At 46.1% G+C, this 57,671-nt stretch carries 56 protein-coding genes and 1 pseudogene (2 of these 57 cut by a window edge); 34 read left to right on the top strand and 23 right to left on the bottom strand.

Translation table 11 applies throughout. The features are described from left to right. Both M1D71_RS28310 and M1D71_RS28305 read left to right on the top strand, forming a co-directional pair. Positions 1-238, top strand: the 3' end of a protein-coding gene (locus M1D71_RS28310; RefSeq protein WP_145324818.1) for an FHA domain-containing protein. 434 nt of this gene lie to the left of the window's left edge; the window shows 238 of its 672 coding nt (coding positions 435-672); the start codon falls outside the window, past its left edge; it ends in the stop codon at positions 236-238. Between the two features lie 25 nt (positions 239-263). Beyond that, positions 264-842, top strand: a complete 579-nt coding sequence (locus M1D71_RS28305; RefSeq protein ID WP_458124579.1) for a class I SAM-dependent methyltransferase — start codon at positions 264-266, stop codon at positions 840-842. A 158-nt stretch (positions 843-1,000) separates the two neighbouring features. Here M1D71_RS28305 and M1D71_RS28300 read toward each other — a convergent pair whose 3' ends face one another. The 4 genes from M1D71_RS28300 to M1D71_RS28285 are packed head-to-tail and all read right to left on the bottom strand — an operon-like array spanning position 1,001 to position 4,829. Continuing rightward, the gene (locus tag M1D71_RS28300) at positions 1,001-2,950 is read right to left on the bottom strand and encodes a carbohydrate-binding domain-containing protein (protein WP_458124578.1); all 1,950 of its coding nucleotides are present in this window, start codon (positions 2,948-2,950) and stop codon (positions 1,001-1,003) included. Next, positions 2,931-3,311: a hypothetical protein gene (locus M1D71_RS28295; protein WP_458124577.1), complete on the bottom strand. Its 381-nt coding sequence runs from the start codon at positions 3,309-3,311 to the stop codon at positions 2,931-2,933. Before M1D71_RS28295 ends, M1D71_RS28300 begins: the two co-directional genes overlap by 20 nt. Before the next feature lie 26 nt (positions 3,312-3,337). After that, positions 3,338-4,018 (bottom strand): DUF4956 domain-containing protein, encoded by a 681-nt coding sequence (locus M1D71_RS28290; RefSeq protein WP_458124576.1) that lies wholly within the window; start codon positions 4,016-4,018, stop codon positions 3,338-3,340. Then, on the bottom strand, positions 4,011-4,829 hold the full coding sequence (locus M1D71_RS28285) for a VTC domain-containing protein (RefSeq protein ID WP_458127373.1): 819 nt from the start codon (positions 4,827-4,829) through the stop codon (positions 4,011-4,013). The genes M1D71_RS28290 and M1D71_RS28285 overlap by 8 nt, the downstream gene beginning before the upstream one ends. A gap of 253 nt (positions 4,830-5,082) precedes the next feature. On the opposite strand from M1D71_RS28285, the gene M1D71_RS28280 reads away from it, so the two are divergent. From M1D71_RS28280 to M1D71_RS28255, 6 genes are all read left to right on the top strand, one after another. After that, a complete protein-coding gene (locus M1D71_RS28280) occupies positions 5,083-5,760 on the top strand; it encodes a response regulator transcription factor (protein WP_036612327.1) in 678 nt (225 codons plus the stop codon). After that, positions 5,760-7,052, top strand: a complete 1,293-nt coding sequence (locus M1D71_RS28275; protein ID WP_458124575.1) for a sensor histidine kinase — start codon at positions 5,760-5,762, stop codon at positions 7,050-7,052. The genes M1D71_RS28280 and M1D71_RS28275 overlap by 1 nt, the downstream gene beginning before the upstream one ends. A 169-nt stretch (positions 7,053-7,221) precedes the next feature. After that, positions 7,222-7,476 carry a hypothetical protein gene (locus tag M1D71_RS28270; protein WP_124116914.1) on the top strand — a complete coding sequence of 85 codons (255 nt, stop codon included), beginning with the start codon at positions 7,222-7,224 and terminating at the stop codon, positions 7,474-7,476. A gap of 233 nt (positions 7,477-7,709) precedes the next feature. Beyond that, positions 7,710-7,811, top strand: coding sequence for a class III lanthipeptide (locus tag M1D71_RS28265; protein ID WP_458124574.1), 102 nt, complete (start codon positions 7,710-7,712; stop codon positions 7,809-7,811). Between the two features lie 102 nt (positions 7,812-7,913). Further along, a complete protein-coding gene (locus M1D71_RS28260; RefSeq protein ID WP_458124573.1) occupies positions 7,914-10,484 on the top strand; it encodes a class III lanthionine synthetase LanKC N-terminal domain-containing protein in 2,571 nt (856 codons plus the stop codon). A gap of 2 nt (positions 10,485-10,486) precedes the next feature. Continuing rightward, a complete protein-coding gene (locus M1D71_RS28255; protein ID WP_458124572.1) occupies positions 10,487-11,731 on the top strand; it encodes an MFS transporter in 1,245 nt (414 codons plus the stop codon). A 296-nt stretch (positions 11,732-12,027) separates the two neighbouring features. Here the strand turns inward: M1D71_RS28255 and M1D71_RS28250 are convergent, their stop codons facing one another. Beyond that, complete coding sequence (locus tag M1D71_RS28250; RefSeq protein ID WP_458124571.1) at positions 12,028-12,909, bottom strand: Rgg family transcriptional regulator; 882 nt, start codon at positions 12,907-12,909, stop codon at positions 12,028-12,030. A gap of 203 nt (positions 12,910-13,112) precedes the next feature. Between M1D71_RS28250 and M1D71_RS28245 the strand changes: the two genes are divergently transcribed. Next, a complete protein-coding gene (locus M1D71_RS28245; protein ID WP_458124570.1) occupies positions 13,113-13,583 on the top strand; it encodes a GNAT family N-acetyltransferase in 471 nt (156 codons plus the stop codon). Between the two features lie 157 nt (positions 13,584-13,740). On the opposite strand, the gene M1D71_RS28240 is transcribed toward M1D71_RS28245, so the two are convergent. Further along, entirely contained in the window at positions 13,741-14,508 is a 768-nt protein-coding gene (locus M1D71_RS28240; RefSeq protein ID WP_458124569.1) for an SDR family NAD(P)-dependent oxidoreductase, read from the bottom strand. A gap of 196 nt (positions 14,509-14,704) precedes the next feature. On the opposite strand from M1D71_RS28240, the gene M1D71_RS28235 reads away from it, so the two are divergent. Further along, positions 14,705-15,343 carry a TetR/AcrR family transcriptional regulator gene (locus tag M1D71_RS28235; RefSeq protein WP_336763007.1) on the top strand — a complete coding sequence of 213 codons (639 nt, stop codon included), beginning with the start codon at positions 14,705-14,707 and terminating at the stop codon, positions 15,341-15,343. 233 nt (positions 15,344-15,576) lie between these two features. On the opposite strand, the gene cobA is transcribed toward M1D71_RS28235, so the two are convergent. Genes cobA through nirB form a run of 4 tightly spaced genes read right to left on the bottom strand, consistent with a single transcriptional unit; the run spans position 15,577 to position 20,038 of the window. Next, positions 15,577-16,347, bottom strand: coding sequence for a uroporphyrinogen-III C-methyltransferase (gene cobA / locus M1D71_RS28230; RefSeq protein ID WP_458124568.1), 771 nt, complete (start codon positions 16,345-16,347; stop codon positions 15,577-15,579). Positions 16,348-16,349: 2 nt separating this feature from the next. Beyond that, positions 16,350-17,225: a formate/nitrite transporter family protein gene (locus tag M1D71_RS28225; RefSeq protein WP_458124567.1), complete on the bottom strand. Its 876-nt coding sequence runs from the start codon at positions 17,223-17,225 to the stop codon at positions 16,350-16,352. A gap of 37 nt (positions 17,226-17,262) precedes the next feature. Further along, entirely contained in the window at positions 17,263-17,580 is a 318-nt protein-coding gene (gene nirD, locus M1D71_RS28220; protein ID WP_076213936.1) for a nitrite reductase small subunit NirD, read from the bottom strand. Between the two features lie 16 nt (positions 17,581-17,596). Further along, positions 17,597-20,038 carry a nitrite reductase large subunit NirB gene (gene nirB / locus M1D71_RS28215; protein WP_458124566.1) on the bottom strand — a complete coding sequence of 814 codons (2,442 nt, stop codon included), beginning with the start codon at positions 20,036-20,038 and terminating at the stop codon, positions 17,597-17,599. Between the two features lie 591 nt (positions 20,039-20,629). Here nirB and M1D71_RS28210 point away from each other — a divergent pair. Together M1D71_RS28210 and M1D71_RS28205 are read left to right on the top strand one after the other, a co-directional pair. After that, positions 20,630-21,223, top strand: a complete 594-nt coding sequence (locus tag M1D71_RS28210; RefSeq protein ID WP_458124565.1) for an ANTAR domain-containing response regulator — start codon at positions 20,630-20,632, stop codon at positions 21,221-21,223. Between the two features lie 18 nt (positions 21,224-21,241). Then, the gene (locus M1D71_RS28205; RefSeq protein ID WP_458124564.1) at positions 21,242-22,318 is read left to right on the top strand and encodes an anthranilate phosphoribosyltransferase; all 1,077 of its coding nucleotides are present in this window, start codon (positions 21,242-21,244) and stop codon (positions 22,316-22,318) included. A gap of 26 nt (positions 22,319-22,344) precedes the next feature. Here M1D71_RS28205 and M1D71_RS28200 read toward each other — a convergent pair whose 3' ends face one another. Next, on the bottom strand, positions 22,345-22,857 hold the full coding sequence (locus M1D71_RS28200; protein ID WP_026081401.1) for an acyl-CoA thioesterase: 513 nt from the start codon (positions 22,855-22,857) through the stop codon (positions 22,345-22,347). 369 nt (positions 22,858-23,226) lie between these two features. Next, the gene (locus M1D71_RS28195; protein ID WP_458124563.1) at positions 23,227-23,850 is read right to left on the bottom strand and encodes an acetate uptake transporter; all 624 of its coding nucleotides are present in this window, start codon (positions 23,848-23,850) and stop codon (positions 23,227-23,229) included. Positions 23,851-24,318: 468 nt separating this feature from the next. On the opposite strand from M1D71_RS28195, the gene M1D71_RS28190 reads away from it, so the two are divergent. Then, positions 24,319-24,495: an aspartyl-phosphate phosphatase Spo0E family protein gene (locus M1D71_RS28190; protein ID WP_458124562.1), complete on the top strand. Its 177-nt coding sequence runs from the start codon at positions 24,319-24,321 to the stop codon at positions 24,493-24,495. Between the two features lie 173 nt (positions 24,496-24,668). On the opposite strand, the gene M1D71_RS28185 is transcribed toward M1D71_RS28190, so the two are convergent. Then, on the bottom strand, positions 24,669-25,598 hold the full coding sequence (locus M1D71_RS28185) for a response regulator (protein WP_458124561.1): 930 nt from the start codon (positions 25,596-25,598) through the stop codon (positions 24,669-24,671). 329 nt (positions 25,599-25,927) lie between these two features. Here M1D71_RS28185 and M1D71_RS28180 point away from each other — a divergent pair, with 329 nt between their 5' ends. After that, entirely contained in the window at positions 25,928-27,364 is a 1,437-nt protein-coding gene (locus tag M1D71_RS28180; protein ID WP_458124560.1) for an alanine/glycine:cation symporter family protein, read from the top strand. 143 nt (positions 27,365-27,507) lie between these two features. On the opposite strand, the gene M1D71_RS28175 is transcribed toward M1D71_RS28180, so the two are convergent. Further along, complete coding sequence (locus M1D71_RS28175; RefSeq protein ID WP_458127372.1) at positions 27,508-27,972, bottom strand: methyl-accepting chemotaxis protein; 465 nt, start codon at positions 27,970-27,972, stop codon at positions 27,508-27,510. Between the two features lie 663 nt (positions 27,973-28,635). Here M1D71_RS28175 and M1D71_RS28170 point away from each other — a divergent pair. Then, entirely contained in the window at positions 28,636-29,328 is a 693-nt protein-coding gene (locus M1D71_RS28170; RefSeq protein ID WP_458124559.1) for a Crp/Fnr family transcriptional regulator, read from the top strand. A 130-nt stretch (positions 29,329-29,458) separates the two neighbouring features. Here the strand turns inward: M1D71_RS28170 and pepT are convergent, their stop codons facing one another. Further along, a complete protein-coding gene (pepT, locus tag M1D71_RS28165; protein ID WP_458124558.1) occupies positions 29,459-30,697 on the bottom strand; it encodes a peptidase T in 1,239 nt (412 codons plus the stop codon). Positions 30,698-31,104: 407 nt separating this feature from the next. On the opposite strand from pepT, the gene M1D71_RS28160 reads away from it, so the two are divergent. Together M1D71_RS28160 and M1D71_RS28155 are read left to right on the top strand one after the other, a co-directional pair. Beyond that, positions 31,105-31,296 (top strand): tautomerase family protein, encoded by a 192-nt coding sequence (locus M1D71_RS28160; RefSeq protein WP_458124557.1) that lies wholly within the window; start codon positions 31,105-31,107, stop codon positions 31,294-31,296. A gap of 48 nt (positions 31,297-31,344) precedes the next feature. Next, on the top strand, positions 31,345-32,379 hold the full coding sequence (locus M1D71_RS28155; RefSeq protein WP_458124556.1) for an NADH:flavin oxidoreductase/NADH oxidase: 1,035 nt from the start codon (positions 31,345-31,347) through the stop codon (positions 32,377-32,379). A 245-nt stretch (positions 32,380-32,624) separates the two neighbouring features. Here the strand turns inward: M1D71_RS28155 and M1D71_RS28150 are convergent, their stop codons facing one another. Further along, positions 32,625-33,392, bottom strand: coding sequence for a class I SAM-dependent methyltransferase (locus M1D71_RS28150; RefSeq protein WP_458124555.1), 768 nt, complete (start codon positions 33,390-33,392; stop codon positions 32,625-32,627). Positions 33,393-33,620: 228 nt separating this feature from the next. Between M1D71_RS28150 and M1D71_RS28145 the strand changes: the two genes are divergently transcribed. The 8 genes and pseudogenes from M1D71_RS28145 to M1D71_RS28110 all read left to right on the top strand — a co-directional run bounded on the left by M1D71_RS28145 (position 33,621) and on the right by M1D71_RS28110 (position 41,453). After that, on the top strand, positions 33,621-34,040 hold the full coding sequence (locus M1D71_RS28145) for an SRPBCC family protein (RefSeq protein WP_458124554.1): 420 nt from the start codon (positions 33,621-33,623) through the stop codon (positions 34,038-34,040). Between the two features lie 168 nt (positions 34,041-34,208). Continuing rightward, positions 34,209-34,415: a hypothetical protein gene (locus tag M1D71_RS28140; protein WP_458124553.1), complete on the top strand. Its 207-nt coding sequence runs from the start codon at positions 34,209-34,211 to the stop codon at positions 34,413-34,415. Between the two features lie 57 nt (positions 34,416-34,472). Next, positions 34,473-35,375, top strand: coding sequence for a deoxyribodipyrimidine photo-lyase (locus M1D71_RS28135; RefSeq protein ID WP_458124552.1), 903 nt, complete (start codon positions 34,473-34,475; stop codon positions 35,373-35,375). Positions 35,376-35,485: 110 nt separating this feature from the next. Next, the gene (locus M1D71_RS28130; RefSeq protein ID WP_458124551.1) at positions 35,486-35,971 is read left to right on the top strand and encodes a GyrI-like domain-containing protein; all 486 of its coding nucleotides are present in this window, start codon (positions 35,486-35,488) and stop codon (positions 35,969-35,971) included. Between the two features lie 213 nt (positions 35,972-36,184). Further along, on the top strand, positions 36,185-37,360 hold the full coding sequence (locus M1D71_RS28125; protein ID WP_458124550.1) for an acyltransferase: 1,176 nt from the start codon (positions 36,185-36,187) through the stop codon (positions 37,358-37,360). Between the two features lie 1,578 nt (positions 37,361-38,938). Continuing rightward, a pseudogene (locus tag M1D71_RS28120) lies at positions 38,939-39,376 on the top strand (HNH endonuclease); the annotation flags it as partial. Positions 39,377-39,647: 271 nt separating this feature from the next. Beyond that, positions 39,648-40,307 (top strand): TVP38/TMEM64 family protein, encoded by a 660-nt coding sequence (locus M1D71_RS28115; RefSeq protein ID WP_458124549.1) that lies wholly within the window; start codon positions 39,648-39,650, stop codon positions 40,305-40,307. 66 nt (positions 40,308-40,373) lie between these two features. Further along, complete coding sequence (locus tag M1D71_RS28110; protein ID WP_458124548.1) at positions 40,374-41,453, top strand: DUF1835 domain-containing protein; 1,080 nt, start codon at positions 40,374-40,376, stop codon at positions 41,451-41,453. 282 nt (positions 41,454-41,735) lie between these two features. Here M1D71_RS28110 and M1D71_RS28105 read toward each other — a convergent pair whose 3' ends face one another. Continuing rightward, positions 41,736-42,254 (bottom strand): cupin domain-containing protein, encoded by a 519-nt coding sequence (locus M1D71_RS28105; RefSeq protein WP_458124547.1) that lies wholly within the window; start codon positions 42,252-42,254, stop codon positions 41,736-41,738. A gap of 152 nt (positions 42,255-42,406) precedes the next feature. Here M1D71_RS28105 and M1D71_RS28100 point away from each other — a divergent pair, with 152 nt between their 5' ends. Further along, positions 42,407-43,408: an NAD-dependent epimerase/dehydratase family protein gene (locus tag M1D71_RS28100; RefSeq protein WP_458124546.1), complete on the top strand. Its 1,002-nt coding sequence runs from the start codon at positions 42,407-42,409 to the stop codon at positions 43,406-43,408. 162 nt (positions 43,409-43,570) lie between these two features. On the opposite strand, the gene M1D71_RS28095 is transcribed toward M1D71_RS28100, so the two are convergent. Continuing rightward, positions 43,571-43,744, bottom strand: coding sequence for a CsbD family protein (locus M1D71_RS28095; RefSeq protein ID WP_076332039.1), 174 nt, complete (start codon positions 43,742-43,744; stop codon positions 43,571-43,573). A gap of 687 nt (positions 43,745-44,431) precedes the next feature. Here M1D71_RS28095 and M1D71_RS28090 point away from each other — a divergent pair. From M1D71_RS28090 to M1D71_RS28055, 8 genes are all read left to right on the top strand, one after another. Then, positions 44,432-44,878 carry a DUF1641 domain-containing protein gene (locus M1D71_RS28090; protein WP_124116740.1) on the top strand — a complete coding sequence of 149 codons (447 nt, stop codon included), beginning with the start codon at positions 44,432-44,434 and terminating at the stop codon, positions 44,876-44,878. Between the two features lie 24 nt (positions 44,879-44,902). Further along, the gene (locus tag M1D71_RS28085; protein WP_036606574.1) at positions 44,903-46,084 is read left to right on the top strand and encodes an NAD(P)/FAD-dependent oxidoreductase; all 1,182 of its coding nucleotides are present in this window, start codon (positions 44,903-44,905) and stop codon (positions 46,082-46,084) included. 309 nt (positions 46,085-46,393) lie between these two features. Next, the gene (locus tag M1D71_RS28080) at positions 46,394-47,038 is read left to right on the top strand and encodes an SDR family oxidoreductase (protein ID WP_458124545.1); all 645 of its coding nucleotides are present in this window, start codon (positions 46,394-46,396) and stop codon (positions 47,036-47,038) included. Positions 47,039-47,092: 54 nt separating this feature from the next. Beyond that, positions 47,093-47,842: a response regulator transcription factor gene (locus M1D71_RS28075; RefSeq protein WP_458124544.1), complete on the top strand. Its 750-nt coding sequence runs from the start codon at positions 47,093-47,095 to the stop codon at positions 47,840-47,842. Next, positions 47,839-49,215 carry an ATP-binding protein gene (locus M1D71_RS28070; protein WP_458124543.1) on the top strand — a complete coding sequence of 459 codons (1,377 nt, stop codon included), beginning with the start codon at positions 47,839-47,841 and terminating at the stop codon, positions 49,213-49,215. Before M1D71_RS28075 ends, M1D71_RS28070 begins: the two co-directional genes overlap by 4 nt. 335 nt (positions 49,216-49,550) lie before the next feature. Continuing rightward, positions 49,551-50,351 carry a PepSY domain-containing protein gene (locus M1D71_RS28065; protein ID WP_458124542.1) on the top strand — a complete coding sequence of 267 codons (801 nt, stop codon included), beginning with the start codon at positions 49,551-49,553 and terminating at the stop codon, positions 50,349-50,351. A 237-nt stretch (positions 50,352-50,588) separates the two neighbouring features. Continuing rightward, on the top strand, positions 50,589-51,218 hold the full coding sequence (locus tag M1D71_RS28060) for a PepSY domain-containing protein (RefSeq protein WP_458124541.1): 630 nt from the start codon (positions 50,589-50,591) through the stop codon (positions 51,216-51,218). 360 nt (positions 51,219-51,578) lie between these two features. Next, positions 51,579-53,087, top strand: a complete 1,509-nt coding sequence (locus M1D71_RS28055; RefSeq protein WP_458124540.1) for an RICIN domain-containing protein — start codon at positions 51,579-51,581, stop codon at positions 53,085-53,087. A gap of 83 nt (positions 53,088-53,170) precedes the next feature. Here M1D71_RS28055 and M1D71_RS28050 read toward each other — a convergent pair whose 3' ends face one another. The 5 genes from M1D71_RS28050 to M1D71_RS28030 all read right to left on the bottom strand — a co-directional run. Then, positions 53,171-53,851: a GntR family transcriptional regulator gene (locus tag M1D71_RS28050; RefSeq protein WP_458124539.1), complete on the bottom strand. Its 681-nt coding sequence runs from the start codon at positions 53,849-53,851 to the stop codon at positions 53,171-53,173. Positions 53,852-53,932: 81 nt separating this feature from the next. After that, on the bottom strand, positions 53,933-54,850 hold the full coding sequence (locus M1D71_RS28045) for a ComEC/Rec2 family competence protein (protein WP_458124538.1): 918 nt from the start codon (positions 54,848-54,850) through the stop codon (positions 53,933-53,935). Next, positions 54,847-55,713: a carbohydrate ABC transporter permease gene (locus tag M1D71_RS28040; protein WP_458124537.1), complete on the bottom strand. Its 867-nt coding sequence runs from the start codon at positions 55,711-55,713 to the stop codon at positions 54,847-54,849. The genes M1D71_RS28045 and M1D71_RS28040 overlap by 4 nt, the downstream gene beginning before the upstream one ends. Before the next feature lie 33 nt (positions 55,714-55,746). Next, complete coding sequence (locus M1D71_RS28035; RefSeq protein WP_458124536.1) at positions 55,747-56,994, bottom strand: extracellular solute-binding protein; 1,248 nt, start codon at positions 56,992-56,994, stop codon at positions 55,747-55,749. 17 nt (positions 56,995-57,011) lie between these two features. Then, positions 57,012-57,671: the 3' portion of a carbohydrate ABC transporter permease gene (locus tag M1D71_RS28030; protein WP_458124535.1), read on the bottom strand. 180 nt of this gene lie beyond the right edge of the window; only the last 660 of its 840 coding nucleotides appear in the window; the start codon falls outside the window, past its right edge; it ends in the stop codon at positions 57,012-57,014.

Below are 57,671 nucleotides of genomic sequence, written 5' to 3'. Positions count from 1 at the left end.
ATCCAAGAAGGAATATCAGCTGTTCAAGTTGCTGTACAGTGAGCTGGACCATTTTGTGACAAGGGAACAGATTGTGGCTCAGGTCTGGCCGGAGCGGAGCATGCTGGAGAGTGAAGCGGTAGGAATCGACGAGATTAACTCGCTGATCTATCGGACGAATCGCAAGCTGGGTGTGCATTTTACCATTAAGTCCGTATACAAAAAAGGTGTATATATGAAGTCTCATGTACCGGAATGAAGAGTGATAGCAAAGGGATGAGTTCATGTTCATCATTTACTTGATTCCATGGCTGATTGCCGTGGTGACATTGATAGGTGTCGTATCCATCGTGCTCGTCAGTTGGAAGAATGGAATTTCACCGATGCCCACATCCAGCCGTGTCAGGCAGGTGGTCATTCAAGAGGTGAACCGGATTCCCGGGTACGGGGATGTGCTTGAAGCGGGCTCCGGATGGGGCACACTGGGACTGGATGTTGTAAGGAATTGTCCTGGCAAAAGGCTGACTGGAATTGAGAATTCTATCATTCCCTTGTTGTCTTCTCAATTGATCGCCTATCTTAATGTTCGCTTAAGGCGAGCGAAGGGAAAAGGGTATTCTCTTCAGGGCAGGCTGCGCTTCATGCGCGGGGATATTTACACCAGTTCCTATGAACATGCAGACTGTGTCATCTGTTATCTGTTCCCGGGAGCCATGAACCGGCTTCTGGACAAGTTCAGTCGGGAGCTTCCGCCCGGGGCCAAGGTCATTAGCGTCTGTTTTGCCTTGCCGGGAAAAGAACCGCTACGCACCATTACATGCCATGATGCCTTGCGCACCAAGGTGTATGTGTATGCATTTTGAGGAGAAGGAGTGCATCGACTTCACCTTGGCAGAGCGCTCTAATCCTGTTTCCAAAAGAATAACGAAAGAAGGCTCCGAACTCACTGTGAAAGTGAATTCGGAGCCTTTTCTGTTTTAGTCTGAATAGGCCAGTTAACCTTTACCGCTCAGCATCTGTCTTATTTTGCAGAATCCGTAGTAGTGCCTGTGCTCTCAGAGGTTGTACCGGATTGCGTCCGATTTCTACCGCCTCCGAAGCCGCCTTGGCCACGGCTTCCTCCTGGACCACCCATACCTGAATTGGCTGTAGTTACACCAGATTCATTGACCCAAGTTACATTGCTTGTAGATTGGAAGGCAACCACTTGAGTTCCACCACTATACGTACCGTCTGTGTAGAGTCCATCTACCGCTTTACCTGTGGACGTACCACCGGAGTAGATCACGTAGGAACCATCTTTCGCAAGATCCGGAGAGCTGACTACCACCGTTTGATAATCTTTTGCCGGAGCGAACGTCAGAATGTTGTTGCCTTCGCTATCTTGTACATGTACAAGTGTTCCAGCTTTTTGGGTTGCAGGGAATGTCATCACAATGGTATTTTGCGTAGACGCATCAGATGTTCCTTGTACCATGCCAGAGCTTCCGGCAGCCACGAGATATCCACCACTAATTTCAAATGTGCCGTCATAATCCAATGCTCCGTTGCCGCTATCCGTCGGTCCGTTCACAATAACCGTTCCGCCAGTCATGTTAATGGAACCATTGGAATCCAGTCCGTCACCACCTGCGTTCACCGTGAGGGAACCGCCATTAATGTGGAACTCGTTAGTGCTCGCTGCTGCACCGCCCATACCGCCTGGTCCACGTCCTTGCTGATTAGCAGCTGTACCGTGGGATGCCTGATCGGTAGTTGATGTTGTGCCCGTCGTTTCGGTCACAGAGATGTTGGATGTCGTTGCGGCATCAGTTGCTGTAGTCGTGCTATCTGTACTTGCCGCTGTATTCGCAGTTGTTTCCGTTTCGCCACCTGCAGCATTTACGCCATCATCGGATGCCGTTACATCCACATCCCCATCGTTCAGGGTGATGATTGCCCCCTCGAGTCCTTCGTAGCTCTTCGCAATGGTGATGGTTCCACCGTTAATCGTTAGCTCCTGATCTGCATGAATGCCATCATCACCAGATTCAATGCTGAATGTTCCATCGTTGACGGTTACGTTATTGTTGCTGTGCAGGGAATCATCCATGGAATCAATGGTATACGTACCGCCATTAACCGTAAGGTCTGTACCTGCTTTGAGCGCTTTGGCACTTGTGGACTCGGTTGCTGTTGTTGCTGTATCCGCATCGGCATTGGAATCCGTCGCTGGTGCTGCACTAGCAGAGCTGGATGCTGCTGCGCCGTTTGTATTAGCACCTGCATTCGTACTGCTGCTACTTGGAATCTCCGGCATATCCGCAGGAGGCTCGCCATCCGGTGGTGTACCCCTATCGGTTGGTGGTGTGCCGCCACCCCATCCACCGCCACCGCCGCCAAATGGACCTTCTTCTACTTTGGCTGGTGCGTTGGCGCTGCCGCCAGCAGTCACAATATTGTATGTGCCGCCATCCGCAACGAGTGCGGTTTCGGCTTGAATACCGTCGTTGCCACTCTGAATATCGAAGGTACCTCCTGCGATAGCAACGTAGCCTTTGGTGGTATCCGTGTCATTGGTCGATTTAATGCCGTCACCTTCGGCTTGAATGGTAATGGTACCTGCCTGAATGGCAACCATATCTTTACCTTTGATGCCGTCATCGGCTGCTTTGACACTGATGGTACCGCTAATGATTTTCAGGTCATCCTTGCTTGTAATACCTTCGTTATAGTTACCTGTGACGGTTAATTGACCTGCACCGTTGAACGTAAGATCCGCTTTGCTGAAGATCGCAGCATCCGGCTCGTCTGTCGTAGCGTCGGCGTATACATACGTTTTACCATCGGAAACGGTATTCTTGGTTCCTTTTTCGAGTGTAATCACCGCTTTACCGGCTTTCTGAATGTAGATCGCTGCACTGTCGTTATCATGAATGGTTGCTCCGTTTAATACGAGATGTACGGTGCCCTTATCGGCAACGTTGACCACGATTCTGGCCGTCAGTTAGCTCACCGCTAAGTACATAAGTGCCTGCTTCGGAGATGGTTACTGATCCATTCGCTGCTTTGGCACCCGAACCGGTTACCGTTGCCGTTGTTCCGTTCAGCTTAATCGCTGTGGAATCCGCCTCACTCCAGCTAATATGGGTATCGTCCGCATCCAGAGAGACCAGATCTGCATATTTTACAGAAGTTTGCTCGCTGACGGATACCGTTTTGGTTGTTCCTGTCGTTGATGTTGCGGCATTGGCGGTTGTGCTTGTAGTTGCTGGTGCACTGCATGCTGCGAGTAGGCTGGTAATCATGGCGATGGACCATAGTTTGCTGCCTGTTATCATGTTCTTCTTCATATTGGATCGATCCCTTCGAATTAAAATTAATATTCCGTTGTTGGACTCATGGTTAAGGAGATATCCAGGTTGCCGTTCCGTGTACGGATGGCGTCAAGGAATTCCTTTTGGCTAACACTTTCGTGAATGGTTACACTGTAGACCAGCTCATACAGACTGCCGAGTTCGGTGGTTCTGATTTTTTTCAGATCAAAAGGTACATTGAATGTATGGAACACTTCATTAAGTGCTTCTTCATAGCTCAAGTTTTCGGGAATGGTTACTTTCAGCGTTTTCAGCTGACTCTTCTTCCCGCCAAAGTTGAAGCGACTCAGGACAAACATCAGAACACACAAGATAATGGTGAACAGCACCGCGTATCCAAAAGCACCTACACCGCAGGCAAGACCGGAAGCCATCGTGAACAATACGTAAGCAATGTCCTTTGGATCACCAGGCGCACTGCGGAAACGAATGATGGAGAAGGCACCCGCCAAGCTGAAAGCTCGTGCGATGTTGCTGCCGATGAGCAGGATGATGATGGCAACAATGACAGGCAGGACGACCATCGTTAAGGTAAAGCTCTGGGAGTATGTGCTTTGGTTGGTCTTCATGTAGGTGAGGCTGATGATTAACCCCAGAAGGATGGCAAGACCAATGGTGATGACTGCGTTGTTAAACGTCAGGTTGGTATCGGTTAGGGCGGAACTGAAAAGGGAATCAAGCATATAGGACACGCTCTCTTTCTATGATCGTTTTATCTTGTTCTATGGATGGGTTGAAATCGGTACCTGGCACAAGAATGCGTTCTGTCTGATAATTCAGGTTCGTTGTTCGCGCCAGATGTCTGTACTCGTTGCCGTACTTGGAGAATCCGGTACGGAACAGTCCATGCTCGGACAGCAGTTGTGACAGCCACATCGGAACGGTTTTCTCGGCCTTCACTTCCATCAGCCACCGACCGTCCTTCACCAGCGGTTCACCGTAATCTCCCTGTTCCAGCTTCAGATCGGTTCTGCGGCTGCGGATGTTGGTATCAAAGGTAATGCGGAGATCCCGGCTGTTCTTGTCGAACAACGCTTTGCGTTCATACGCCAGATACACTTTCGGTTCTAGATCGTATACCCGAAGGAAATATTTGATCTCTTCGACAACCTGCTTATTCATGTAATCCGCCAGCTCTGGCGCCTGTCCCGAGCGAACGAATTCGTAGGCTTCATCCAACTTCAAGGCTGTTCTGCGCTTGTTCACCAGGCCGAAGACTTTCTTTTTGATCTCCAGATACACTTTGGCATTTTCTTCAGGTATTCCATAAGCCCGCAGTCTCAGCTTCTCCTTGTATTTCGGTTTGGAGAGACTGGCGCGGATCAGCGAATCTTGTGGAGTGTCAAAGTACAGGTTACTGATGGAGTAATACTCATTTTTCTTGTTGTAGGCATCCAGCTCCATGTATTTCAGCAGGTCATTGTAGAAATGTGCGTACTGCTCATCCGTCAGAAGATACTTGCTCTCATATCGGTTGAATACTTCAATCGCCATGTGGGACTCATTCCTTTCGTTTGCGAGTTGTATGTTTTGTTCCATCGTGTATGGCTTCCATGTCTGTATCTTAGAGCGCCAACCTTGAATGAATCTTAAATGGTTTTACATTGCGTTAACATTTTTTTGCCTTCCTATAATAGTGCGCATGCACCAAATGAATTAAGATTGATTCAAGGTTTGATTGATAGAATAGGTGATATCATAAAGGGTTAATGAAGATGAATAATTCAAGCAGAGGAATGAATAGATGATGAGAATATTAATTGCGGAAGATGAGGTTCATTTGGCAGAGGCTGTGTCGCAGATTTTGAAAAAAAACAACTACTCCGTGGATATGGTCCACGACGGCAGATCAGGACTGGATTATGCGCAGAGCGGTATATACGACCTGTTACTGCTCGACATCATGATGCCGGAGATGGACGGGATCACCGTCCTGAAGAAACTTCGCAGTGAAGGGAATCATACCCCTGTCATTCTGCTTACTGCGAAAGGTGAACTATCGGACAAAGTTACAGGCCTCGATTATGGTGCCGATGATTATATCGCCAAGCCCTTTGCCACAGAGGAATTGCTGGCCCGGATTCGTGCAGCCTTACGGCGAAAGGGCGAAGTGGTTCCCGAGGATGGGCTGAAGTTTGGCGACATTGAGCTGAATACAACTCAGTTGAAGCTGAGCGTTCAGGGTAAGGAGATCAAGCTGAATCTGAAGGAGAATGAACTGCTGGAGCTGTTGATTGCCCGTAAACAGGCGATTACTTCCAAAGAGCAGATTATTGAAAAGTTATGGGGCTTTGATTCGGAAGTGGAATATAACAATGTGGAGGTATATATATCTTTTTTACGTAAAAAATTAACCTTCCTGAACTCTGCTGTCCGCATTAACACGATTCGGGGTGTGGGGTATGTACTTGAGGTGACGTCCTGATGTTCAAGAAACTCCGAAATCGATTCCTGATCGTGAATCTGGTGTCCATATCTATTATGATGCTGGTGGCATTTGCGACGATCTATACGATTACTTATCAGAATGTGCAACGTGAGACGAATATGGAGTTGTACAAAGTGTCGGATTTCTACCACAGTCCTTATAATTCATCCAAGATGCCGCGTTCAGAATCACTACCTTCCGATGCCATGGGTGGAGATAATGGAGGACCGGGAGGTGATCCCAACTCACCTCCGGCACGTTCCGTTTCGTTCATGATTAAGACGGATGATCAGTGGAAGATTACGGATACGCATTCCCGATTTGATATGGAAGAAACCTTCTACACCGAGGCGCTGCAAAAGGTTGACCAAGATAAAGTTGGTGATTCGGAACGGCGGACGGGACAATTTGCACTGGATGGAACGGACTGGGCCTATGTGATTGATCCGAGCGTTGATGGACATATGATTGTGTTTATTGATGTGACGGCACAACAAGGCATTCTGACGAATCTGATCTATACATTTGCTGTGGTTGGACTGGTTATGCTGATTGTGATCTACTTCTTGAGCCGTTATTTTGCAAATCGTTCCATTGCACCGGTCAGAGAAGCGTTTGAGAAGCAAAAACAATTCATCGGTGATGCTTCACATGAGCTGAAGACGCCGCTGGCGATCATCAATACCAATGCCGACGTACTGCTCGCCAATCAGGAGGATACCATAGCGAACCAGGCGAAGTGGCTTCACTATATCAAGTCGGAGACCGAGCGCATGACCGGACTTACGAATGATCTGTTATATCTGACCCAGATGGACGACTCACGCTCATCGATGATTCATGCAAAGTTCAATATGAGCGATGCGGTGGAGAGTATAATTTTGCCGATGGAAGCCGTAATATTTGAGAAAAACATTTCCCTCGATTACAACATTGAGCCGAATCTTATGGTTCATGGGAACAGTGAACAGATCAAACAGGTCATTCTGATCCTGCTCGATAATGCCGTGAAGTATTCCGGTCCCAAGGGGTCCGTGAACGTCACCCTCCAGAAACAGAATAATGATGTCATGCTGGCCGTGTCCAACACAGGGGAAGGCATTGCGCCGGAGCATCTGGATCGGATCTTCGATCGATTCTATCGTACCGATTCGTCAAGAGCACGCAAACATGGTGGGCATGGTCTGGGTCTGGCGATTGCCCGCTCCATTGTGGATCAGCACAAAGGAGAGGTGTATGCTCGAAGCGTAGTCGGAGAAGGCGCTACATTTTACGCGCGGTTGTCGTAAGGGTTTGAGAGATGCGCTCCTTCACTCTGGTCCTATAATCGTTCGTCAGGCATAAGTTCTGCCGGTAATGGGTTAACCTATGCTACAATGGCAACAGTATGTATGACTCAAGATGACTCAAGGAGATGAACTAAACGTGGCAGAAGCAAATTCAATTAACGAACAAGAAATGATGCAATATATTGCAGATAAAACGAAGGCAAGCCAGGCAAATATCGCTCTTGTGCTGAAGCATGAGCAAGCGTACATTAACAAGGCGCATGAGAATGCCAAAGGTAACGATGTGGATATTGACGGCGATGATCTGGCTGACTACATTCTTAGTCGTAAAGATGTGAAGCTGGATGAGTTGACGGTGGAAAGCATTTTGGATGCTGAAATGGACTATCTGATGGACAAGGGTCACGCAGGGTATGTCGATTAGATCTGTTTTAAATATTATGACATCGTTCATTATAAATCGACCTTCAGTACTATTAGGAGGTCGATTTATTTGTTGATGGTAGATGATTGATTCCAAAAAGAAAAATTTAGTTTTTGGGAACAGAGATAAGAATGTGCAATATTTATTACAAAAAATAAAAATATATATATTTGTAGTTAAATGTATATATACCAATTAATTGTTGGGATTACAAACAGAAAGGGGTGATTAGTATGTTGAAAATTCTGAACCTGCAAAAAATGGCTAAAGAAACAAAGGGTAAAACGTTGATTGCTCAAGCCTATCCAGGTACTAGCTGGCTGTGGAGCACTTAATAATTTTCTCAATTACATAAGAAAAGACTTTCCTATTAGAGGAATCTCTAAGGAGAGTCTTTTTTTATATTAATTAGTTAATTTTTATGGAGGGATGTAAAGTTGCTAAGTGATAAGAAAATCAATGTTCTGAACATGTATTATGATATTTATAGATATAAAGAGGATCAGACTTATAGAGATATAATTGAAAGATCCCAAAAGTGTGAAGTGAAGAATGGGTCCTATTACTTACAAGTTTATTTTTCTGATGCTTATTTGCCGGAATTTGGATGGAAAATTCATATTTCAGCAACACCATTAAATGCTGAGGATATATTGACGATTGTGAATGAATACTGCGGCAAAAATAAGGTGCCATTTAAGTTCATGAAAGATGCAGAAATATTAAAGCGAAGCCTTTCTAAAGTTTGGAGTAGGAGCTCTTCTGGTAAGTTTATTACTATTTATCCAAAAGACACAAAACAGTTTTTGTTAGTTATTGATGAATTATATCAGTTGCTTAAACTATATACTGGGCCTTTTGTATTATCGGATAAAAGATATAAGGATTGTAAGGTACTATACTATCGTTATGGTAGCATGGCGGCTACAGACCAAACTTTAAAAAATCAAAACGGTGATTATATTATAGTTGGTCCCAACAAAGAGCAATTTATAGATGAACCCCAACCTTATTACCAGCAACCAGAATGGATAGAAAATCCAGTAACTCAAAAAGATGATTTCTCAGAAGATAATCAAGGACTTAAGAATGGAAGATACAGTGTATTAGATATTATTTCAATCTCAAACAGCGGTGGTGTATATAGAGCGTTTGATAAGTACTTAAATAAAAATGTAATCTTAAAGGAGGCTAGACCGGGTACGGTTGTTTTAGATAATGGGATAGATGCTATTTCCTTGAGGCATCAAGAAAAAGAAATTTTGCAAGAATTGTTGCAATCGGGTGTAACGAGTGCTCCTTCAATATATGATGATTTTTTTGAATGGGAACATTACTTTATTAGTGTTGAAGAAATAAAAGGTGAAAACTTACAAGAGAAACTAAGTTCACCATGGGAATATGAACATAAAACTATTCGAACTATGGATTACATTGAAAAAGGAATTAAACTATTTAAGCGTATTCTATCTGCACTGAGTGATTTACACCGTTTAGGTGTGTCAGTTGGGGATATTTCACTAAGAAATATTATGATTGATCACCGGGATCAAATACGTTTTATTGACTTCGAGCTTGGTTGTAGTGATAAACATAGAAACGATGCTACTATACTAATGGGTACGTCCGGTTTTCGTTACCGGAAATACAGCGATTTAAATTACAGATTTCAAATTGATTATGAAGCGATCGGGCTTATAATGATTAGTTACTTTTTTCCAACAGGTGCACTGTTTGATATTGATAAGAAAAAAATAAAAAAATTCCTTCATCTGTTGAGTTCACAATCTTTAATACCTAAGGAGCTAGTAGGTATAATTCAAGATCTTATTTTTCGATCAAAGGAAGTCGATCTTCCAAAGATCATAAGCACATTGGATAATATGAATTCACGGCATTTTTTCATAGATTTCAAAAAAATAGAGCCTCTTGAAAATCGGTTGAAGGAACATTTGAGAATACTTCATCAGACATTAATTAATGAATTTATTTCTGCCTCAGGTAAACAGCCATTCTTAATGAGTGATAAGCTTAATGGGTTAATGGATGGAAAGCTTGGCTTGTTACTTAGTATAAGAGAGATTGAAAATGTAATTCAAGTTGATACTTTTTTACCCAAAGAGGTTATTAGCAGATTTATAAGAACTATAAATTACAAAGAACCAGATTTTTTTAATGGGTATTTAGGATATGTTTATTTATTAAATCAATTGGGATTAGATGGGGAAGAGCTCACCGAAGATAAAATACAGAAATTGCTCCAATCGCTTGAGACGTATACTCTACATCGGGGAATTGCTGGGTTGGGAATTATACTTCTCTCTTTAGAAAAAGAAGAGTCAGATAATTTTAGAAAGTATTCTGTATTTATAGGAGAAAGAATTGTATCTGTAATCAACAATGACCAATGGGATAAGTTATGTAATGGACCTTATACAGAATATGGTTTTTTTAATGGGTTATCAGGTATAATTTACTATTTATGTGAATTGAATAAACGGACTAGTAATGAAATTTTTGCAATATGTGCACAAAAAATGCTTGACTATATGATTGAAAATTCCTTAATTGGCCCTAATAAGGAGTATGTACTCATGAGTGATGAGGATGAGTATGCCTTTAATGCTAGCTTTTTAGGGAATGCTGGACTTATATTAGCTATCTCTGCCTATTTGGATATAGAGAGCAACCCGGTATACGAAAAAAAATTATTAGACTTAGTGGACAGTACTGAAAAGTCTATATATGCTGATCCTTCCTTCGGGAGTGGTCTGGCTGGAGAACTTTTGGTTCTTTTAAAGGTAGTCCAAGAAAAGCGAAAATACATTGACTTAGCTAGTTTCGAGCGAATATTCAATGTTATGGAGTCGTTTGCCTTAAGTTACAATGGTTATGTTTATTATCCTAATAGTCTTCTCTTGAATGTTGATAGTTCATTTTATGGGGGAACAGCTGGAATTGCTTACGCTCTTGCAAAATTATTGAAGTATGTTACTGAGGTAGATTGAGTATGAGTTCATTCATGCAATTCCCATTAAATATTAAATTTCGTATAATTAGCTCCTTTTTCTCTAAAACCATCGGAACTGCAACTTCTCCTTTTTTAATTTTATATTTAACTAATTATTTGAACGATGTTTTCTTAGGTCTTCTTCTTATACTCAGTATTTCTTTGAATTTCATATCCAGTATTATCGGTGGTTACCTGTCAGATATTTTTAACAGGAAGCGGTTTATAACTACCTTCCAAACTGTTCAGATAGTAATGCTGTCTATATTGACTTTTGAACTCTACTTTCTTGAAAAAAACCCTCAAGAAGGAGTTCTGCTTTATTGCATAGTTATTTCTTATGTACTACAAGGTATGATAGGGGGGACTTATAAGCCTGCATACAATGCTTTAATTATGGACTCGACAAATAAAGATAATCGAAGAGATATCTATAGATTTAATTATTGGACTACTAACTTGTCGCTGGCTGTAGGTACAAGTATAGGAGGTTGGTTCTCTAGTAACCATTTAATATCTTTGTACTTAACTTCAATATTTATTTTATTTCTAGTAACAATTGGATTTTTCATTATTATAGAAAATGATACCCAAATATTTCGAAAAGAAGTTAGACAAAACAACTTTTTCGTTAATCTTTTTAACAATTATAAGGAGGCACTTGAAAATAAGGATTGGGTAATTTTTTTACTGGGTAGCGCATTTATTTTTTCTGTTGAGTTCTCATTGATTTACTACTCTAATATAAGGCTTGCAAGAGATTTCTCTCAATTTAGTATATTAGGAATTAACATTTCAGGCATTAGGATGTTTTCTGTTTTACAATTGATTAACACTATCTTAGTTGTTTTTTGCACTTTTCAAATTGGTAGAGTAGTTGAGAAATGGTCAACAAAAAATGCTCTTTTAATCGGCGTATTTCTATATATATGTGGTTACAGCTTAATTTCATATAACCTGAATTTTTATATACTTATCCTCTGTGTAGTCATTGCAACCATTGGAGAGCTTATTTTTTCTCCGAATTGGCAGGCAGCACAAATAGAGTTCATTCCAAAGGACAAAAGGGGATCTTTTTCCGCATTGTCAGCATTATCAAATGTGTTGGCTCTATTAATGGCAAGTGGTTATCTATTATTATCAGGTCACTTAACTTTATCAATTATAAGCATACTGATATTTATAATAGGGTTGGTTGGATTAATACTAGTATCATTAACACTTGTGTTGAAAAAAATCGATTAGAGTAGAAAAAGAACCGCAACCTTGAAACATCGTTTGTATTACTACAAACTCCAAAAGGTGGCGGTTCCATGAATAGTTTTCTGTTAGATTTCAGCTACGCATTCCACGTTTGTGGAATCTGCTTAACTTAATAACCTTACCATAACCGAAAAGGAGGATTAAAACCTTATGTTGTGGCTGCGAGAAACTTTGGACATTTGATTCATATTGGTTATGAATTGAGAGTTGAACAACTGATTCTTTAGTTCAATCTATAAGTATTTATGAATATTAACTTGCAATATAAACCTATATTCTTAGATTGACTTAGTAGGGTTGCTGTATCTGAATAGAGCGTTAATTAGTTGAGCACTATATCTGTTATACATCTCATCTTGTTTTAAAACTTCAAATACCTTCAAGCTATTTCTGCAATGTTGTTCACCCTCATTGAAATTGTTTGATGTAATCATTCTAATTCCTAAATAAAAGTTAATCATGGTTTGTTCAAAAAAATTAGTTCTATCATTGAATACATTCTTTGCAGTATCAAGTAAAGCATCGGTATGAATAAAGTCTTCGATATTAATACTTAATTGAATTAAGTTAAATAATAAAGAACTCAGAATTCTATTATCAGACTTTAAATCTTTGTACATTAAAGAACGTTTGATCAAATTCTTAGATAAATGCATAGCGGTGGATTCAGGAAAAACAAATAAAAAGTTATTGAAAAGTACTAATTCGTAATAACACCAATTTTCAACGCTAATTAAATAATCTGCAATTTCTTTACAGTGATTGGTTGGAATTTTTTCTTTGTTAAAGTCTAATTCTATACACTCACATAGAATAAATAGATGTTTATAAAAAATATCCTTACATTCTTCGTAGGATTGATATATATGTGTTTTTGAGATAGCTAGTTCATTTTTATTATCCGATTGATATGTATCAAAAACATCTTTATATGCAGCCATTTTAGGGCTTAACTTATAGTCATTAAGCATGAAAAGGAACTCGTCATAATTAACATTGCAAAATTCAAGAATCATTGAAAGTTTTTCAGAAGAAATTTGATGCCGGTCATTTTCAATTTTGGCCAGATATGGTCTTGAAATCATGATACCCTCTGCTAACTCAGTCTGTGTAAGGTTTTTACTTTTACGAACATATTGGATAAGTTGGCCGATCTTCATGTGACTCTCCTTAGATGTATAATATTTATTACAAAAAATGTTATTGCAATATTTACCTAGTATACTCTTTTATAGGAGGCGATTCTAGTGAAAAAACTAAGTTATAAAGCATCCTACAGTGTAGGTATAATTATGCTATCATTTTTAAGTGATTATATATGGTGGATTACAAATCCATAGAAGACGACGCAGGAGGTATTCTAATGATATATCGTCCATCCAATAAGGGAGATATCCCAAGGTTGCTCGAAATTCAGAAGGAGGTTTTTGAAGAAGATTTACAGAAGTATCAGGATTACGATACCAATCCTGCATGTGAAACGTGGGAAAAAATGGAGAAAAGTATAGAGATTGCGCATCATTTCACAATTTTCGATAGAGATGATAATATTCTTGGAGCCATTGACATTAGAGGGAATGATGAAAGAATGCATATAAATAAAATATTCATCAAAACAGAATGTCAAAATTCTGGTATGGGCACAAAAGCAATGGATTTTGTTCAAAAAGAATATACCGGTGCAAAATTATGGACTTTATATACTCCACATTTAAGCTATAGAAATCATTATTTTTATGAAAAAATGGGATTCTCTAAGATTAAAGAGGTTAAGGTTTCAGATAGACTAACACTCTTTAAATATGAAAAATATGTTCTGCAGACAGAAGTATGATTTACCTAAGAATTATACGAAAAAAACACTCTTAGAATGAGGGTAACGCCCTCTTTAAGAGTGTTTTTTTATAGTTCTTACAGTATCTAAATGTTCAAACAAGGTAGGACTCAATTACAAAGTTTATAGGTATCTAGAATCACATATTCGATTTATCTTATTGACCCATCATGCCGCCGTCTACGGTGTAGAGGGAAGCTGTTACATAGGATGCTTCTTCGGACAACAGGAAGTTCATCACGGCAGCGACTTCTTCCGGTTCGCCATAACGGCCCATTGGAATGCTGGACACAGTTGCTGATTGATAGTCTTCCACGTTACCGGAATTTGCTTCGATCTGACGCATCATGCGTGTGTTAATTGTACCTGGCAATACAGCGTTCACCCGAATATTATAAGGTGCGAGTTCATTCGCAGCGGTACGCGTGAGACCAACTACGGCATGTTTGGACATAATATATGGAGACACAGCAGGTGCACCCATCAGACCCGCGAGGGAAGAGGTATTGAGAATCGCACCGGATTTTTGTTTTTTCATGACCGGAATGACGTTCTGCAGACCCAGGAATACCCCGCGAATGTTGACGTTATAGACCGTATCCAGTGCTTCAACACTCAGGTCTTCGATCAGCCCTGTTGGGCCTTCAATCCCGGCATTGTTGGCAAAATAATCGATTCGGCCAAACGCATCCAGTGCTTTTTGCACATAGTTTTTCACGTCTGCTTCTTGGGATACGTTCGCTTTTACGGCGATTACATGCTCTTTGTCGAGGTCCAGATCGGTAATCGTCTGTTGAATGGCTTCTTCATTCAGGTCCACCAGAACCAGGTTGATTTTGCGCTCAGCGAGGCGGCGTGCCAATTCTTTACCAATGCCTCCGGCTGCTCCTGTGATAACGGCTGTATGTGTGTAAGATGTACTCATGAGTTAATCCGCTCCTTTTTCATTATTGGCAGGTATTTCTCAAAAAAAGTTTCAACCTGTCGTCTATCTTTCCTGTCTCAATGTTAAGATATACATAGCAGTGTGACAATAATCATTGACAGCGCATATGTCAGCTATCGGACAGAGATGTAAGCGGTGTTCATTTATATTACAATAATGAACAAAGGAGGCGGAAATGTTGATCATTGAACATCCTCAGGACCGGAGAGCACGAAGAACACAGGATGCCATCATCGCTGCGGCAGTTTCTTTGATATTAGAGAAGGGAGCTGACGCTTTAACCATTCGGGATATTACGGAGCGGGCGGATTATAACCGAGGAACCTTCTATTTACATTTTCCCGGCAAACCGGAGTTGTTGCAGTTCATACTGGATGATTTCATGCAGGGAGTGGGGCGAGCTTATGCAGAACCATACGCACAGCTCAAAGAAGTGGACATGACGGCATTGCTGCCATCCACGATGCCTGTATTCGAATATATTGAAGCCCATCAGGATATCTTTCGTGCATTAATAACGATGCATTCGGATATGGGTTCCAGGCTGTGCAATATGTTTAGAACGTATCTAACCGAAGATTTTGTATTGGTGACCGAGGATAGTGAGTGGACGATTAATTACGACATCATGTTAAGTTATCTGGTATCTGCTACGGTAGGCGTGATCATGCATTGGGCGGAGATTGGATTCAAATATTCTGCGCATTATATGGGAGAGCAGCTTACGGCACTGATTAACATCAAACCGACCCGTCTGCTGATTGAACCAGGGCAGAAGGGTCGGACTATTCATGAGCGTATGCTGTTGGATTAAGGGTCGAATGAGAGTTTTGTTCTATATAAATTGAACTAAAGAATATTTACACTGCACACTCCGATGACAGAACAACCTTCCGATCACTGTTATCCCCAGATTTTTTTGATTCCTTTTATAAAGGGTAAATCCGGGGATAAAGGCGAACGCTCCGCTTCTTCAGGTCCTTTCTGTCCTCTCCGTTTTGTGTAAATGTTTAGTTCAATTGATATAGATGAAGGAATTCAATTCGATTATCCGGTCATGGAGGCGTTCGCGGCCTGTTGCATCTGAAGCAGCTGTTCGCGGATCAGGACCGATTCTCCGACCATAATTAATGCGGGATTATTCACTTGATGTGACAGGGCGAGGGAATGGAGTTCGGCAAGTGTGCCGGTAATAATGCGTTCCTCCGAAGTAGTTCCCCGTTCGATTAAAGCCGCAGGGGTGTGTCCGCTTTTCCCAAAGTGAAGCAATTCATGTTGGATCTGGGGCAGTTGGCTAATACCCATGTAGATGACCAGTGTATCCACACTATGGGCGAGCAGGTCCCAGCGGACCGAAGATACACTTCCATCACTGCCGGTTCCCGTGACACATGCGAAGGATGAAGCAACCCCGCGATGGGTTAACGGAATAAGGGATGAAGCGGATGTACCTACAGCCGAAGTAATACCGGGAATGATTTCAAATGCAATCCCTGCTTCCGCCAGCACAAGCGCTTCTTCACCACCACGACCAAAGATAAACGGATCGCCACCCTTGAGTCGTACGACTTGTTTGCCTTCTGCTGCATGCGCAGCCAGCATCCGTCCAATCATCTCCTGACTCATGGAGTGAAGGCCTGGAGCCTTGCCGCAGTAGATGCGGAGTGCTCCTTCACGAGCCTCAGCGAGCAATTGGTCATTCACAAGCCGATCATACATAATGACATCTGCGGACTGAATACGTTTCAGGGCTTTTACCGTAATCAAGTCCGGATCTCCAGGACCAGCGCCAACAATACTAACCAGGCCCCGGCTCATGATCATGTCCCCAATTTGGATGCAGCATCAGAACTTGCCACTCCTGAACGACCACCCTGAATGGTTGCCAGTTTGGTCGATATCTTCACCGGATTTCCCCAGTGGTGTGCGGCATACAGACCGAGACCAGTAAATACGGCTCCGCCTATGAGATTGCCCACCAATACCGGAATCTGATTCCACAGCCACCAGTCAGCGATACTGACCTGTGCGCCGAGCATCATACCTGCCGGAATGACGAACATATTTACCACAGCGTGCTCAAATCCCTGAGCGAAAAATATCGTAATGGGCAGCCACATCGCTACGATTTTGCCCAGTGTGGAAGTGGACGTCATCGCCATGACAGCCCCGAGTGTGACCATCCAGTTACATAGAATGGCCTTGATGATGACCAGAACAATGCCTGCTCCACCCAAATGCTGATACCCCAGTGTCTTGGCTTCACTGGTCTGGATCAGCGTCTGAATCAGAGGGTTGCTCATATCCGTACCCATCTTCGTAATGGTCAGGCCGTATAAGAGAGCAAAGAATGCACATCCGATCAGATGACCGGTGATCACCCAGAAATAATTTCGGAGCATATCCATCCACGTAATTCTACGTTTCAACACTGCGAGTGGAAGCATCGCAAAGTTTCCTGTCACCAATTCAAGACCCAGCAGAATAATAATGACGAATCCAGCCGGGAATATCAGTGCACCTGCCAAACCAACGGAAGTTTGAGATACAGCGGTATATGCCAGTGTGGTTGCAAAGGCAAGGATAGCCCCCGCCAGAAAACCGCGGATCAGCATCTGTACCCGGTTCATTCTGGCCTTGCTTTCACCAGCTTCGACCATCGATTGCAGCACTTCTGCAGGTTTAACAAAATCCATAGCGCACGCCTCCTTGATGTCAGGGTATCTCTAGCATTTAGCCCGCAATCGTGATGTAAATTTCTCCGCTGTTGCCATCCACTTCTGTTTTGTAGGTATTCAAGCAGCCTTCATCCGGCTCATGTACCTTACCGTTACGCAGATCAATCTTCCAATCATGCAAAGGACAATGAACGGTTGTCCCGCATACCATGCCTTCCGACAGCTTGCCGCCCTTGTGAGGGCAGCGATTCTCGACGGCATGCAGACTTCCGTCGCTCAGTTTGAAGACTGCAATTTCGGTATCCTGTATCAGGAATGTCCGTGCTCCCTTTTCATCAATATCCGCAAGGTGTCCAATCCGGAATTTGTTCATTGCTGTTCCTCCTCTTCTAGTGAGTTACCGGCTCGGCACCGGACAGTGGGGTGAAGTTTTTACGCAATTTCTCGTCTTCAATGATTTCTTTCCAAGGATCAACCGTGTGACCCAGTGTAACTTCCAGACGTTCAACCAGAGCGAGACGTACATCCCGATCCGCCAATGCTTCCTTCACATGATCCAGACCTACCCGTTCAATCCATGCCGCTGTTCTCTCATTCCATTTTGCGTTCTCTCTATAGTATTGCAGGTAAGAGTAAGTCCACTCTTCCACTTCTGCATCGGTCTTCACCGTACATAGCAACTCGGCTGCACGAACCTTGACTCCAGCGTTACCACCAACATGAATCTCCCAAGCGCCATCAATTGCGACAACACCCAGATCCTTGATGGTCGCTTCAGCACAGTTCCGCGGACATCCAGAGACAGCGAGTTTCACTTTGGCTGGAGCCACCATCTTGTCGAGTTTTTTCTCCAGACGAATACCCATCTCAATGGAATCCTGTGTGCCGAATCGGCAGAACGTATTACCTACACAAGTCTTCACCGTACGCAGCGCCTTGCCATAACCGAAACCGGAAGGCATATCGAGCTCTTCCCAGATCTTCGGCAGGTTCTCCTTCTGAACACCAAGCAGATCGAGTCGTTGTCCACCCGTGAATTTCACCAAAGGCACATCGTATTTCTCTGCAACAGTCGCAATCTTGATCAATTCCGCCGGGGAAGTGACACCACCATAGATCCGTGGAATAACGGAGTAGGTACCGTCCTTCTGGATGTTTGCGTGATAACGTTCATTGGTGAATTTGGATACACGCTCGTCTGTGTATTCAGCCGGCCAGATCATACCGAGATAATAGTTGAGGGAAGGACGGCACTTGGAGCAGCCTTCCGGTTCATTCCAACCGAGAACATTCATGACTTCCTTCACGCTTTTGAGTCCCATCTCCTTGATCTGAGCAACAATCTCATCCCGATCATAGGATGTGCAGCCACAGATGCCTTCTTTGGTCTGTTCGCCTACATTATCACCTGCGTAATACGTGAGCAGATTTTCGATAATAGGTTTGCATCCGCCGCAAGAAGCGGAAGCTTTGGTACAGGACTTGATTGCACCGAGCGTATTACAGCCTTTATTCAGAACAGCATCCCCGATGGAAGCCTTGGTAACACCGTTACAACCACAGACGATCTCGTCATCCGGCATACTGGCCATTCGTTCTGCGACAGATGGGCCAGATCCGGAGCCACCGGAAGGTACGCCGAGCAAAATTTCTTTCTCGCGACCACTGATGTTCTCGCCACTCTTAATGAGGGAGAAGAGGGATGCGCCGTCTGTGGTATCTCCGAACAATACAGCCCCGATCAACTTTCCGTCTTTGATTACCATCTTTTTGTACACACCATCGACGTCATCCTGAATACGAATGCTGCGAGTGTCCGCAGCGTCTTTGAATTGTCCGGCAGAGAATACGTCAACACCGGATACTTTCAGCTTGGTAGAAGTGACTGAACCTTCGTATCCTTCGGTTGCCGCGCCAGCCAGGCGTTTCGCGAGCACCATACCTTGTTCATATAATGGAGCAACCAGTCCGTAAGCAATGCCACGGTGTTCTGCACATTCGCCGACGGCAGAGATGCCAGGGGTGCTGGTATGCATATAATCATCTACAATGACCCCGCGATTCACATCGAGGCCGGTATTGCGAGCCAGCTCAATCTGAGGGCGAATCCCGACAGCCATGACAACCAGATCTGCTTCAAGTACCGTTTGATCGGTGAAACGTATGGCTTTTACGCGATGTTTCCCCGTGATCTCTTCGGTATGTTTGTTCAAAAGGAACTTCATGCCCTGCTCTTCAAGCTCCCGCTGAAGCATTAGGCCTGCCGGCAAATCCAGATTCCGGTCCATCAGATGGCCGTTAATATGGATGACAGTGACGTCCATGCCCAGATTGAGCAACCCCCGCGCTGCTTCCAGTCCAAGCAATCCGCCTCCGATGACGGCAGCTTTACGATACTTTTGTGATGCTTCCATCATCGTTTCACAGTCTTTAATATCACGGAATCCGATAACGCCTTCCTTATTAGCGCCGGGAAGTGGCAGGATGAACGCCTGTGAACCCGTTGCCATAATCAGCTCATCGTAGGTTGCGCGTACACCATTCTGAGATACAACTTCCTTGCACTCGGCATCGATCTGAACGACTGGATCACCCGGGTATACCCGAATGCCGTTATCTTCGTACCAGCTCCACTCGTTGATTACGATATCTTCGATCGTTGTTCCGCCAGCCAATACAGAGGATAGCATGATACGGTTGTAGTTGGGATGCGGCTCTGCGCCGAAGACTGTAATTTCATAAGCATGCGGAGCAAGCTTAAGGATATGTTCAATTGTGCGGATTCCCGCCATGCCATTACCGACCAGCACCAGTTTTTTCGTTGTACTCATTATGATTAGCCCCCTTAGGTCCATTCTGCAAACTGCCTCAAAACCTTGTCTCTAAAATCGAAAAAGCCTGTTATGCCTCGGAGGACTACGCATATACATACGCATTCCTTGCTCCGAGATTGCAAAACAGGCTTCATTGCCGTTTCAACCAGCTACGCCGTTGTAACTGTGATCGATTCAAATATGGAGTTGTTATGGCTTAACTATAAAAGATCGATCTAACCATGTCAAGATAGTTAACATAAAAAAGTATTTGAAATTTAAAGTTAATTATGTTTACATGAGTTTATTGGAATATCAAATGGGACGACGACGTTTTATGGACATACCTTCATAAGATTGAAGGATTTAGATGAAATTAGCATACCGGATACGAATTAAACTGTAGAAAAGGTGCCATGGACACTATTTAACCCTTTTTTATTGCAGGATGGCGAGGCATGAAATGCTTATCAACATGTTGAATTCAGAACGTATAATCATGACTATTTGGTTTTTGTTAGGTAACATGACACATTTATTGCTTTTATGTATTAACGCCTTAAATGTTAGGGACTCTGACTATACGTAATAGGGAGGGATTGATCCATCATGCGATCTTTATTGGTCATCCGTGTACAACCAACGATAGCTGCCTCATCCGATGCAATCCCTCTGACACCGGAGAAGCTGCTGGGAGCAAACGGGTACCATGTACAGGTGGCAGGCAGCGAATCGGAAGTGCTGAAGCTGGCTCGTGAGGCGGAAGCATCCATTTTGCACCTATCCCTGACTGATGTGGAATACTGGGGGAATTGCCTGGGAAAGGGGAAGTCGGATACCCCGTTGCTCTGGTGGTGCGCGCCAGACACGGCCTCTTCTTCCGCAGAATCCTGCGAGGTCGAAACCTCACTTGATGGAATACTTACACCATCGATGACCGGACCGGAGATCCACTGGACCCTTCACTTTGCAGCCCGCCGCTACATGGAACGCAAGCAGTGGGAGCAGGAACGGAAGCAGCTGCAATCCAGACTGGAAGATCGGAAGTGGATTGATATGGCGAAGGCTATCCTTAGTGATCTGAAGCAGATCTCCGAGGCCGAAGCCTATGACCTGTTACGCAAGAAAGCGATGGATGAACGCAAACGGATGGTCGATGTGGCTACAGCGATTGTGAAGGCGCATCAACTGCTCCAGTCTTAATCGGAAGGAGGATTCTCCATGGATATGTCTCAGATACTCCGAGAGGTCGGACGTGGGAAACGAGGCTCGCGTGATCTGAATTATACAGAGGCACTGACCGTAGCAGAGAAAATCCTGAAACAGGAGGTTTCCCCTGCCCAGACGGCTGCATTTCTTATGGCTGAACGTATGAAAATGGAAAACGTCGAGGAACTGGAAGCCTTTGTTCATGCTTGTCGTAACAGTGCGGAACGTTTCTCCGTATTTCAGGACGGATTGGACTGTGCCGGTCCTTATGACGGACGGACAAAGTCATTCATGGCTACGTTTCCGGTTGCATTTGTACTCGCAGCGGCGGGGTTGCCGGTGACTTTACACGGGAGTGATCCTTTACCACCCAAATGGGGCGTTACGTTGTCGGTATTGTTGAAGGAAGCAGGAATAGATACAGGTAAGATGGATCGTGAAGATGCCCGGAGTGCTGCAATGCGTTCGGGTGTCATGTACGTGTCTTCCGAGGATTGGTGCGCGCCTCTTCGTAAGCTTCGTCCGTTACGGGAAGAGTTGGGCTTCCGCACGGTGTTTAATACGGCAGAGAAACTGATAGATTATAACCGTTCACCATACCTCGTGTTTGGTGTGTTTCATAATACCTTTCTGGATCGGATTGCGAAGCTGCTTACCCGCTTTGCCTACCGCCGTGCTTATGTGATACAGGGAATGGAAGGTTCTGAGGATCTGTACATCGATCGGCCAACCCGCGTATACGCAGTAGAAGACGGAGATATGAAGCTGGAACTGATTGACCCCGCAGCTTATGAACTGGATATGCCTGTGCCGGAACTGGTATGGACGGCTGCCAAACAGCTCGAAGTGGCAGAAAGTGTTTTAAGCGGAGAGGGTCATATTGCTTTTGTGAATCAGGTATTGTTAAATGGAGGCTTCCGCTTGTACACGGCCGGACGTGTCAATTCCATTGAAGAGGGCATATACACTTGTCAGGGGTTGCTGGAGAGTGGAGCAGCATATCGCCTCTACCAGCAGTGGTGTGTCTCCATGGGTGGCGAACTGCCGGATAGCAGACCAATGTCCATCTATCCGGCATCGTCCAGATAATGTATTGCTTGTGTTCAACCGTGTTCTTATTCCCAAGGATAAGTAACGGTCAGGAAGTCAGCGAATTTCTTGCTCTCTTCCCGCCGTTGTTTCCGCATGGCCGCCCGATCCGGAGCGGTCTCGTATAATTTCTTCTCTTCTTCCGTCTCCGGGATAATGCGAGGTACGATCAGTTTGCGATTATTTTCGTCCAGGGCCACAAAGGTCAGAAAAGCTGTCGCTGCAATTTTCTTCTCTCCGGTCTTCAGATCCTCACGAATCACCTTCACAAAAATCTCCATGGAACTTCGTCCTGTCCAGGACGCGAACGATTCCAGCGTAACGGAATCTGTCGGGTTAATCGGGTACAGGAAGTCGACAGAGTCGGTTGAAGCCGTTACGGTATTGACCCGGCACAGTTTGGAAGCAGCGATGGATGCGATATCATCGATGTAGGACATCAGCTTGCCGCCGAACAGTGTGTTATGATTGTTGACATCGGTTGGAAACACTCGTGCCGTCTTAAAACAACGCGTTTCGCGTACATACTTTTTCTCCACCTGATCCATCTCCGTAGGTTTCGGTATCTCTCTCATACTTTTTCCTCCTTACAGTATGGCTGCTGTGCATTTGATTTATATAAGTTCAACTAAAGATTATTTACACTGGCCACTCCGGTGACAGAATAACCCTCCGATCGCTGTTATCCCCAGATTTTTATGATTCCTTTTATAAAAGAAAAAATCCGGGGATAAAGGCGAACGCTTCGCTTCTCCGGGTTATTTCTGTCCCTCTACGTTCCGTGTAAATGTTTAGTTAACTTATAGTATCCTTAGTATAAGTGTCGGTCGAATTCGTCGTTCATTGAAGTCAGACTGCAAAAAAACCGCCAGGCGCGGACCGGCGCGCTGGCGGTTTACTGCTGTATATTAAGCCTTGGGTTTGAAGATGCCGGACGGTTTGCCAATCGGCAAGAACGTATAGCCAAAGTGAGCATTCAGTACCGAAGCACCTGTACCGTACAGGGACACAATTCCGATCGCCAGTTCAGCGTATGCTGCAATGGTGTGGAAAATGTGAGGAGCTACGCCGAAAGCATCAAAGGTCAAACCAAGGAACAGGAAGTCAATCAGAATGAAGATGATAAGCAATACTTTATTCGCTTCAATAGCACCGATCGTCATGAACAGGGTGAATACCAGGTATCCGGCAAAAGCAAATCCGAGCTGCTTGCCATCGGCTTGTTCAGCAAGCGTGGAGCCGAATACACCCATTTTGATCATCCAGTTGGCAGCCATGGCGAACCAGAAGAATGCGTACGCGCCGAAAGCCGTTGTACCAAAGGTGTTGTTGCGTTTGGAATCTTGAATGCAAGCGAATAACTGGGCACAAGCACCCAGGAAGATCGCCCAAGGAATAGCGTAGCTAAGTCCTTCTGTAATGCCAAGCTTCTGGGAAGAAGCGACCAGGGTTACAATAGCCAACCCAAATAATCCCATTGCGCTGGGATCGGCATTAACAATTTTGACTTTAGTCTGTGAATCAGTCTGCATGGTGATGATAAGCCTCCAATAATATCAAATCAGGATCATGGCCGTCGTTAGCCGTCCTCTAAATTACATCCTTTGTATCCGCCGGGTCCGGACACACACATCGCCCTATTGTACCTGAATGGCACCGTTATGGAAAGGGATTTTATTACCTTTTGCACCAATAGACGAATCATTGTAAGACTTATGTCAGGATTAGGAAACCAATTTTACATTTAAATATACACAATAACGACACATTCGATTCTGGAAGGCGGCAGTGAGGTCAATCCATAGAATCCAGCTCTTCGTTAACGGGTAAAAGGGCGTTGCATCAGTCTTTCGCGGATACACTCTTGTATGATAGAATAGTATTTATCAAAATTTGGAGAAGAATACAAAACATTCTTGTCCCCTATGCCATATGTTATTCAAATATAGATTGACAGGAAAAACTAAAATGGTTCACAGAATAAGGAGGTATCAGGGGTCATGGTTATGAGTTTGGATTTGAAAAATAAAATAGAGAAGGCCAGACATAACCTTCATATGCTGGTGGAGCATAACAAGGGTGGTCTTGGGCATCCCGATGTAATTCGGCAGTCTAAGGCATTGGACGAATTGATCAATGAGTACAACCGAATTAGCCGAAATCATCCACGGGGCTGAACCTGAAGGATTTTGATTTTATATACAGAAACGAATCACATAGATGAGTAACGCCTGATCGTATAATCGGGCATGGATATAGCCGGAATGGACAGCCTCAGTTAATGAGGTATACCTACCGGCGTAGTATTCATGTCCGTTTGTTTTTTGCATCGTATTCATCATCAATCTGCTTAATGCAGCAACCGTTTGGCTTCCAAATATAATACCTGTACGAACTTTTTCGTATTAATGCGGGTCTGGGACAGGGAAGGCTCCACATTGTTTTGCAACTCCAGCATTTTCTTGCGGATTTCGGTAAAATCGAAAAATTTGGATGCATAGTTCTCGAACTTGGGATGTGTATAATCCGTTAATCCCAGGGAGACCACATGGCTCAGGGTCTGGAAGATGGCTCTGCGGACACGTTGTTCTGACGCCTTAATCTCCTTGTTCACCTCAGCGAGTGGGGCATCGTATCCCAGCTTGCGAATGGCTACATTCTGGAAGATGTCTTTGAGGGAAGGGAACGTGTAGGGCGACAATTTATGTTCCTCTGTCTCCACCTGCTCCAGATATTCCAGCATGTCCAGCAGATCCCTGCTGCCAGCTTCTCCAATCATGCCCATCTCGGACAGCAAGAAATGTCCCGTTGTAGTAATTGTTTTATCTGGAACCGGAGTGGCAGTGCGCTCGGTAGAATGAAATCCGGACAATCCCTGCAATGTACGCTGAATATCTGCGATGGATTGCTGCATACGCAACCTCTCGCCCACCAGCCGCAGAACGGATAGAATCTCCAGCCGGTTAATCGGCTTCGTAATATAATATTCAATCCCTAGTGAATAGGCTTCTCCGATCATGTTTTTCGACTCGATCTGGGAGATCATGACGATCTTGCCCTCGAACCTTCCTTCAAGGGCACGCACGGTCTGAATCCCGTCCCGTTGTGGCATCAGCAGATCAATCAGCAGTACATCGACCTTATGCAACTCCAATATCTCCGCGTGAATCTGTGCTCCGTCCTCAGCTTCTCCGGCAATATCGCCAAGTCCTTCATCCTCAATAATATCCATCAGCATGGAACGAACGCCAGGATCATCATCCACAATAAAATAACGCATATCCGTCATCTCCTTTCTCTGCGAATGGTGTGATCGATAAATCTATGGTAAAGACGGTTAACTCCGTCGCGAACTCTCGTTCCAGTGTAATCGTTCCTTTCCTTCTTGCATAGAACCTGACATGTCAGGTTAAGTGACAAAGATTAGGCGAGCAACGCCCATTTTTAAAATAAATGTAGAGATTGCATGTAGGTATTTGTCGATTTTCGTAGATGTACTTGTAGTATAAGTAACATCCCAAAGTCTGGGTCAAGAGTTGTGCAGAATGGTACAAACTTTTCATGTGACCCATCTCTGTACGTGAAATACACCTATAAAGGGGCATACCGATGGAGCAAACAATACAAGATATTGTCGTCATTTTCAATGATTTTCTATGGTCCAAAGTCTTAATTATACTTTTGGTAGTATGTGGTATATACTTCACCACCAAAACCCGATTCATGCAATTCCGCATGATTGGAGATATGATAAAGGTGCTTCGAGAACCGAAAAGCAAGGAATCAGGCAAAATTTCACCATTTCAGGCTTTCTGTATCAGTATGGCGGCCCGCGTAGGTACAGGGAATATTACCGGTATTGCACTGGCCATCGCTTTGGGAGGACCTGGTGCAATATTCTGGATGTGGATCATTGCAATTATCGGATCAGCCTCCAGTTTTGTGGAGAGCACGCTGGCTCAGATCTATAAAGTGAAGGATAAGGGCGGATTCCGTGGGGGTCCTGCGTATTATATGGAACGTGGGTTGGGCAAACGCTGGATGGGAATTCTATTTGCCATTCTCATTACGCTCTCATTCGGTTTGGTCTTTAATGCGGTGCAGTCCAATACGATTACTGTCGCATTCGAAAACTCATTCGGTACGGATCGGTTAACGGTGGGTATCATTATGGCTGTAATATTTGCAGGAATTATTATGGGCGGTGTCAAACGGATTGCAAAAGCATCGGAGTACATTGTCGTTGTACTTGCCGTATTATACATTGGGGTAGCGGCTTTTGTGGTGCTGGCGAACATTACCCAGCTTCCAGCCATGATCGCGTTGATCGTCAAAAGTGCCTTTGGCATTGAACAGGTCGCTGGAGGAACGTTGGGTGCTGCGCTGATGAACGGTGTAAAACGCGGATTGTTCTCCAATGAGGCGGGCATGGGTAGTGCCCCGAATGCCGCTGCAACAGCGGATGCAACACATCCGGTGAAGCAGGGACTTATTCAGGCTTTTGGCGTGCTGATAGATACGCTTGTTATATGTACAAGCACAGCCATGATTATTTTGCTATCCGGGGTGTACAAAGGTTCCAATCTGGGTGGCATTGAATTGACTCAGGCTGCATTAAGTGTACACATTGGCTCATGGGCATCAGGATTCCTGGCGGTCATGGTGTTCCTGTTTGCCTTCAGTACGCTAATCGGAAACTATTACTACGGTGAAACCAACATTGAATTTATCAAGTCCAACAAGGTTTGGCTGTGGGTATACCGTATTTGCGTTATCGCAATGGTGATTTTCGGTGCGGTTGCCAAGGTGCAGCTGGTATGGGATTTGGCAGACTTGTTCATGGGGCTCATGGTTGTGGTGAACCTGATTGCTATTCTGATGCTGTCCAAGGTGACATTTGAAGCACTGAAGGATTACAAGAAACAGAAAGCTGAAGGGCGTGACCCGATCTTTACACGGGACCGCATTCATATTCCGGGTGAGGTGGAGTGCTGGGAATCCGAAGCAGAAGTTATTGGGGATAAATCAGTCCATGTGCTGAAATAAGATGGAGCTGAATGGGGTTAATTCATACAAATAGACATAATAAACAGGACTTGGATTATCCATCATTGGGCAACCCGAGTCCTGTTTGTTACATACATAGTAGATTGTTCCTCGGACTAGCCGAAGTTCATCTAACAGATACATTATGATTGTTTGTTAATGGAGTAGCTAATCAGTTGTTCAGACAGAATCTTCATTCGCTCGCCTGTGTCATTGAGCTTCTCGATGACATCTGTGAAGGAGGATACAAGCGTCGCTTGTTCCTGTGAAGAGGCAGCGATCTGGGACACTTCAACTTCCATCTGTTTGATCACCTGTTGTACATCTCTCAGACTGGTATCGATATCACTTGTGGCTTGTTTGGCATCCACAGAGAGCTTCCGTACTTCGGATGCAACTACACCGAAGCCGGCACCCGCTTCACCAACACGGGCAGCTTCAATGGCGGCATTCAGGCCAAGCAAGTTCGTTTGTTCGGAGATTTCTCGAATGAACCCGGCTACCTTGTTGATTTGGGAAGAATTCTGAACAGCAAGTCTTGTGTTCTGCAAAATCTGCTCACTGGTTGCTTGCAATTCTTCGGCATGAGCGGCGACATGCTGCACCATATCAACCAGGTTACCATTGATGGTTTGATTTTCTTGTATAATGTCTTCAAGTTGGTTCTGATTCGATTGGTCGTAAGATACACAGAAAACAGCGACGACTTGTTGATGATCATCAAAGATCGGAATGTTCAGGGTATCCAGTTCAATACCAAATACCTCCTTGGGAATCGTAGAAAGGCTGGCTTCTCTTCCATTTTTTAAGACGGCAAAGTTTTGAAATGAATCCAAGAGCGCCATTCCTTTTTCAAAACCAAGGTCAAACCTATCATTGGTAATGACTTCCAATACCTTCTCGTGATCATATACCGTTAAGCTTGCTGGTTCTCTGAGAATCTGACTGATATAAGGCATTACTTTAAGCAGTGCATCTACAATGTTCATGGAATAGGACCATCCTTTCAATATTTGAACAAAATATATTAACGTTCTATGGAATGACTCTATCTATCATCGGACAGAAATGGCCTTTCGTGAACGGCATTCTCTTAAAAGAATGAACATTTTATGATTAAATTTTAAAATATTTCCCATCTAAAATGATTTATTGGATATAAGTGCTAGTTGTAACTATTTTTATATCAAGATATTTGTACGGATGTATATCAAATCTAGGACATGTGTCCTTTTGTGTACGTTAAATAGAGCAACGGAGGGGGAGTCGATATGAAAGAAATCATGGATTTTGGACTTGTGCGCCAGCTCGCACGTGAGAATGGGTTGGACCAGGTGCTGGACGAGCCTGCACTCGCAGAATTAAGACTGCTGGAGGCTGCCAAAGGCGAATTGATCTGTGCCAAAGGTGAACGACCTGAACGATTGTATTTTCTTGTACAGGGTAAGCTCAAGATCTATACCACACTGTCTAACGGCAAGTCTCTGTTGCTCCGTTTCAGTACACCATTAGCACTCGTGGGCGATCTGGAGCTGGTTAATGGCAAGGAGGCCAAGAATACGGTAGAGTCTGTGAGCAACAGTCTGTTGCTTGGTATTAGCTATCGCTCTCTCCAGAATACGTATGCAGAGAATCCTAAATTTCTTCACTTCATGCTCAGTCAAGTTACGCACAAGTTGGACACCTTCTCCAACCTGTCCAGTCTGAATATGCTATATCCGGTAGAGAGTCGATTTGCCAGCTACCTGTTGTCCACGATGGACCCGAACGAGCCCTCCTCGGAAGAGATTCAGACCTCCAAACTGACCGAACTGGCGGATATGCTGGGTACCAGCTACAGACATCTCAACAGGGTCATTCACGAGCTGTGTAATCGAAATATTATTCGCAAAGTGCAGCGGAAGCTTATAATCTGTGATCTGGAACAACTGCGCGCCATCGCGGGAGGCAATATATATGAGTGATGGCTTATAAACTAAAGGCCAAGCTGGCGTATCTATATGACATGACCTAATAAAATACAATAAAACACAACCAAGAGCACCCTCCGGAATATACCAGAGGGTGCTCTTGGTGCACCGCGCTTCAAGCAGATTAGATATCGCCGCGTTGCTCAAACAATTGAGCGATCTCTACAATGACACGAGTTGCCTTAACCATATTGTCTACCGATACATATTCGAATTTGCCATGGTAGTTCTCACCGCCAGTAAATATATTCGGTGTTGGCATGCCCATATACGATAGCTGGGAACCGTCAGTACCTCCTCGGATCGGGCGAATAACCGGTTCGATGTCCAGTCGGGTCATGGCTTCATGGGCAATGTCTACAATCTGGCGTACCGGTTCGATTTTCTCACGCATGTTATAGTACTGGTCATTCAACTCTACAGTGATGCTTTTCTCTCCGTATTTGGTCTTCAGTTCGTTTGCGATATGGAGCAGATTTGTTTTACGCTCTTCAAACTTCTTCCGGTCAAAATCACGGATGATGTAGCTCATTTTCGTCAGCTCAACGTCACCCTCCATGGACAACAGATGGTAGAACCCATCATAACCATCCGTGAATTCGGGAGCTTCTTCTGCAGGCAGGCGTCGATTCAATTCCATCGCGATTTTCAGAGAGTTCACCATTTTATCCTTCGCTGTTCCTGGATGTACATTGGTGCCTCGTAATGTAATCTTGGCGGCAGCTGCGTTAAAGCTCTCGTATTCCAGCTCACCAAGGGGTCCGCCGTCGACCGTGTAAGCATATTTGGCTCCAAAAGCAGCTACGTCGAATTTGTGGGGTCCACGGCCAATCTCTTCATCCGGGGTAAATGCAACCCGAATCTTACCGTGTTTCACTTCCGGGTGCTCAATCAGATAGGCCATCGCCGTCATAATCTCGGCAATGCCAGCTTTATTGTCTGCCCCAAGCAGCGTTGTACCGTCCGTTGTAATCAGCGTGTGGCCGTTATATTCGTGGAGTTCCGGGAAATCCTTGTTGGACAGCACAACGTCCAGTTCCGAATTCAGAACAATGTCACCACCGTCATAGTTATCGATAACCTGCGGTTTAACATCTTTACCTGTAAAATCGGTCGCTGTATCAAGGTGAGCCAGGAAACCAATCACGGGAACATCCTTGTCGGTATTGGACGGCAATGTAGCCATGACATAACCGTTCTCATCCATTGTCACTTCCTGTAGACCAATGGAGTTACATTCTTCCACGAGCAGTTTGCCCAATTCCAACTGGCCGGATGTGGAAGGGCATGTCTCACTATTTTCATCGGATTGGGTGTCCATCCGAACATAAGTACTCAGTCTTTGAATTAATATATCCTTCATCTATAATCTCTCCCTAGTTTGAGTAGTATATAAGTTGAACTACTTGTTTTACACTGATCCACTACGAGGTCAGAATAACCTTCTGATCGCTGTTATCCCCAGATTTTTTGATCCAATTTTACAAAGGTGAAAATCTGAGGATAAAGGCGAACGCTTCGCTTCTACAGGTTATTTCTGCCCTCTCCGTTATCGTGTAACCGTTAGTCACAACTTATGTGAATTGGGTATAGTATTCTTGCGTATCTCTATGGTTATCATATCATGTTTTGCAGTCATTTCCAGAATGGGCAGAACCGATATGTGAGGATGACCAGTATCCAAAAGGGCCCTAGGCACCAAAATGTACGTACTTGCATTTCCATACGTCAGGTTCATAATAATCAGTGAAGAAAGGATGTGTTCAAGACATGCCATTTATCACCGTTAAGGTACTGGAAGGCAAGACGACGGAGCAGAAACGTCAGTTGATTGAACGTATGACCCAAGTGGCTTGTGAGACACTGGATGTTGATCCGAGCAAGGTCTTTATCTTCATTGAGGATCTGGAGAAGGACAACTATGGCAAGAACGGGAAACTGTTTTCGGACTTGGACCAATAAGTAAGGTTTCATAAATATCATGATTAAGGAACAGGAGGTGCAGTATAAATGACTGAGAAATTATTTTCCCCCTATCAATTTAAAAATTTGCAATTAAGTAACCGTGTCGTCATGGCACCGATGTGCCAATATTCCGTGACGGCGAAGGATGGCATCCCGAACGATTGGCATCAGGTTCACTATGTGAGCCGCGCGGTTGGAGGTACAGGACTGATTGTAATCGAGATGACGGATGTGGACCCAGATGGACGCATTACGGACAATGACTTGGGAATATGGTCAGATGAGCATATCCCTGCCTTCACCAAACTTGTCGATGGAATCCATGCTTACGGCTCCAAAGTAGCCATTCAGATTGCACATGCGGGACGGAAAGCAGAGGATGCAGAGCAACCCGTTGCCCCGTCAGTGGTCACATTCCCTGGAGAGAAGTACAAGGAACCTCGTGCTTTGAGTACGGAAGAGGCAGAAGGCATGGTGCAGAAGTTCGCAGACGGTGTTCGCCGCGCAGTACAGGCGGGAGTGGATGCAATTGAGCTGCATGGCGCACACGGGTACCTTATTCACCAGTTCCATTCTCCGCTGATGAACCATCGCGAGGATGTGTATGGGCAGGATCTGTCCCGTTTTGGGGTTGAAGTCATTCGTGCTGTGAAAAAGGAAATGCCGGAAGGCATGCCGCTCATTTTGCGGATTTCGGCTGTAGAATACGCGGATGGTGGATATGACATCGAGCATACGATTCATATCTCCCGTGCCTACCAGGACGCAGGCGTGGACATGTTCCATGTCAGCTCAGGCGGTGAAGGCCCTTCCGGACAACGGAAACCTGGTAACTATCCAGGTTACCAATTGCCATTTGCCCGTCGTTTCCGTGAAGAATTAAACGTTCCTGTCATCGCAGTGGGAATGCTCGAGGATGCAGCTCTGGCTCAGGCGGTTATTGGCAACGGAGATGCGGATCTGGTTGCGGTTGGCAGAGGTATGCTGCGCGATCCGTACTGGGCGAACCATGCGGCTCTGGAACTGGGTGTCAGCAAGGATCAAGCCGCCATTGCGGAGCAATATTCTCGTGGATACTAATTTGCTCTAAATTATATTTACACTTGCCACTCCGATGACAGAATAACCTTCCGATCGCTGTTATCCCCAGATTTTTTGATTCACTTTTACAAAGGTGAAAATCTGAGGATAAAGGCGAACGCTCCGCTTCTTCAGGCTATTTCTGTCCTCTGCGTTTTCGTGTATATGTTAGTGCAAATTTTATATAGTAAAATAGGCCACAGCATGGGTTAAACCTCATTCTGTGGCCTGATTTTGTATGATGACTATGCCCTTCGAGTTGCTTCATAGACGAATTTTTGATTTGACTGTGTAAGTGGCTGATCCGGATTAAAATCAGCGTACACTTTGATGTCGGAGAATCCAATATGTTCGAGAATTAGGCGTAACTCTTCTACGCCGTACCAACGCAGGGTAAGTTGTTGCATCTCGGTAGCAACAAGAGCGCCCTGATGCCATTGTTCATAGCGAATCAGACTCACTTTGTACTGGTGAAGAAGGTTCACTTCGATGGTTTTCACTTCTACCGTGATCGTATCACCATCGGGTAATGGTACGGTTGATGTTTCTACCGAAGAGGGCTGTGTCACATCGGGCAGAAACAGATCAAAAACGAGCTTGCCTCCAGGTTCCAGATGTTGAAATAGATTACGCAATGCGTTAATCGACGCCTGTCTGTCTTGGATGAGGAGCAGAGAACCTCCGGGAATGATAATGGCTTCGTATCGATACGGAAGATCAAGCTTCTCCAGATCGGCAACGAACAGCTCAGGCATGGGCAATGCCCGCTCCTTGCAACGAGAACGGCAGGAGTCAATCATATCTGTTGAGTAATCAAGGCCATCTACTTTCAGCCCAGCTTCAAGCAAAGGAATGAGCACTCGGCCAGAACCAGACATGGCTTCAAGGATACGTCCTTTGCAGCCTCGAAGGTAATGGCGATAGAATTCAATGTCTCCTCCCAAGGAGTGTCCCAAGGGTTTCGTTAGATCATAAACGGCGGTGCATAATGGACCATAATAACGGAATGACATGGCATAGGTATCCCCCACATTTAAATGTAATTGATTGAAAACGTGGAAGGGAGGTCATTAAGATTATCCCTTCCGGTAACGGTTGGAATTGGATTTTTCAGAGCAGACTATCATGGGGATCACGCACCTTTTATGTAATATGTTCCAATTATATACTATACGAACCAATTTGACATCTATCTTCAAAACTCAAACAATGAATGAGATATATCCAAGGAGGCGATACGAGTGGAATCATCATCAAGTGCATTACCGGATATCCGGCAGGAACTTTTGCTTCATGCACCTGTAGAGAGAGTGTGGGAGATGGTCTCGACAGCGGAAGGACTGGGGACCTGGTTCATGCCAGGGAATCTGGAAGCCGTAGAAGGTCATGAATTTATATTGGAAGCAGGACCCTTTGGTCAATCGCCTTGTCAGGTGACGGAGGTACTTCCGCTACAGAAGTTATCATTTCGATGGGGGAAAGACTGGACTTTGACGTTCCAACTGCTTGAACAGCCGGAAGGGACGGATTTCACACTGATTCACAGCGGTTGGGATGCGGATAAACTGACTGAGTTTGGACAGGCTCACGCCATGGTGCGCGAACGTATGGAGCAGGGATGGGCCGGGATTGTTCAGAAGCTTGCCCAAGTTGTGAAGTAGAAGCGAACAAGCGTCGCTGGCTGCAGACTGAACAGTTTCGAAAACGCCAAGATTAGATACAAGAATTAAGTGCAACCCCAGGTCGATCCGCCCGTTCACTCGGTGGAAGTCGGCTTGGGGTTCTTTCAACGGCTTACGCCGATCATGCGGTGGAGGCATTCGAGCTGCATGCACTGGGTTATGTACTTAAACCGGTACGTAAGAGACGTGGAACAATTCGAGAGAGCCGTGGTCTACAATGCCATCACATCAGACAATGTTGATGACCTGAGGCATATGATTCCACTCTATCGTGCTGATTATCTGGAAGGGCGTGATTACTACTGGGCGAGAGCCAAAGCAAGGGAACTCCGGTGCACATCATCCGGAGCCTGAAACAAGCAGGTAATATAGGAACCTGACACATCATAAGTTCAGGTAGGAGGGTGAGGCGTGAAACTATTCATACACCGCAAAGATCTGCGTACGGATGATCTGGCTGCATTCGATGATTTGCGGGAACACGAAGATGAGAGTGTGCATGTACTCATCTATGATCCATTTCTGCTGCGCCAGAGCCGAGAGAAGGAACACAGCGGCGTTAATTTTCTACAGCATGCGGCGAAACTAGGTAGACAGTATCTTGAAGCCAGACGAAAACTGCATGTTGTTTATGGCAAACCGGCTGAAGTGGTTGATTTCATCCTTAAGTATTTCAAAGACGATATTAATGAGATTGTGGTCCACCGGGACATGACGCCATATGCGATGGAGCGGGACAGAGCCATACGTAAGGTTAGTGAGGCGTACGATGTTTCGTTCACGCAATTGACGGATCATCTACTGATGGATTTGAATGGATTTGCACATTTTACAGGCAAGTCGGAGCCTTATAAGGTATTTGCGGCTTTCCATCGGCGGTGGGTGGAGTTCATGAATGAACATCCCAACCCTCCTTCGACAACAACGGTTGCAGAGTTGAAGGTGAGTAATCGCCAGATTGAATGGCCGGATGCGATGAGGGTACCTCCGGAGTTGCTGGAGTCCAGTGATTCGGATGATGATGACCCGCATCTTATGCTGGATCAATTCTTATCGGATAGAATTGCTGAATACGGTGATCATCGGGATGAATATGAGGCCTACGAACCGAGCCATCTCAGTTCTTACGTGGCAGTGGGGGCTGTATCCATTCGCAAGATGTATGATGCGGCGAGCCGCACGGCAGAGGCAGGGGAATGGATCAGGCAGCTGTGCTTCCGTGACTTCTACCTGTATCGGGCAGTCTATGAGAGTCACTATTTTACATATGATCAATCAAACGTTCCGTCTTGGTCATATCCAGTTCACTCCTGAAAAATCATAGGTTATACTGACAGGATTTGTCACAGTATTAGTATAAAATAGAGTCAGGAACGGGACAACAGCACAGGCCTGAGAAAAAATCGAGTGGAAGGGTGAAAAATATGGAACAAGATCGATCTGCTGCGTTGGTACATAAGAAAGCGACTACGATCATCGGTTTGCAATGGGAGGGCACTTTCGCGGAGGCGGGAGCGGGAGGCATCCGAGTCGTACAAGCGGAATTCAAGCGTCGTCTGCATGAAATCACGGATCTGCTTCATCCGGATGAACTTCTGGGGCTGTCTTATCATATGACAAATGAAGGATTCGTCCATTATGTAGCGGTCCAGGTCGGTGAAAGGGGAGCACAGTTGATTCCGAAAGGCATGGTGAATATCCATGTTCCGGCCCATGACTATGCAGCGTGTAGCCATGTGAAAGGACAGCCCGTGGAATCCTCCTACAATCGTATCTATGCCTGGATAGAGGATCAGGGTCATAAGGTATCGGAAGGTCCTCTTACACACTATGAAGTGTACCCGATGAATCAGGATCCATATGATCCAGAGCCCGAGTTTACCATTTTTATACCAGTAGAACCAAAATAAAATAATTTAAGGATTGAGGGCTTTAAGACCGCGTACTCGCGGTCTTTTTTACATATATAGACATGAAAATAGTGTGAAATATGATGAAAATTTAGGAATTGTTAAGAAAATGGACTACCCATCTTAAGCATTATGGCTTTTAATAGATAGAGAGCTTTATCGTATTAAGTCATATCTGACATATTGACGAACACATGAAGGAGAAACGTTAACATGAGTGAAACACTGAAAAGAGAGCGGATTCCGGAGCTGAATCTGGTACGTGCCATGGCGATTATCGGCGTACTGAGTGTGCATTCCACTTCTTACGCGACGGTGGACATGACCGGTTCGGGCTATTACTGGCTGTACAACTTTATTAATATCTTTATGAAATATGGTACGCCTACCTTTATTTTTATGAGCAGTTTCGTACTGTTCTATAACTATTATTCCCGTCCGCTGGACAAGAAACTCGTAAGTAACTTTTACAAGAAAAGATTTGTGTATATTTTGCTTCCATATTTCCTGTTCTCATTGATGTATTTTGTTATCCTGCATTTCACACATTACCAGGGCCGACCGTTCGGTGAATCCACATTAAGTTTCATTACGAAATTGTTTACGGGTAAGGCCTATACACATCTGTACTTTGTGTTTATTAACATGCAATTCTATCTGTTATTCCCATTGGTGTTATGGCTGCTCAAGAAGTATCCTTCCGTGGTGAAATGGTCTGTACCCATTGGGTTATTGATTCAATGGGCATTCATCGTAAGTAATAAATATGGATTCCAGGTACCCAATAAGGGAAGCTGGGCATTCTCGTACTTTTCCTATTTCATGCTTGGGGCATTTATCGGGGTGTACTTTCCTAAAATCAAGCAATGGTTCGTTATCAGTCGGGCTAATGCAACCAAAGGGCGCGTAGCTTCATGGATTCTGCTCTGGGCGGTGTGGATCATTGCCGGACTGGGCCATGTGTACATCTATTATCAGCTGCGTTTGAAGATTGCAACGTATAACACACTGTGGTATGAATTCTTCTGGAATGTGCATACCTTCGCTTGTGCGCTGGTACTCATCCAGATCTCTTATCTGCTATACCGCAAAGGGCCGTCGCTAATCGTTAAACCGCTGAACCGTCTTGGGGCACTGTCTTTTGGAATCTATCTGATCCATCCATTCTTCCTGCTGGTGTATCGGAATTATCCACCGCAAACAGGAGTGTCGTGGTTAGTGCATCTGTGGTATGCCGGAGGATTCGGTGTAGCTCTAATCGCTTCGTGGATCGTCGTTGGATTGACGGCAAGGTTCGTTCCATATGCATGGGTGATCTTTGGCAATCTGCCAAAACCGAAACCACGTCTGGCGCCACAACAGAACTCGGGGCAATTGGACGTTCGTTAAGATACACTGCCAATACAGGAATAATAAACCGTTTCTTGGTCGACCTTAGGGGAGAGCAGGAAACGGTTTTTTTGGTCTATTCATATGAGTGTGATGTGGGGAACGGGTGTTTCTTTATCATGTACGAGGGGTAATCATAAGTCGGAACGGAACTTCTAAGAACAGGATTAAGGTGAGAAAAATGACAACATGCGATAAATGCGGGAGACCGATGCAAGATATATTGGAATATGTGGAACACATTCTTCACGAATGCAGTGAACAGACACAGGAGTACAATTCGAAAGATTATCAGGCCTATGGCCATGACGGTGTTCACGAGCAGATGTGATACAATAGAAAGAAACCGGATTCATTCGGAACCGAGGTGACAACATGGAGACGGGGCCAGCCCCTTTCCGGCAAGGAAAGACGGAACAAGAAGCGCGATTGACCAAGACATGCATGTATTGCGGACAACAGCGGTCGATGTCCGAATTCCGGCGCAGAACCGGAAAGCGGGCAGGCCCCGGAGCCAGACGGGGAGCCTGTCGCAGCTGTCGTCAGCTCGGTGGACAGGCTGATCACGATACCGGTTCAAGCGTGAGCGAACAAACGAATGAACGGATCGGGCGTCAACGGGATGGCTTGGAGACCCGTGAGGTTACTGACCGGCCGTCTGCCTCAGCGAAGAATGAACGAGAGCGGACTGTTTATGTGAAGCAGAGATCTGCTGCCATGACTGAGCCGGAGGGACGTCTGGACTCACTGCCCTTGGCTGAGTCATCTTCTGCAGAGGATGAACATCCCGCACATGCTGACTTGGTGACTTCTTCAGGTACTTCTTCCTCGGGCAACCGGAAGAAGAGGAGAAGACGCCGGAAGAGCAAACGTGCAGAGATTCTCACGGGCAATGAGCAAGCGGAGACGAGCTTAGAGCGTGATGGCTCGGCAGGTCAGTTGGGAGCTGAGCCACAGCCACGTGAGCGCTGGCGTGGGGAAGAAGGGCATTCGCAGGGCCATGCTGCTGCGAATGATAAGGGCATTGCACAGCGGGCTGGCGCGAGAGCTGCCGCTGCAGACCAGGCCGCCGAGCAGACCGCGGCGGCCCAAGCTCTGCTGCCGACTGAGCCGCAAGGCCCGGCAGCAGAGCCCATGGCTGCGGATCAACAGACCGCAGCCAAACGCAAGCGCAAGCGGCGCCGCAAGCGTGCTGCCGCGCTCGCGCCCGGCGCAGGGCAGGCCCGCAGCGTAGCTGCTGAGGCCCATGCGCCGGCCCTGAGCGACCGTGGCGATGCCACCACGGTCGCTGCACCTACGGCGGCGGAGGCACAGCCTGCCGCCACCGGGCGCGAGCCTGGGCAAGCGCCGGGGGCTGCTGCGGAGGCAGGGCCTCCTGCGCCCGTGCGCCAGCCTGGCTCGCCAGGGTCCAAGCCGCGCCAGGCGCGCAAGGAGCGTGCGCCCAAGGCGAACGGCGAAGAAGCTGCCCGTAGTACAACAGGGCAGCGCCCCGCGCATTCCAGCCGCAGTCACGCAGCTGGAATGGACGGCCGTCCCCGCCGTCAGACTCCGGCGACCCCGGTGGCCATCGACCCGGAAGATCCGGCTTCGCTCCGGACCAACCGACAAGGTATGGTACGGATGCGAGGCAAGACGGACAAGGGCAGGCGTTGGCATCAGGAAGTGGACATGGAGCTTGCGGTCACGCTGGTCAAGGAAAAAGCTGCTGTGGTGGTCAATCGGTACACGATTCGTCGATTGTTCAGCAATAAGGATTTCAAGCGGTATATTTTGACCCGGGATCACTACACCTGTTACTTCTGTGGATCGTATGGAGATACGATTGACCATCTGCTGCCGCGTGCCAAAGGTGGACATACCACCCCGCTCAACTGTGTCTGCGCCTGCAATCTGTGCAACCAGTCCAAAGCAGCGATGGATGCCGAAGAGTTCATGCGTTCAGGCATTCCGGAATGGAATGCAGCACATCAGGCAGAATTAATTGAACTTGCAATGCAGGAAGCACAGCTGGAATAAACGGATACGATACCCCCAACATAGTGTGAATAGGGGTTCTCATAATAAAAGCACACCAAGACCGAAGAGGTCGAGGCGTGCTTTTATTATTTTGGTGGAACGTAAGTTTGCTGTGCAATAATTTCTTCAAATTGACAACGGTGTTCATCGAAGATGTACGTTATACTGGGAGGACGTTAGTTAGGATGTGTTTCAGCATTTGTTTGAATGATGAAGTTGCATGTGGAATAACCAAACTAGAAAGTAGACTGTACAGATTGGATGGATGCAGATGACCCCGGCAGCATTGGACATTATGTCATATATCACGGAAGAAAATATTCGTTTCTGGCTGGAGAAGTTTCGCTCTTTGGGCCCGTTACCGGGAATTTTGCTTACGTTTATGAAATCATTTGTGCCGCCACTGCCAACGCTATTAATTGTGGGTGTGAACGGTGCGGTATACGGTCTGTGGGCAGGGTTTTTATATTCATGGATCGGCATGGTTCTCGGTTGTACCGTTACGTTTCTGATTGTAAGGGAGATCGGGAAATCCGCTTTTGTGGAACGATGGGCACGTAAACCCCGTGTGCAGCGCAGCATGGTATGGATTCGGAGGAACGCGTTCGGTTATGTCTTTCTGCTGAGCATCTTCCCGGTAGGTCCGTTTGTCATTATTAATGTGGCGGCAGGTATCGCACGAATGCGGTTATTATCCTTCCTGCTGGCAGTGGGCTGTGGCAAAGCAATCATGATCTTCTCTGTTACGTATATTGGTTCCAATGTGGAACAATTTCTGGAGCACCCTATACGCTGGGTAGGCGTATTGCTGTTCATAGCCGTATCCCTATGGGCAAGCCGCAAATTGGAGCGACACTTTACCCGGTCGTCGTCAGATGGTGAAGACCTACATGATCTGAATCAACCCTCTGGAAAATCGATTTCCTCTTAATCAAAGAAGTTATGGGTGTAGATATATAATTTTTTGCAACATTGACGCTAGCTCGAGGAGGTCAGCATGATTGACGATATCTATGCATTCAGCCGAATGTTAAATCGTTTGAATGAAAATGAACTTCGTTCACTATTGCGTGTGCTCTATATGCAATCAGCACTCGTGGTCAAGCAGCAGGAAGAGCAAGGTGAAATAGTAGATTTTGCGGAAACAATACAGTCCCTGTTTCGGGATATGGATACCCCTTTTGATCTGGGGCGGCTGGAGCAACAGGCTTTGGCCGAGGCTGACAAGCCAAATGAAATTCATATTACGTTTGGAGATTCACCTCTAGGTAGTCTGAAAGTGGGCTTGAGTACATTACCTGATCGGGAAAAACGGAGTTTTTTCTCCGTGGATGATGATTATGCGGTGGGGCCGTTAGGTGATCTGACCCTTCGTACAGATTTGCAGCGCAGGCATCTCTGGCTTACCGAACGATTGTGTCTCAATGACCGTGAGGCATATGCCATGCATGAACTGGAATCATTATTTGAGCTAAACGCCACCATACAGTCCATTGATTCCCAGACGTCGATTATTATCTGGTATACGAACAATGCTCATGAAAAGACCGGGCTACTTTTCGCCATGCATTTATTGCGTAGCAGTGAGAGTCCCATATATCTTATCGAGACGAGTGGACTATATCAGCAATTATTCAATCGTCCTGACGTTCAATACGATGTGCTCCATACAGGCGAGATTCTTCCGGAGAAGCTTCTGGCGATGTGGCAGGTCTGCTCAGGGCAAGAGCCGCTGTCGAAGCAGGAGCGCCGCCAACTGGAACAAGAGTGGCTGGAACTTTCGGCACAGCCTGGGCAGTTACGTATGATGGAGGATGGCGAGATTCGTAGTCTGCCTGAAGATGCATTGGATGAGTACATTATGAAGAAGGTGAGAGAACTGACACCCAACTGGGAGCCAGGCAAGTATATCCGAGCAGCACGTATTGTGGGTGAAGTGATTGGTACGAGTAGTCAACACATAAGTGCTTCGTTCGTGGAGTATCGATTGCGACAACTGGTGCTACAAGGCCAACTGGAGATGGATGGAAAGCCGCTTGCGATGAGGTACTACAGCGTCCGACTTGCTGATTGCTAAAAGGGACTAAGATTGATAGCCACATGATAGTAAGAAAGAGCGACGAGATCGAAGATGTAGTAATAAGACGGAAGAAATGGACATTTTCTCTTGTATAACAGGTTGGATATTATGCAATGTGTCTAAGGTTCCAGCAGCCAAGCTTCCCTAATTAAAATAGACTGTTCTCCGGCATGATTCTCCTACTTGTCCGGGGAACAGTCTATTTGTTTCTGTTGATTAATGGACCGACTTCTCCTGTGTATTGTTAAATAACATGCTTCTTTATTAATTTCATTTCTGTTATGATTTCTTCCCATTCCAGAGTTTCATTAGTGGCCCATGTTGTCCATAGACCGGATCAGTATGCGGGATTGGAACCTCTTGAATCTCCTGAAGCGCTTTGTGTCGCTCGCCTTCCTCACCTGTTCGTGTGTTGTAACTCATGCCGCCCGGATAGGCACCGGCAATACGAAAGTCGGTGCTAGACTCCAGGCGTTTATGTCCTGTTCCAGCAGGAAGTACAACAACGTCGCCTGTTTGAAGGTATACCTTCTGTCCGTTTTCCCCGCCTAGAATCAGCTTCACGAATCCACTCACCACAGCAAGAGCCTCATGAGCATTACTATGATAATGATGATAATTGAACACACCATTCAACCAGCTATTTCCCCACCCATTACGGTTCAGCAACGATTCTGCATGAAGAGCCTCTTCTGCCCATACGTTCTTATACAGAAGCACAGGCAACGTCGGATGATTGGGAATTAGACCATTATCCTGAAGGAATAACGTCTCTATGTTCTTTTTTCGTTCATCCATCTCATATCACCTCATGATAAATTACCCGATATCCTCAAAGACGAACAAAAAACAATTGTAAAATGATACAAAATGTATCATTTTAAGGTTATACTCAGTACATAAACTCTCTTCAATGCACTCGTTGTATAAATCGCAAGGGGGAATCGTGTGTGAACATTGTGATTACAGGGGCTTCTGGATTTTTGGGATTTAATCTTTCACAGTATTTGGCGCAAAAGGGGCATCGAATTACCCTTTTGGATCGGGATGACTATTGTCAGAGGCTTGTTCATATCTCTCCTCTGCATGAGATGCCTTTCATCTGTTGTGACCTTGCATCAGATCAGATTCATCTGCCTGCAGGGACTGATTACATTATTCATCTGGCTGCCATGCCACATGTGGATTATTCGTATCATCAGCCTGGGGAAGTCTTCCGCAATAATACACTTAGCACACAGGCTATTCTGCAATATGCTACGGAACATCACATTTCAGTCTTACTGGCCTCATCCGTTGAAGTGTATGGCGGCGATTGGGGCAGAGTCTATCACGAATCGGATCCGTATGCACCCGTCTCTCCTTATTCCGCGTCCAAAGTCGCCTGTGAAATGCTGGCTCACTCATACGCGCAATGTTACCAGCTTCCAGTCAAACTCTTCCGTTTGACCAACCTCTATGGTCCATGGCAATTGCCAGACCGTGTTATTCCCCGAAACTTCGGTCGGATGCTGGATGGACTGCCTTTGGATATCCAGGGATCGGCAGTGCGCGATTTTTTGTATGTGGATGATGCGCTCCGGGCTATTGAACAGATTATGCTGAACGGCAAAGACGGACAAGTGTATAACATCTCAACTGGGATTGGGACAACCATGCAGGAAATTGGGGAATTGTTGAAACCGATGGATCGATCCGTAGCTGCTGTAGAGATCCGGGAGCAGGAACCAACCCAGTCCAGAGGATCCAGTCTGGTCGTGCATTCAGGCAGGTTAAGAGCGGAATTGGGATGGCTACCGCAAATTAACCTGGAGCAGGGATTGGAAAGAACCTTCCGTTGGTACCAGGCACATCCTGAATGGGTGAGACAGTTCAGCCGTGAGTATCATACAACAAGAGAGACGCGCAGTTTCATTATCGATATGGCAAGGTACGCAGTTCCAGCTGTATAAATTGCATAAAAAAAGCCAAGGAAGGGTGTATGGAGTAACACCTTCCTTGGCTTTTTTGCGCCTCCGTCACATATACGGATTCATCCGAACACGGACGGTTAGGCTAATTGACATCTATCTATTGCACGAATGATCGTGCTGTTGACCTTACATCCAAAAGATCTAGTGATCTTTTTTGACGTCGGCAATTTTATCCTGTACTGCACCTTTGGCTTTGTCTTTCTTACCCTCAGCCTGAAGGGATCTGTTGTTGGTTGCATTACCGATCTGATCCTTCACTTCGCCTTTGGCCTTGTTTACGCCTGCTTTGATTTTATCGCTAGTTGAATTACTCATATCGAAACATCTCCTTCGTTGTCTGGTGTAGTCCTAATTAACCGGGATGCCAGCATTCTAAACAAAAGAGGATTGACCCATATTTTGCATTCGCGGCGCAAGAGGTTCATACTTGAAATAGAAAAGATGTCTCATTCATGGAATAAGGCTGTGCTCATCGCTGCATAATAACGACAGTGACCAATTTCTTTGCGCGAGATTATTGAATTTGGAAAACAATTCCTGTGAATATCGCTAAACTAATCCTTCCTTGTGTACATATCGCACATCTGGTCATATGTGATCTTGTCTTAATACCACATGTGGTAGGAATACGGATCTTGGACAGGAAGATCGGCAGCGTTAGCTTGCCTGCATGGGTTGACAAAAAAATCGATTTTGTTACAATGTTCACAATATCTTCACAAGTGTAAAAAATTTCTTTTTCATGTTCATGTGTAAGAGGTGTAATATAAGGGTATAGAGTTCGGTTTCGGCCTGCTTGTCGTTTTGTGCGTCAACACATGTTGTCCGCAATAGATCCAAGATACAATGCATGATATGGGAGTGGCCATGAGCTACGCTCATCCTATTGTGTGAAATTTGGTACATTTAGATGTATTCGATGTATTTTGTGGTTCGGCTCTGCTTGACAGGCATCATGAAAGTCGCGGACTTCTATCCCAAAGTAAAGGAGGACTTTCTCTTATGTCACAATCGCCTACTCAACAAGAGGTGCCAGTTACAGAAGGTGCCAACGTTTCCGAGCGCCAGTCCTTGGACGTTCTGGATCAACTGATGAAGCCTGAGGTACAGGAGTCTTTAACCGTTCTGGTGGAGAACCTGCCTAAATTGGCTGAAATGGTTACTGCTATGACGAAAGCTTATGACTTTGCACAAAGTGTAGCAACAGACAAAGTTCTGATCAGCGACACAATGAGCGCAATGGGCGAGTTCGCTAAGCCTGTTGTAGACAAAGCTAAAGGTGTAGCTTCTGCTGCCATCGAAGCCAATGATCGTGCGCAAACAGAGCAAACTTCAGTTGGCTTGTTCGCTATGCTGAAAATGCTCAAAGATCCAAACGTACAACAATCGCTTCGTTTTGCTCAATCTTTCCTGAGCATCCTGAACGAGCGTCAACAACAGAAACGTTAAGACTTAGAAGAACGGAGGATGGATATGTCGAAGCAAATTTTGATCTTGGGTGGAGGATACGGCGGTCTGTTGACTGCATTGACTGCGCGTCAATACTTGTCTCCGGAAGAAGCGACAATTACTGTCGTTAACCGTTACCCTACACACCAAATTATCACGGAACTGCACCGTCTTGCAGCGGGAAGCATTGCTGAGCAAGCAGTTGCTCTTCCACTCGAAAAATTGCTGCGTGGCAAAAACGTGAACTTGAAAATCGATACGGTGGATACAATCAAGCCGGACGAGAAGAAAGTTCTGATGACCAGCGGCTCCACATACTCTTACGATGCACTCGTCGTTGCCCTGGGCAGCGAAACGGCATTCTTCGGAATTCCGGGATTGCAAGAGTACAGCTTCACGCTCAAATCGGTTAGCGATGCAAACCGTATTCGTGCACACGTTGAAGCGCGTCTTGATGCTTACAAACAGTCCGGCAACAAAGCAGACGCTACGTTTGTTATTGGTGGCGGCGGTTTGACAGGTATTGAGCTTGTTGGCGAATTCGCTGACCTGCTTCCTGCAGTATGTCAAGAGAAAGGGATCGATTTCAAAGAAGTATCCCTTTACACGGTTGAAGCAGGTCCTTCCATCTTGGCAGGATTCCCGCCAGAGCTGGTTGAGCGTGCAAAATCGAGTCTTGAGAAACGTGGCGTTAACTTCATCGTTGGCGTAGCGATCACTGAGATGAAAGAAAACGAAGTTCTGCTGAAAGACGGCAGCTCCATCCCTACGAACACACTCGTATGGACAGGTGGCGTACAAGGCAACGCGGTTGTTGCTAACAGCGGAATTGAAGTGGATCGTGGCCGTGCGAAAGTTACGGAAGTTCTGCAATCTACTTCTCACAAAGACGTGTTTGTTGCTGGTGACAGCGCAGTGGTCTTCCCTAGCGAAGGCGCTCGCCCTTACCCTCCAACAGCACAATTGGCTTGGCAAATGGGTGAAACCATTGGTCACAACCTGGGCGTAATGTTCAAAGGTGGCGCAATGGAATCCTTCACACCAGTATTCTCCGGTACGCTGGGAAGTCTGGGTCGTAAAGATGCTGTCGGCATGATCGGTGGCAACCAGACTCGTCTGAAAGGTCTGCCTGCAACCATGATGAAAGAAGCAAGTAACATCCGTTACTTGGCTCATATTCACGGTTTGTTCGCACTGGCTTACTAATCTTCATGCTATTCAAGGGCGCCCTTTCGGGCGTCCTTTTTTGTTGTGAGGGTTAAAAGAATCACAGGTATGCAGAGGTGAAAAGGGACCAGCAGAAGTGGTCCGTGTGAGGTCACGTATAAAGTACCTAGGGGATATGGCATATTAATGGGACAACGGAAGAATTCACATTTCATAGATGTACTGAACGGGCATGAACATGAAGCCGGCGCTTAGAAGCGCCGGCTTTCGTTTAAATTATAGGATGAGCATCTAAAGGAACGGGGAGCAACAACAAGCAGCCCGTTCAACTGAGAGGAGACATGACGTATGAACGTTTTAGTTATAGGAGCAAATGGACAAATCGGCAAGTTGGTGGTGGAACAGCTTGTACAGGAAGGCAAACATAAAGTAACGGCCATGATCCGCAAACCGGAGCAGGCGGATGCACTGAAGAAACTCGGTGCCGATGTGGTAATCGGTGACCTGGAGGGTAGTGTAGAGGACTTGGCTGAGGCAATGAAGGATCATAATGCGATTGTGTTTACGGCGGGTTCTGGCGGATCTACCGGTCAGGACAAAACCCTGCTAATTGATCTGGATGGTGCGGTGAAGACGATGGAAGCCGCAGAGCAGCAAGGAATCTCCAGATATATTCTGGTCAGTGCGTATGGCGCAGATCAACGGGAGAAATGGTCAGAGTCCATCAAGCCATATTACGTAGCCAAACATTATGCGGATCGTGCACTGTTTGCAAGTGATCTGAATTACACCATTATTCGTCCTGGTGGTCTGGAGAATGAACCGGGCACTGGCAAGATTGCAGTTGGAACCGATCTGGAACCAGGAAGCATCCCGCGTGAAGATGTAGCCCGCGTCATTGTGGCTTCTTTGCAGGATGAGAAGACGTACCGGATGGCCTTTGATCTGATTGCCGGGGATCATCCCATAGAAGATGCCTTGGGCAAACTGTAGATGTGTTGTAAGATAACGGGAGAATGAAATGATGGGGATGAGGGGGAGCGCTGCATGAACGAAGCCGTGCTGATCATAGAGGATGAGCCCAAAATAGCACGTCTGCTTGAACTGGAATTACAGTATGAGGGATATCAGGTGGGCAAGGCGGGTAGTGGAACAGAAGGGTTGGAGAAGTATGCGGAAGGACAGTGGGATCTGATTCTGCTTGATGTGATGCTGCCTGGTCTGAGTGGAATTGAAGTATTGCGCCGAGTTCGGGCCAAAGATGCTACAGTTCCGATCATTATGCTCACCGCCAAAGATTCCGTGGAAGATAAGGTGTCTGGTCTGGATCTCGGAGCCAATGACTACATCACCAAGCCGTTTCAGATTGAAGAATTACTAGCCAGAGTTCGGGCCGCATTACGGCTTAGTGCAGTCGCGTCCGTTACTTCTGTTGCTTCATCTTCTACATCTAGTGCAGGGAATGACTCATCTGGATATAAGGATGAAGCAGAGGACTGGTTAACGGCTGCCGGATTGAAACTGCATGAAGGAACGCGAGAGGTATTCCGAGATGGCGTGCCTATTGAGCTTACTCCGCGTGAGTTCGACCTGCTGGTGTACCTGCTTCAGAATCAACGTCAGGTGCTCAGTCGGGACCAGATTGTGCAGGCTGTGTGGGGATACGATTATTATGGAGATACCAATGTGGTGGATGTGTATATCCGTTATGTGCGCAAAAAGGTGGATAACGGATTCACACCGCCTTTAATACATACCGTACGTGGCGTAGGATACGTCCTGAAGGAACAGTTATGAGCCTGCGCAGTAAAATCTACGGATATTCATCTGTATTATTTGCCGTGCTGTTAATCGCGGTCAACCTGTCGGTCTATATCGTGTTTGAGCGGATGTCGATTGATAACGAGGTTAATCGGGTGGAAGCGGAAGCGGAGTCCATTGTGAAAGGAGTGCGTCAGTCTGCCGACTCCATTCCGCCGGACGACTTGCTGCGGGCCTACGCACCTGTGAACGGCATGCTTCGGATCGTCAATGAAGACGGCACCAGTTCCCCGGTGACGACAACAGCAGCTTCCGAACAGCTCAGCAAGCTGCCTTATAAGTATGAAAGTGAGAAGAAGTCAGAGTATACCCAAGTGGAACAGATCGGTTATGTATGGGTTTCAGTCCCGGTCATCTGGCCTGATGGCGAAGTGGTGAATGTGCAGGTCACCGAGAGTGTTGCAGAGACGGAGAATCGTCTGTCTGTACTGCGGACCGTGCTTGTGGCGGTCACGATTATTGCCCTCATCCCAGCCATTATCTCCAGCCGGATTCTGGCGAACCGGATGACCAGACCGATTCAGCAGATGACACGCACAATGAGTGATATTCAGTCCAGCGGCCAATTCAAGCGTCTTCCATTGGAGGAAGGATCGAAGGATGAACTGAAAACGATGGGACAGACATTCAACCGGATGATGGACCTGCTCGAATCCAACTTTGAACGGCAGGAGCGATTCGTCTCGGATGCATCCCATGAGCTCAAAACACCGCTGACCATTATTGAGAGCTATGCCAGTCTGCTGCAGCGGCGAGGAAAAGAGCGTCCCGAGGTATTTGATGAAGCGGTGGAAGCGATTCTGTCCGAATCTGTTCGCATGCGGGAGATGACCGAGCAACTGCTACTGCTCGCGAAGCAGCCAGAGCAGTGGAATGTGCAGTTGACGCGTGTGGATATCACGAGACTGGCAACAGACTCCACACGTGCGTTTCGCGAAGCCTATCACCGTGAAGTCCGGTGTGAAGATTCGGGTCCAATCTGGGCGATCAGCGATGAGAGTAAGCTGAAGCAACTGCTGTTTATTTTGCTGGATAATGCCCGGAAGTATAGTGAAGATGCGATTGAAGTCAGGCTGGAAGCCAAGGGACAAGAGTGCCGTATTCGGATCGTGGATACCGGAATTGGGATGCGGGAGGACGAGCTGGAGAAGGTATTTGACCGATTCTACCGGGCTGATCCGGCCAGAACACGTAGCGGAGGCGCAAGCGGTTCAGGTCTGGGGTTATCTCTTGCCAAAGAACTTGCAGGTGCAGTGGGAGCCCGAATTGAACTGACCAGCACCGAAGGTAAAGGCACCGAGGCTTCGATTATTTTGCCCCTATCGGTTCAGAACGGACCGCTCTCATGAAATTCTCATTCTTCTCTTATATACTATATAAACTGAACTAAAGATTGTTCACACTGACACTACGATGACAGAACAACCTTCCAATCGCTGTTATCTCCAGATTTTTTGATTCCCTTTTCTCAAGGGGAAAATACGGGGATAGCGTATGCTTCCGATGTAGCTTTCTTTCAGAAAGCTTTTAGGCGAACGCTTCGCTTTTTCAGGTTATTTCTGTCCTCTCCGTTACTGTGTAAAAGATTAGTTCATTTTATGTAGTAGCTATTGGAAACTAAACTCAAACCGAATATATAACAGATGAACTCGGGCTATGGGGAGAGCTATAAGGGGGAAACGTGATGACAGAGCATGAGCAGCGACCACCGGAAATGAAACGGGAAGAACAAAGGAACAGCGGATGGGCAAAATCGCGAAGATCACTCTGGTGGGGTGCAGGAATTCTGGTTGTGCTGATTGTGGCGGCTGTTGCTTGGTGGAAGCCGTGGCAAACGACTGGTGCGGTGCTTACGGCAGATGCAGCGGCTCAATCCGTACTGGATCAATATCCAGGGGAGATTGTGAATTCTACGTTGAAGGACGGGACGTACATTATGCAGCTCCGTTCGGAGACCGGCCTATATGATGTGCAAGTGGATGCCGTTACAGCCACTGTGAATTCCATCAAACGACTGGAGTCCAATCCGCAAGCGGAAGAGAAGACGTTATGGAGCCGCGAGCAGATCAAGACGGCGCTATTAAAACAACAAACGGATGACCAATTGGTCTCCCTTGAACTTGTGGAGCAAGAAGGCAGGCCGGTATACACCGCGGTAGTGAAGGCAAAGGATAACAGCCGTGAAGAACTCACGATTGATCCATACACGGGAGAGACGATATCCTCCAAAACAATAGCAGCACCGACAACTGAACCAACCAAGGATGATCCCAAACCTCAGTTTCTGAGCGAGAAAAAAGCGAAGCAGAAGGCACTTGCGGAGGTTCCGGGGGAAGTGGATGATATTGAACTGCGTGGAACCAATAGCGGGAATCCGTATTACCTGGTTGAAATTGATCTGGAGGATGGCCGGGAGGCCATTGTGCAAGTGAATGCCATCTCGGGAGCGATTCGTTCCGTGACTTGGGATGAGGACGAGGATTAACACTTGTACAGGAATCCATAGAATATAGAGTTACACCTTGTTGAACAGATAACTCCTAATTTAGGGGTCATCTTTTTCATTTAGTTTAGATTACATGGATAATGAACATCTGTTAAATGAGCACTCTCCTCATTTTCTCATCAAATTCTAATCTAACTCTCGCTGATCTCTCATTCCTGCAGGTTATTCTATATATGTAGACGAGAACGAAAACAACAAACGAGGAGATGAATGATGATGATGAACAAACATAAACTTTGGATTGGTAGCTTGTCAGCAGCGGTATTACTTGGTGGATCAGCCGTAGCGGCTAGCGGAAATGTGAACGGACAATCGGTGCAAACTACACCAACGTCAACGACACAATCCGTAACACAGAATCAGAACAGCACAGGCAAAATGCTGAATGCATCACAAGCGAAAGCGCTAGCGTTGAAAGCAGCCGATGGTAAAGTGGATGACGTGGATCTGGAGCGCAGAAACGGCCAAACGTTCTATGAAATTGAGATCGACAGAAAAGGAACCAATGATGTTGTCGTTCGTTTGGATGCCTACACAGGTAAAATCCTTGCAGTTGTGGATGATGAAGACTACGATGATGACGATGATTATCAAGGTACTGTAACAGGCAACACATCTAACACCTCTGCTTCCAAGCAGGTCAAATTGACGGCATCCCAAGCTTCAAACATTGCATTGAAGCAGGTGACAGGTGGTAAAGTAACCAAAGTCGAGCTGGATCATGATGATGGTCGCTATGTGTATGAGATCGAGCTGAGAACCGCTCAAGGTGAAGCGGATGTAGATATCGATGCCAATACAGGCAAAGTGTTGTCGTTCGACCAGGATTTTGACGACGAAGATTAAGCAATAAGAGCGAGTATACACCGATAAAACATCATATCATGCACCTGCCCGCGAACACCCACACACAGCCAGAGACAGTTAAATTATGGAGGGCAGGGCAGGTATAGCAGAGGACGCTTCGGGGGAAGCGTCTTTTTGCTGTCTATGGAGAGAGCGGAGTATGAAATTGTACATGTTCCGCCAGATTGTTCACTATGCGAGCAGGGACGTGGCGCATACAATCAGAGTCAGGGAGGTGAAGCCCAGCTAGTCTTGCCAAGAATTCTAATGCTAAAATGCATCATCGATCGGAGGCAGATGAGACATATCGATTTTATTTTATATAAGCGCTTCACCAAAAACATGGAGGTGCATTACGATATGGCTATGAACGATGGATGGTTAAAAAAGTATACACATTCACGTCGCTTTACCCGCCGCTTGAGTTATCTGTTTGCTGTGCTCTTGGCGCTTCAATCCATAGGCATGCTGCTTACACCCGGACCGAATGCGTCAGCTGCTCCGCTCAGTGTAACGAACGGGGTACAGTTCAAGGATACCAATGGCAATGTTGTTCATGCCCATGGGGGCGGGATGATCAAGACAAACGGGTATTATTACTGGTTTGGGGAGAACCGCAATGCGAATGGAACGTTCAAGGCCGTGTCCGTGTATCGTTCATCGGATCTGAAGAACTGGGAGTATCGCAATGATGTGCTCACCAGCAGCTCGGCAGCCGAGCTAAATATCTCCAACATCGAACGCCCGAAGGTCATCTACAACAGCGCTACCGGCAAATATGTGCTTTGGATGCACAAGGAGAATGGTCTGGATTATGGGGAGGCCCGAGTGGCCGTAGCTACTTCTAATACGGTTGATGGCAATTACACGTATGTGGGCAGTTACCGCCCGCTTGGCTATGACTCCAGAGATATGACGGTGTACAACGATAACGGAACTGCTTATCTAATCTCTGCGACCCGAGTGAATGCCGATCTGAATATATATAAGCTGACCCCGGATTTCCTGGGAGTGGAATCCCTTGTCACAACACTGTGGCCCGGACAATATCGTGAAGCGCCTGCTATGTTCATAAAGGACGGTGTTTACTTCCTGATCACTTCGGGTGCGACTGGCTGGAATCCGAATCAGGCCAAATATGCCACAGCCTCCAGCATTACAGGTACATGGAGCGGTCTCAGCAACTTCGGTGACAGCACAACATATGGTTCCCAATCGACCTATGTTGTTCCGGTAGAAGGTTCACAGACCACATCCTATCTCTACATGGGTGATCGCTGGGCGGGTGCCTGGAGCGGACCTGTACAGGATTCCAAGTATGTCTGGCTGCCCCTCTCGTTCCCGAGTGCAACCAGTCTGGCGATGAGCTGGGCCAGCAGTATTACGATAGATACAGCAACAGGGACTGTGACTGGAGTGAGTACACCGGATGTATGGGACCCGAATGCGTCATATCAGCTGATTAGCCGTAAGAGTAACAAACTGCTAAATGTTATTGGTGGTTCCGCTGCTAATGGTGCGGATCTGGAGCAGCGATCAGATGGGGGGACGACAAGTCAACAATGGCAGATTACCGATGCGGGTGGCGGCTATGTCAAAATCATCAACCGTTCCAGCGGCAAACTGATTGGGGTGGAGAATGGTGCCACAACCGATGGGGCTGTCATTGAACAATGGAACGATGGTGGTTGGGCCAGCCAACAATGGCAGCCCGTCCATGTAGGTGGAGGGTATTATAAATTGAAGAACCGCAGTACCGGCAAAGTATTGGACATCTCCAGTCAATCCTTGGCAGATGGAGCAGCAGCCATCCAGTGGACCGATAATGGCGGCACGAATCAGCACTTCCAGATTGTTAAGATGCAATAATTAAACCCATTAATAAGACATGGATAAGACCCTCATCCCATTCATATGCGGATAAGGGTCTTATCGATGATGACCGCACTCGTTCACTTGCGTTCTCGGCGAATCCAGAACTGGAAGACATCACTTCTCAAATAATCATAGGAATACAGTACTTCCCGGTTCTGCTGGTCGTAATGCAATTGTTTCATAAGAAGAACCGGAGTCTCTTCCTGATGATTCTTCAATCTCTCAACATACTTGTCCTTGTTAGGAGGAACAACCAGTTCCGTGTCTGCTTTGGCAATATGGATACTGCATTCTTTCTCCAGAAAATTGAACAAGGAACCCGAAAAGTCTGCACGTTCAAAAGCATCTCCTACCAAGTCCTTAGGCATGATATTAACGGAGTAGGTCACGGCTTCTCCATCTGCATATCGAATTCGCTCCACCTTCACAACCTGAGAACCCTCTTCGATGTTCAGCGCCTTCGCCCATTCCTCCATGCAATCTACCTCTCCGATCATTTCCTTGCTATCCGTTTCGGTCAATCCCGCCAACTTGATCATGGTTCCGATGCTCTGAAGAAACTCCAGCCGACTAGGGATACCGGGCAGTGGTTTGATCACAAAGGTGCCCACCCCATGCTTGACGAGCAGCTTGCCATCCTGCTCCAATAGCTTGATCGCTGAGCGCAGTGTCTCTCTGCTGACACTAAAATGTTTGGCGAGCTCATATTCGGAGGGCAGTTTCTCGCCTACATTCCATATTTTGTTTTCGATCATCATTTCCAATTCCCGCTTGATGTGCTGGTAACCACTCAATTATTCAGACCTCAATTCCTGTAATTTGTATAATTTATGATTGATTTATTCAACCAGTTGTAACGTTCCTTCCACTGCATCTACACGGATAATCCGATGCGTGCTGGACGCTGCCTCCGTGTAATAGAGTTTCGCTTCGGAATGCTCGTGAACCAATGACTCCATTCCCGGATGTGGAAGCTGATAGGTCCCTTGATCATCTGCACTGATAATAACCACTTGTGGCGCCCAATGATGAAGGCATGCTTCGGATAGATGGCTAGTATCACCATGGTGTGGTGCTTGCAGGGTGTGAATTTGCCCAATCTCGTCATCGTAGGGCTTCCAAAAATCAACGCCTACATCCGAGGTGAGCAGTGCTTTTGAGTTTTCTTTATTCTTAATTAATACAGCTAAGGATGTGTGATTCAGCATGCGGTCGATAGCGGTCAATCTCTCCTCCTGAAGATCCAGATTGGTTACGTCCAGCAGCTCCAATTCTTCTGCCAATTGCTTCAATCTGTGATGGCTTGGCATGAGGATTCGGAACGCCATATCACCCTCAATAATGGTAAAAGGCTCATGGATCTGAGTCACTGTAATGCTTAGTTCCTCCAGCATGTTGAGGATGGATGCATATAGCGAGAGCGAACCCAGAATTGGCGTGGAAAAATCATTTAATCCGCTTTTCTGGACATGTTCCGGTAATGGGATATGAAGGATAACCTCTTCAACAGGGACATGACCCAGAATGGGAAGCACTCCACCGATATGATCTTTGTGAAAATGGGTCAGGACCAGCACGTCAATCTTCTCAACCTCATACTCCCGAAGGTACTGATCGAGGCTACACCGGCGAGGGTTGGTCATCGGGTCCACATCCCCGCCGTCTACCACGAGGCAGTAGGTGCAGTTCTCCTCCATCCGCCGAATGACCGTTGCCTCACCAAAACCTACATTAAGAAAATCGATAAACCACTTCATTCCGTTCCTCCCATCGAACGTTTAATGTAGAACACGGAGAACACCAGAACCAGCAGTACCATAATGACTGATGCTGCAGCTCCGTACCCAATTTGGAGGTTGTATACACCTTGCTTGTAGATATACTGTGTAATCGTCGTCGTGGAATTCGCTGGCCCGCCGCCAGTCAGGATGTTCACTTTATCAAATAACCGGAACGTATCGATGGTCCGAAGTAAAATGACCATGAACAGGGTCGGCAACATATTCGGTAATGTAATGTGAAGGAAAATTCGCATTTTGCCTGCTCCGTCTACTCTTGCGGCCTCATATTGTGAGCGTGGAACCGATTGTAACCCGGCATATAGCAGCAGGAAAGCGAACGGTGTCCATTGCCAAATATCAATGAACAATATGGCATTGAAGGCAATGTTAATGTCCATTAGGAAATTGAACGGTCCTACGCCAAACCAGTGGAGCAGATGATTAATAATCCCGTTATGGTTGCTGAGCATCATTTGCCAGATTAACGCCACTGTGACCGGTGGCAATAAAGACGGTATGAGCATCGTGATCCGCAGCACCTTTTGTCCGCGTCTCATGCTCTCGATAAGCACGGCAATCCCAAGCCCCAGAGCCGTTTCAATAGAAACGGCCAGAAGCATGAATCTAATCGTATTCCAGACGGCTTGAAGAAACTGTTCATCCTGAATAATTTTCATATAATTGCTAAACCCGATGAACTCCTTCGCATCACTCGCCAAGTAATAATAATCGGTGAAGCTGTTTGTAATCGTGTAGATCAACGGGAAAACGGTGACACAGATCAATAACAAGGTTACTGGTGCCAGCATCGCCCATTGAAAGCCTCGTTTACTAGCCAAGTTCAGTCCACTCCTTTAGATTGAATGAACCTCTTATTGCATGATGTCATTCATTGCCTTGTTTGCATCTGATAGAGCCTTGTCCACGGTTTTGGTTCCTGCAATTGCTGCGGATAATTCAGCACCGAGAGCTTCCTCTACTTGTGACCATTTTGCTGTTCTTGGTCTTGCTACCGAGTTCTGTAATGCCTCCAGCATAACGGGGAAATGTTTATACTTTGCAGTAAGTTCAGCGTCCTGATAGACACTTTTCCGAGTAGGCACACCACCATGTTCCACCATTTGCTTCTGCGTGTCACTGCTGGTGATGAATGACAGGAACTCAGCGGCAAGTTCCGGATTGTGAGAGTTGGCAGCTACACCCATCATCCAGTTGCCGATCATGCCTGTAGGAACGGATTGAGCGTCAGATGAGGCCTTGGACGGGATTACAGCATAATCCGCACTGGCGGTTTCACCTTTGATGAACCAGGATGGCCAGCCGAGAGCCATCGCTGCACGGCCTTCCGACACGGATCCGACAATGTCGGTGTTCTCATAGTTTTCTCCTACAGCGAGCAGGCCGATATAAGTATCTAACGCTTGCCGACCGGCGTCAGAGTCAATCTGTGCTTTCCAATTATCGTCGAAGATCTGTCCGCCTTGTGCCCAGAACAGCGGCAGGAAGTCGGATACGATCGGGTTACCCTGCTGACCGCGAATGACGTAGCCAGCAGTTCCATCCTTCGCATGAATGGCCTTGGCCATCTCAAGCACGTCTGCCCAGTTTTCCGGAACATCATAGTTATTGCTCTTCAGCAGCTCTTGATTGTAGAAGAACAGCTGCACGTTGCCGGAGAAAGGAAGTGCATACAGATCTCCTGTAGCATACGGGGACTTCCCAAGGGCGAGGGAGGACTCTTCGAAGTCTGTGTCTTCCTTGATTCCGAGGTCAGACAGTTTGGCAAAAATGTTTGCTTCACTGAATTGTGGCATCCACGGATCATCCGCCATAATCAGATCATATGCGCCATTTTTATTTTTCGCATCGAGGGATACCTTTTGCTTCAAATCTGCTGATTCCAGCCCGATAATATCGATCTTCACATTGTGTTCTGTCTCGAAAGATGCCTTAACTGCATTCATCGCATCGACATGGGAACCACCTCTTGCTGCGATGACCAGCTTATCTGTTCCTTGACTTGAACCTTGTCCAGCAGCCTGTTCCTGAGATTGACATCCGGTGAACAGTACCGCCGTTGTTAACAACATACTCAGCATATACGACATCTTTTTTCTCATTTTTCTCTCACATCTCCCTATTCTTTAACTGCGCCGGCGGTTAAGCCGCTAATTAGATGTTTCTGCAAGAAGATGGCTGTCAGCAGTACTGGCAGCACAGATACCAGACCGCCGCCCGCTACCTTACCCCACTCTGTCAGTTCCTGCTCGCTGTTCAGTGTGGCGAGTTTGAGTGGAATGGTGAAACTGTCAGGGCTTTGGATGAAGATTACACTGTACAGATATTCATTCCATGATGCCATGAAGGACAAGATCGTCACGGCAGCAATCCCCGGCAACACCAGCGGCAGCATCACTTTGTAAAAAATCATAAATTCAGATGCACCATCGATCCGCGCACTTTCCTCGATTTCACCTGGAACACCGTAGAAGAATGCCATCATAAACCAAATGACGAGGGGGATATTCATCAGGACATGCGCGATGATAATCGGAATTTTTGTATTCAGCAGTCCTGCGTCGTTCATCATGATGTACAGTGGCAGTGCAAACGTAATCGGCGGCAAGACACGAACCAGCAAAATCCAGATCATGAGCGAGTTTTTGAAGAATTTGAAATGGCTTCGGAAGGTTCTACGTCCAAGTACATATGCAGAGGTCAATCCCAAAGCCAGTACGATCAACATCGAGCTGATTGTGATCACGAAACTATTGAACATGGGCTGGATGTAGTTGTC

Source organism: Paenibacillus sp. Z3-2, from assembly GCF_054161325.1.
Note: the sequence above shows the minus strand (reverse complement) of the source record. Positions and strands in the feature narration are given on the sequence as shown.

Excerpts from the sequence above, each read along its gene's own strand:
- M1D71_RS28305 (WP_458124579.1), top strand. The coding sequence starts at position 264 with ATGTTCATCATTTACTTGATTCCATGGCTGATTGCCGTGGTGACATTG.
- M1D71_RS28295 (WP_458124577.1), bottom strand. The coding sequence starts at position 3,311 with ATGAAGAAGAACATGATAACAGGCAGCAAACTATGGTCCATCGCCATG.
- M1D71_RS28290 (WP_458124576.1), bottom strand. The coding sequence starts at position 4,018 with ATGCTTGATTCCCTTTTCAGTTCCGCCCTAACCGATACCAACCTGACG.
- M1D71_RS28285 (WP_458127373.1), bottom strand. The coding sequence starts at position 4,829 with ATGGCGATTGAAGTATTCAACCGATATGAGAGCAAGTATCTTCTGACG.
- M1D71_RS28280 (WP_036612327.1), top strand. The coding sequence starts at position 5,083 with ATGAGAATATTAATTGCGGAAGATGAGGTTCATTTGGCAGAGGCTGTG.
- M1D71_RS28275 (WP_458124575.1), top strand. The coding sequence starts at position 5,760 with ATGTTCAAGAAACTCCGAAATCGATTCCTGATCGTGAATCTGGTGTCC.
- M1D71_RS28270 (WP_124116914.1), top strand. The coding sequence starts at position 7,222 with ATGATGCAATATATTGCAGATAAAACGAAGGCAAGCCAGGCAAATATC.
- M1D71_RS28265 (WP_458124574.1), top strand. The coding sequence starts at position 7,710 with ATGTTGAAAATTCTGAACCTGCAAAAAATGGCTAAAGAAACAAAGGGT.
- M1D71_RS28255 (WP_458124572.1), top strand. The coding sequence starts at position 10,487 with ATGAGTTCATTCATGCAATTCCCATTAAATATTAAATTTCGTATAATT.
- M1D71_RS28250 (WP_458124571.1), bottom strand. The coding sequence starts at position 12,909 with ATGAAGATCGGCCAACTTATCCAATATGTTCGTAAAAGTAAAAACCTT.
- M1D71_RS28245 (WP_458124570.1), top strand. The coding sequence starts at position 13,113 with ATGATATATCGTCCATCCAATAAGGGAGATATCCCAAGGTTGCTCGAA.
- M1D71_RS28240 (WP_458124569.1), bottom strand. The coding sequence starts at position 14,508 with ATGAGTACATCTTACACACATACAGCCGTTATCACAGGAGCAGCCGGA.
- M1D71_RS28235 (WP_336763007.1), top strand. The coding sequence starts at position 14,705 with ATGTTGATCATTGAACATCCTCAGGACCGGAGAGCACGAAGAACACAG.
- cobA (WP_458124568.1), bottom strand. The coding sequence starts at position 16,347 with ATGAGCCGGGGCCTGGTTAGTATTGTTGGCGCTGGTCCTGGAGATCCG.
- M1D71_RS28225 (WP_458124567.1), bottom strand. The coding sequence starts at position 17,225 with ATGGATTTTGTTAAACCTGCAGAAGTGCTGCAATCGATGGTCGAAGCT.
- nirD (WP_076213936.1), bottom strand. The coding sequence starts at position 17,580 with ATGAACAAATTCCGGATTGGACACCTTGCGGATATTGATGAAAAGGGA.
- nirB (WP_458124566.1), bottom strand. The coding sequence starts at position 20,038 with ATGAGTACAACGAAAAAACTGGTGCTGGTCGGTAATGGCATGGCGGGA.
- M1D71_RS28210 (WP_458124565.1), top strand. The coding sequence starts at position 20,630 with ATGCGATCTTTATTGGTCATCCGTGTACAACCAACGATAGCTGCCTCA.
- M1D71_RS28205 (WP_458124564.1), top strand. The coding sequence starts at position 21,242 with ATGGATATGTCTCAGATACTCCGAGAGGTCGGACGTGGGAAACGAGGC.
- M1D71_RS28195 (WP_458124563.1), bottom strand. The coding sequence starts at position 23,850 with ATGCAGACTGATTCACAGACTAAAGTCAAAATTGTTAATGCCGATCCC.
- M1D71_RS28190 (WP_458124562.1), top strand. The coding sequence starts at position 24,319 with ATGGTTATGAGTTTGGATTTGAAAAATAAAATAGAGAAGGCCAGACAT.
- M1D71_RS28185 (WP_458124561.1), bottom strand. The coding sequence starts at position 25,598 with ATGCGTTATTTTATTGTGGATGATGATCCTGGCGTTCGTTCCATGCTG.
- M1D71_RS28180 (WP_458124560.1), top strand. The coding sequence starts at position 25,928 with ATGGAGCAAACAATACAAGATATTGTCGTCATTTTCAATGATTTTCTA.
- M1D71_RS28175 (WP_458127372.1), bottom strand. The coding sequence starts at position 27,972 with ATGGTGCAGCATGTCGCCGCTCATGCCGAAGAATTGCAAGCAACCAGT.
- M1D71_RS28170 (WP_458124559.1), top strand. The coding sequence starts at position 28,636 with ATGAAAGAAATCATGGATTTTGGACTTGTGCGCCAGCTCGCACGTGAG.
- pepT (WP_458124558.1), bottom strand. The coding sequence starts at position 30,697 with ATGAAGGATATATTAATTCAAAGACTGAGTACTTATGTTCGGATGGAC.
- M1D71_RS28160 (WP_458124557.1), top strand. The coding sequence starts at position 31,105 with ATGCCATTTATCACCGTTAAGGTACTGGAAGGCAAGACGACGGAGCAG.
- M1D71_RS28155 (WP_458124556.1), top strand. The coding sequence starts at position 31,345 with ATGACTGAGAAATTATTTTCCCCCTATCAATTTAAAAATTTGCAATTA.
- M1D71_RS28150 (WP_458124555.1), bottom strand. The coding sequence starts at position 33,392 with ATGTCATTCCGTTATTATGGTCCATTATGCACCGCCGTTTATGATCTA.
- M1D71_RS28140 (WP_458124553.1), top strand. The coding sequence starts at position 34,209 with ATGCACTGGGTTATGTACTTAAACCGGTACGTAAGAGACGTGGAACAA.
- M1D71_RS28130 (WP_458124551.1), top strand. The coding sequence starts at position 35,486 with ATGGAACAAGATCGATCTGCTGCGTTGGTACATAAGAAAGCGACTACG.
- M1D71_RS28125 (WP_458124550.1), top strand. The coding sequence starts at position 36,185 with ATGAGTGAAACACTGAAAAGAGAGCGGATTCCGGAGCTGAATCTGGTA.
- M1D71_RS28115 (WP_458124549.1), top strand. The coding sequence starts at position 39,648 with ATGACCCCGGCAGCATTGGACATTATGTCATATATCACGGAAGAAAAT.
- M1D71_RS28110 (WP_458124548.1), top strand. The coding sequence starts at position 40,374 with ATGATTGACGATATCTATGCATTCAGCCGAATGTTAAATCGTTTGAAT.
- M1D71_RS28105 (WP_458124547.1), bottom strand. The coding sequence starts at position 42,254 with ATGGATGAACGAAAAAAGAACATAGAGACGTTATTCCTTCAGGATAAT.
- M1D71_RS28095 (WP_076332039.1), bottom strand. The coding sequence starts at position 43,744 with ATGAGTAATTCAACTAGCGATAAAATCAAAGCAGGCGTAAACAAGGCC.
- M1D71_RS28090 (WP_124116740.1), top strand. The coding sequence starts at position 44,432 with ATGTCACAATCGCCTACTCAACAAGAGGTGCCAGTTACAGAAGGTGCC.
- M1D71_RS28085 (WP_036606574.1), top strand. The coding sequence starts at position 44,903 with ATGTCGAAGCAAATTTTGATCTTGGGTGGAGGATACGGCGGTCTGTTG.
- M1D71_RS28080 (WP_458124545.1), top strand. The coding sequence starts at position 46,394 with ATGAACGTTTTAGTTATAGGAGCAAATGGACAAATCGGCAAGTTGGTG.
- M1D71_RS28075 (WP_458124544.1), top strand. The coding sequence starts at position 47,093 with ATGAACGAAGCCGTGCTGATCATAGAGGATGAGCCCAAAATAGCACGT.
- M1D71_RS28070 (WP_458124543.1), top strand. The coding sequence starts at position 47,839 with ATGAGCCTGCGCAGTAAAATCTACGGATATTCATCTGTATTATTTGCC.
- M1D71_RS28065 (WP_458124542.1), top strand. The coding sequence starts at position 49,551 with ATGACAGAGCATGAGCAGCGACCACCGGAAATGAAACGGGAAGAACAA.
- M1D71_RS28060 (WP_458124541.1), top strand. The coding sequence starts at position 50,589 with ATGATGAACAAACATAAACTTTGGATTGGTAGCTTGTCAGCAGCGGTA.
- M1D71_RS28055 (WP_458124540.1), top strand. The coding sequence starts at position 51,579 with ATGGCTATGAACGATGGATGGTTAAAAAAGTATACACATTCACGTCGC.
- M1D71_RS28050 (WP_458124539.1), bottom strand. The coding sequence starts at position 53,851 with ATGATGATCGAAAACAAAATATGGAATGTAGGCGAGAAACTGCCCTCC.
- M1D71_RS28045 (WP_458124538.1), bottom strand. The coding sequence starts at position 54,850 with ATGAAGTGGTTTATCGATTTTCTTAATGTAGGTTTTGGTGAGGCAACG.
- M1D71_RS28035 (WP_458124536.1), bottom strand. The coding sequence starts at position 56,994 with ATGAGAAAAAAGATGTCGTATATGCTGAGTATGTTGTTAACAACGGCG.